Raw genomic sequence first — 57671 nt, 5'->3', positions numbered from 1 at the left:
TCAGCGTGCGAGCCTCGGTTTGGGCATCAACTGAAACGTTGGTTGAATCGGTACGCATATAAGTAATCAAACCAACTGTGCCATCTTTGCCGCCAATATCGACCCCTTCATACAGTTTTTGCGCCACTTGCATGGTGCGTTTAGAGCTAAACCCAAGCTTGCGGCTGGCTTCTTGTTGCAGGGTACTGGTAATAAATGGTGGTGCTGGCGAGCGGCGTTTATCCTTGCGGGTAACCGTACCAACAAGATAATTTGCCCCTTCTAAAGCGGCTAAAACTGCATCAGCAGTATCTTTGCTGGGAATAGCAAATTTATCGAGCTTTTTGCCATTGCGAGCGTGCAAAATTGCCCGAAAAATATCATGCTTGCCAAGTTTCTTCAGCCCAGTTGGGGATAAATCGACCTCAATTGTCCAATATTCTTTGGGCACAAAGATTTCGATTTCGCGCTCACGCTCAACCACCATACGCACGGCAACCGATTGCACCCGCCCAGCCGAAAGCCCGCGTCGCACCTTGGCCCACAAAATTGGTGAAATTTTATAGCCGACCAAGCGATCAAGCACCCGTCGCGCTTGTTGGGCATCGACCAAGTTGGCATCAATTTCGCGTGGGTTACGAATGGCGTGCTGAATCGCATCCTTGGTAATTTCATTAAAGGTAATACGGTAGACCGGCTTACGTTTGCCAATATTGGCTGCTTGTAAAATATGCCAAGCAATCGCCTCGCCTTCGCGGTCGTGGTCGGTTGCGAGGTAGATGGCATCAGCAGTCTTGATTTCACGCTTCAATTCGGCAATGAGCTTATCTTTGCCCTCGCTAATTTCATAGACAGGGGTAAAATCATTGTCAATATCAATGCCAATTTTACTCTTGGGCAAATCACGGACATGGCCCATACTCGCCATAACGCGATAGCCAGCACCCAGATATTTTTGAATAGTTTTTGCTTTGGCTGGCGACTCAACAATCACCAATTTATGATCCATAGGGTTTTCCTTAAAAGTTCACACTATGCCACCAACCGACGCATTCAAAACGCGGCGAATCAGTTCAAAGTTGACGTGTACTGGGGCAGCGTCGCTTTAGGTGGCCTCGTTGAGGCACGATCTGGAATTCGTGCGGCGTGAAGTACAGTGCCACAACTATCCACTTCTGTCAACAGGGAGGCAGCAAAAACTATCAAATCCAAAGCACATCAAGCACCATTAAATAAGCCTATTTAACCATAAAACAGCGAAAATCTTAAAAGTGCGAATCGAGGTATAGTCAATAATTCTTAATTTCATCGACCCTATACAAACAACCAATCATCCAAACCCAACAACCGCTCCCCGAATATCCATCTTGACCAAACCTCGATTCATGCGTATAATGACTCGCGTTAAGCCGCATTAGCTCAGTTGGTAGAGCAACCGCCTTGTAAGTGGTAGGTCGTCGGTTCAAGTCCGACATGCGGCTCCAAACATCAAAGCCCTCAGCAGTTTTGCTGAGGGCTTTGGCTTGCCTTGGCTATTCGTCGTTGCCATAGGCATCGAGAAACAGCACTTCATCGGCCCGAACGACGGTTTTGGAACGACGCTGACCATTTTCTTTGTCTTCCCACGAGCGGGTATGCAAGCTACCAACCACCCGCACCCGGCTGCCTTTGTGCAAACGATCTTGGCAAATATCGCCTAAACCATTCCAAGCTTCGATGGTTGTCCATTCAGTGTCGAAGGTTTGTTCGCCTTGTTCATCTTTGCTGCCAAAGCGTTTGGTTGCTACGCTGAAATCACAGACCCCAACTCCCGATGGTAAAAAACGTTGGGTTGGTTCGCCACCCAGCCAGCCGATCAATTCAACGCGATTTACGGTTCCTTTAACGTTCATTGGTGTTCCTCCGGTTTAATGTACTTACTCAGTTGCCCATATCTAGATGCTACGTTTGCGAATTTTTCGGCTAGCCATTAGTCATTGTTTCACTATCCATTTAAGCTAGCCACGGATAGGACTTTTAGCGGCGCATGCTGCGTTGTTGCAGTTCTTGCAACAACGCTCCTGCCTCGTTGACTGACAGATCATCAAGCTGTTGTGCGCCAAAGCGTTGGCGAATTTCAGCGCTTAGATCAACGCCTTGTTGGCCTGCGACCCGTTGCAATGCTGCCAATTGGCGCGTGCTGGCTGGTGGCTCGCTAGCAGTCGAATCGAGCATGTTGCTCGTGGTGCTGCTACTGGCACTAGCGCTGGCCGAGGCACTCGCTTGGCTGGCTGCGGGCTTTTGATCTAATTGCTGCTTCAAGCCATCGATAATTTCCGAAGCTTGGCCCTTGGTCAGGGTTTCGTAGGTTGCGTTGTGTTCTTGCAAGGTTGCTTGCATCTGACCATCGTTAATCGCCAAGGTATTGATCAAATACTCAAGGTAGGAGCGTTGTTTGTCGCTCGCAGGCGAATCGGGGTCGGCGATGCGTGGCGTGGTTGTCGCAGGGTGAGCATCGCGCAAAGCGCTAATTTGCGCCTCAACTGCCGCTTGCTGCGCCCGAAAAATACGCCAGCCAGTTTCAACCGCTTGACTGATTGCTGCATCATCAGCCGTTGGAGGGAGTGCAATTGTTTCTTCAATCGTTATATAATCATCTCCAGAGCGAATTGCAGCGCGGTAGGTGCGGGTAACTAAAGCTTCCTGTTCCATCGTTTGTACTCCAGTTCATCGTTTAATACTCATCCCAGCGTTTTCTATCACGACCCGCTTGGTTTTGAGCTGAGTATAGTTGACGGTTGTGTCAAATAACGTCACAAATCGATCTTGCTGGCCGCGAAACATCATTAAACTATGGAGGATGCTATGTCGAGCTTTCTTGCCGATGATCAAAACCCGATTTTTTATAGTGACACTGGCGGCCAAAAACCCGCAATCATTTTTATCCATGGTTGGACGAGCGCTGGCTCGCACTGGGTTGGCATTACCACCGCCCTGCGCCGTTGGTATCGTTGTATCGCAATCGACTTGCGCGGCCACGGACGCACGCCAGGCCAAGGTGAACTGACGATCAGCCGTTTAGCCAAAGATTTGCATCAATTGATCGAACACCTCAAACTTGATAAACCAACGATCGTCGGCTGGTCAATGGGCGGCCTAACAACCTTTGAATATGCACGGCAATTTGGAGTCGCTAATCTCAAAAGCATTGTGCTGGTCGATCAAACTCCATGTATGCAAACCAGCACAGAATGGACCATGGGTTTGTTCGGAGCCTACACACCCGACCATATCACTAGTATGCGCCAACTGTTTGAGAGCCAACAGCGACGAGTCTTGCGCCGTTTTGCAATGGGTGTTGTGCACCCTAATCGCACCCTGTTGCGCTTTGCCACTTGGTTGACCTCGCCCTATCGCCGCAACTACGATCGTAAGGCGCTCTTGCCGTTGGCCGAAGATATGGCCGACCGCGATTATCGTGATTTGTTGGCAAGTATGGATGTGCCAATTTTGTTGTGTTATGGCTCGCAAAGCTGGCTTTACCCAGGCAAAGTTGGTGAATATTTACATGAGCACTTGCCACAATCAACCTTGATTCACTTTGAACGCAGCGGCCATTGCCCACCATTCGAGGAGCCAGTTAAATTCGTTCGGACACTCTATCAATTTATGCACCAACAACTGCCAACCAGTGCTTAGCAGTTGTAATGAGAGGAGACAAAATGCTGTTTCAACGTTGGTCACGTTATTTTAGCGTGGCAATTTGCTTAATCCTAATCGCTGCCTGTGCCGATCAAAATGCGACAGCGATTCCTGCAACTGCAACAATTAACAAAGCTGGCGAGCAAGCTCGCTCTGATAAAGATGGCGTGAATCAAAATCCAACGAAAACGCCGCGACCCGCTGCCACTGCAACCCCAAGCATCACTGGGCCACATTTCGAGCAAGTTGGCAGCTTGCGACTTAAGCCACCAACTAGCGGTCGCCATGCTGATCTCACGTTGTATAACGATTTGGTGTTGCTTGGTTCGCAGCCTGGCTCATGCCCCGCCGAAAATCAAATTACATTAATTGATGTGAGCGATCCGGCTAATCCAGAGTTGGCAGGCTATTCACCAAGCGTCAAAAATGCCTCGCTCGAAGATATGGATGTGGTGCGGATTGGCGAGCAGGATATTGCGGTCTTGGGGATTCAGCCCTGCCGCGAGGCAACTAAGCCAGGCATTCAAATTTTGGATATCACCGATCCAACTACGCCGCTCGAATTGGCTCGTTTTGAAACCAATCTTGGCGTACATGAACTCGATGTAACAATTACGGCGAGTGGTCAAGCCTTGGCTTTACTTGCTGCGCCCACCAATAACGCTTTTGGCACAACGCCCAAGCCCGAAGATCGTGGCGAATTGTGGATTGTCGATATTAGCGACCCTAGCCAACCAACCATGCTCAGCCGTTGGGGTATTGATCAAAAGCCCGATTGGCAAGTGCTTGATTATGCTGATCGAACGCGTGGTAATTTCCCAGGGATCTTTTTGCATAGCGTGCGGGCCAGCAGCAACAGCCAACGCGCCTATCTCTCGTACTGGGATGGCGGCGTGATTATCTTAGATATTCAAGATCCCAAGCAACCAATCTACCTTGGTCAAACGCCCTATCCAGCGCTGGCCGAGGGCGACGCGCACTCAGTCGTCGATTGGAATGATGGGCAAATGTTGGCCTTGAACAACGAAGATTTTAGCACCGATCAGGCGAAAATTAGCCATCCAGCCTTGGCTGAGCCAGATTATGCCCACGAATTGCCATTTGGTGGCAAACTTGATACACCGCTGAGCGCCAAGGTTCTAGCGCTTGGCCAAGCGTGCGATCCTCAGGCTGAGTATCCTGATTTTCAAGGATTGTTTGTGTTGGCCGAGATGGCAGGCTGTTCGATTGAGCAAAAGCTGCAAATTGCCCAAAACGGCGAGGCCGCAGCGTTGCTGATTTATGCCAATGCGCCATTTGAGGAGCTGCAATTTGGCGATGATGTTGATTTGATCGATGATTTTGATCTGCCGATGTTTACCATTAGCAGCACAACCGCCGCTGCCTTGCTCAGCCAACCTGAGGCTGAAGCGACCATCGAAAGCTATTTTGATGGTGGCGGCGCAATTCAATTCTTTGATCTGAGCAATCCCAGCCAGCCAGTTGAAGTTGGGCGCTACAATACACCAAATTCAATTAATGAGACCTTGCAATCCAACCCAACTGTGCATAATTCCGAGGTGCAAGGCCAATATTTGTATGCTTCGTGGTATCAAGATGGCCTGCGCATGCTCGATATCAGCGATCCAAGTCACCCTCAATCAGTGGCAAGCTGGCCGCTGAACAATTCGCCAAAAGTGGCCTTGTGGGGCGTACAAGTGCGCGATCAATTTGTCTATGTCAGCGATTTCAGTTATGGCTTGTATGTTTTGGAGTTTAAGACCGAGTAACTAAAATATGCTCGCATGGAAAAACCATGCGAGCATATTGATTAACGAGCAACGAACGCAGCTAGAACCGCTTGCAATTGATAAATATTGATCCGACTGTTGAATTGTTTTTGAATTGGCACAGGATTGCCTGAAATCCAAATTTTCAACTCAGCATCGAGATCAAAATGGCCAGCGGTTTCAATGCTAAAGTGGGTAATACTGCGATAAGGAATCGAATGATATTCGACTTTGCTGCCAGTAATGCCCTGTTTATCAACCAAAATCAAGCGTTTATCGGTAAAAATAAAGAAATCGCGAATCAGTTGGTAGGCGCGTTGAACTTGCTCGCCCCATGCCAACAGTTGGGCAAAATCACGCTGGGCTGCTTGCGGATCAACTTCCGAAGCATTGCCCATTAATCCATCAAATAACCCCATAGTTGTTCCTCCTAATTGTGGTTCGCTATGGGGTTATACGCCGCTAGTAGGCGATTGTTGCGCTAGATTAGCGGCCAAGCTCTGGGTCGAATAACTCGCAGCGACCACAATTGGGGCAACAATACAGTTCAAGTCGTTCGCGTTTGATAACTGCACCGACTGCGCCAACCAAAGCTCCTGCCAAACTCAAACCTTCGTGAAAATATTTCACGCCCCGAAATTCAAGCGCCGTATCACAACGAATACACTCGATTTGGCGTTCACCAATGGGGCTAACCAAGGCCAACGAACCATCACGCAGCCAGCCGCAGGTTGAGCATTCAACCCAATCATCATCAACATCAGCACCACAATATGTACAAGCTTGCATCATCAACTCCCTTCAACTCAGAATCTCGACTAACTACCAATGTGGGGTAGAGCCAATTCGGCATAGCCACAATAGCCACAGCCATGCAATTCCAAAATTTGAAAATCCTGGCGAAACGAGCCAAAACGGCCTTGCAAAATATCCAGTGAAGTTGAGCTTTCACGAAATTGCTTGAAGCCCAAAAATGTCATCTGCGCTTGGCAACGGAGGCAGACCAGTTGGCGCACTGTGGGTGGCGGTGGTGCTGGCTGAGGAACGCCCAATGAGCCATCGCGCAACCAGCCACAACTTGGGCACTCTTCCCAATCATCGGCCACATCATCACCACAATACGGGCATTTGAGTGGCTCAAGTGGCAAGGCCAACGAGCCATCACGCAACCAACCACAGGTTTTACATTCTTCCCAATCGTCGGGCACATCGCCGCCACAATAGCTACAGGCTAGCATAAATAATCTCTCACTAGGAATTAGTTTCAAGCAAAAACAATACGCTGAGAGGAATGAGGCGTTGCAGGGGCAAAAGCAACGGCGCAAGCACGAAGCTCACGCCGTTGGATTGATTTAGTTGGAGCCACCAACTTCCAGCGGCATTTCGCTGGCGAGGGTTTCGGTTTCGGTGGTCACTGGTAAACCCAGTTCGTGCCGACGCTGATCGGCTAGGCGGCGCTTTTCGGCGACCATTTCGGGGGTTACATATTGATCAAAGGTGCGCAAGCCCGCCAATTTCAGGCCATGCTTTTTGAACAAGCGATACATCTCCTTGACCCGATCCATTTCGATGTTGCGGCCAAGCGTGTAATCTTCAAATTTGCCATCAAGCGCCAACAAAGCCGTCTCCGAGAGACATGCATAGGCCGTGCCTGGCGGCAAACCAATATCAAAGCCAAAATCCACCTCGCCGGGCAAGGTGATTTCGCCCGATTCAATCACCAACACATCAGGGCGTTTGGCGGCTTCATCTTCTTTGATATCTGGTGGCCGTGCAACATCACACACCACCGCACCTGGCTTCAAGCGCTCAATATCCACAATTTTGGTGTTGAGGGCGGTGGTCGTGGTAACAATTAAGTCGGCGCTGCCAACATAATCATCAGCTTTGGTGGCAATTGTTACTTTGGCGTTGGGTGTTTCAGCCTCGATTTGCTTTTTCAAGGCGATCAAGCGCTCAGGCCGTGGCGCAATTAAGACCACATCGCCAATCGCTTGGGCCAGCAGGCGTGAACAAACTGCGCCAATCGAGCCAGTTGCCCCAATCACCACGGCTGTGCCTTGATCAACCCGCCCGCCCATGAGAATGACCGCTTGTTTGGCGGCTTCAAGGGTTGCGGCCACAGTCAACGAATTGCCTGAGGTGATGCCAATATCGGATTTTTGGGCAACTGTAATGCCAGCATCGCCCACCACCGAAGTAAATGCCCCCAAGCCCATCAGCTTCGCGCCCATGCGCTCGGCCATGCGAGCAGCTTTGATCAAACGGCGATAGGTAAAGGCAGTTGGGCGGCGCATCAATTCGCGGGGCGTAGCACCCAACGTCAGCAAAATACCTTCGATTTCCTTGCCTGTACCAGTCGATTTAATGCCCTTCATCCGCGAGAGATACAATGGTGGCAAGTGAGCCATAGCACGTTCGACCCAACGTTGGGGCACAAATTTAAAAACTTTGAAGCGCGGATCTTTATAAATAAATTTGGTTGAGAGCGGGTGAATCACAAAAGCAAATTTTTCTAACTCTTCGTCGTTGGTCAAACGCTGAATGTGTGGCTCCCAATTGGCATCAGCCGTAATTTGCAAGACCGTGGCTTCATCGAGGGTGCGCTTGCCTGTAACAGCCAAAATCATGGCTTCGAGCACATCTGCCGAAACAAATGGGTGCTCCTCGCTAATTTTGGGCGTGAGCGTAATTAAGGTATGTGCTCCACGCTGGCGCAAATCTTCAATTTCCGCAGGCGATGGATCGTCGGTCAAAATCGTGCGGCCACGCAGATCTTGCGGAGCGTAGCGCCGAATAAAGGCAAAATCGCCCGCTAGCACATCAGCCCAAGCGCAATCTTTTTCGAGGCGGCTATCGTGGGTCGCGCCCTTGCCAATCGGGTGAATCCGCCGATAGGGCTTTTTGGCCAAATCGGGCATGGCAAATTTGGCGTAGCGCTCCAGTTGGCTCAGCGAACTCAGCGTAAAGGGCAAACCATAATGCACCTTGGGGTCAGCAAAACGCAAATCAACGTTATAACCGCTCAACGATTCGGCCAAGGAATAGCGCTCGATCCCCGAAAAAACCAAAACCCGCCGATAGTTGAAGCGGCCTGGTTCACGCGAAACCGCTTGCGCGACTGTCCAACGTTCGAGGGTTGACTTGAGCAACACCCCATCAGCGGTTGGGGTAACTCGTGCTTGATTGACGATCGTATAGGCTTGATTATGTTGATAGCTGGCTTTGCCAACCCGAAAGTTTGCAATTACGCCACCAAGCGCAATTGCATCAACCTTGCCATCGTGCTCACGAATCAACTGCTTGACCCGTTCGACATCGCCATCGGCTCCAATGCGGCGCACCCGTAGCTCTTCGCCCAACAGCGTTGTTGTAAAGCTAAAGTCACGCCGCGAACGTCCGAGCGTGATACAGACTACTTCTTTCATACCTGAATCCTCATTGCAAGCCCAGCGAACCGGAGGTTGATTAATCGCGCTTGAATTTATGTAGTAAAAAGAGTGAAGTGCGGCAATGTGTAGCGCTGATTATAGCCGATGATCGTATGCGAAGGCAATGGATACGAGGGATCAGGAGAACATAGCGCAAAGAAGATGGAACAGAGGGATTCGGGGAAGGAGATTTTAACCACGAAGGACACGAAGAGCACGAAAGTTGAGGAGCCAGGGATCAGGGGCTAGGGGCCAGTTGTTTGATCCACGCAGGACACGAAGGTTAAAATTTTTGTCACAGATTGGATTATTCGCTAGCCCCAGCTACTTCCTGTTTCGCCACTGAATTTCCTGACCCCTGATCCCCGATCACTGGCCCCTACCCCTGATTTTGACTTTTGATTTCTGCCCTTTGCCTTTAACTGCGGCGTACAACCAAACCTAAGGCGAGTAAGGCCATGGCGACAGCCGCCCAAACCCAAGCATAACTTGGTTGGTTACCACTGGTATCAGGCAAGGTAAGTAATAAAATTGTATATTGGTTTTTAATTCTTTTCTGATAGAATAAAATCAACTTTTTATCTTTAATTCCATGAATAAGTATTATGTATACTCAATGATTGATAATTGTAAAATATATGAGGTAATAACCCGTTGATTCTATACCAAATACCATTGCAGATTAAGCAGTAGGAGAGGTTAATATGAAGAGTTTGCCTAAAAAAACCGTTGGCGCATGGCTAGTTCACCATTCTTCAAAACTTCAACAGATTTCGAATGTCACATCATTTGATTCCATTGCTTTGGCAGGAAAAGCAGGATTGCTCTTATCTGCTTTATGTGAATCAGAGAGCCAAAGCACACTTTCAAAGGAAAAAGTAGATATTTTAGCTCGCAGCGCAGGTATTAGCCCTATATTGGAGCTTCCTACACTATTAAATAAGCTGGAAAACCAAAGGTTAATAAGTGTTAGTAGTAAAGGTGATACAGAAACTCTTGGTTTAACAACATCAGCTGTATTACAACATACTCATGATATATTTATTTCATCAAATCCTCAAAAAGAAGAATTTATTGCAATAGATATTGCAGAAAAAACATCCCAGCATCCTTGTCAAAGTAGTTTATTAAAAGAGTATATAAGTGATATATATGAAACAACAAATTTAATAACTGAAGAAATATTTTCCCAATCTGAGGAGATTGGATTTATTGATCATGAAGAATTAGATGATAAAAAAATCTACTTCAATGGCAATCTTTTTAGAACAAATGATCCACAAAAAATGTTATCAATTGTAAGTTCATTGAATAGTCAAGATGCAGCCTGTATAAATCAAATCAATCAAGAACTAGATATGAAGGTTGTAATATCTTATGATGATGCAAAAAAAATATTAGGTGATATACTTTTAACCAAAGTTTTATCAATAGGATTATTTGATGTCAATAGTGTAAGCAATGATATATCAGAACATTATTTTATTACGAAACCATCCTCTTTTGGAAAATATGGAAATCCTTTACAAGATGATGCGTTAGATTTAGTAAAAGCATTTGTTACTTCTCTCCATTATGGTATAAACTATAGCGGTAATAATAGAGGAAGAATTACTATGCTACCGCAATTAATGAAGAAGTTGATAGCCGGGGAGTGGGTTGGGCCAGCTACAGCCATCGGGCAGGATTATAAGATTCTTGAATTAAAACGAGTCATAGAGGTAAAATCACTAAACAATAATCTATATTCTATGAGATTACTAAAAAAGGAGGTAGGTGAGTTAGCATTACAAGCACTCCAAGAAGGTGATATAAGTGAGGCTTCGTTACCAAATTTTGGTAGTGCAAAATTGATAAAATATCATAGTCCTGAGTATAATCGTGAAATTATAAGAAAAAATCAATCGCATCAAAGTAGAAATTCTATTGTCAATATGTTAAGAACTTTAAGGAGTAAATAATGAATATTAATAAAGGTTATATTATGGAAGAAAATTTAAGACAATACTTTAGAGAATTAGGTTATTTTGTTGTTAGAGGCGTAAATTTCAGATACGAAGGTTTTGATGTAACCGATATTGATTTATGGTTATATATGAAACAATCAACATTGACTAGAGAAAGAATAAATGTTGACATAAAGAACAAAAAAACCCCTCAAGCAATAGAAAGAATATTTTGGAATAAAGGATTACAAATTGCTCTAGGTTTAGAAAAATGTATGATTGCTACCACTGATGAGCGTCCCTCAGTGAATAATTTCGGCATAGATAATGATGTAATTGTTTTAGATGGAAGTTTTCTTTCACGACTGTCAAAAATACCGCTAGATCCTTATCGTTTAATAGAAGAGGATTTCATACAAGTTATAGATATAGATGATAAAGGAAAAAATAGTGTTTTTTGGAGAAAAAGAATAAATGAATCAAAGAGTTTACTCCTAACCCAACTAGATTATAGTGGATGTAATTATTGGCTTGGTGAAATATATTTTTTCGCAAACCAAATAATTATATCTCATCAAAGAAGAGAATCTGCATGTAGAATAATGTATCTATTAATATCATACCTTCTTATAGGAATAGATTTTATATATAAAGATTTATCCTCTTTAGATTCTCAAACAAGAATAAATATCTTAAATAATGGATTTCTACATGGATCTTTGGGAGAAAATGGAACAAAAAAAATCGTAGAGATGGCATTACAACTTATTAGGGATTATATGCCACAAAATACAGGTAGCATATCTTCATTAAAAAGGAACTTAGAAGAGGTATATAGCTCTATACCAGTTAATATATTAAGCGATTACTTTAGTAAAAGTGATATTGTTAAAAATCTTTTTAATCTAGCAATTAGTTTTGAAAAACTAGCTTACAATAAAACCTTTTATCCATTACCATCAATCGATAATGATTTACAGTCAATAATAGGTGTAATTCTTGATTTCTATAATATAGAAAGAAGAACATTATTTGAGGCTTTCGAATAGGGTATGGATTTAAACCATACCCTAAATCTACATATATTATCGCTGGCGTACAACCAAACCTAAGGCGAGCAAGGCCATGGCGACAGCCGCCCAAACCCAAGCATAGCTTGGTTGGTTGCCACTAGTATCAGGCAAGGTAATTGGCACCCCTGGCGCTGGAGTGGCAGTTGGAACTGCTGGCACTGGTGTAGCAGTTGGTTGGCTGGCAGCGCCAAAATAGTGGGCATACAAATCGGGCACAAGGGTAAAGTTGACTTTATTGATCACCGCTGGATCAATTGTGCCAGCATTTTTGACTGATTCAGCGATCAAATCGCGAATTTCGCTGGTCGATTGATAGACAATTTTGCCTTCGCGGAACATAGCAAAACCACCGCCACCACCAGCCCGATAGTTGTTGATTGCGATGCGCAGCGTTTGCTCAGGCGTAATATCAACCCCATTTAATTGCAATTTGGTCACGCGCTGGCCAGCTGGCTTGGTCAAATCGTAGCTATATTCGATGTCGGTGTACAAATCCCAGTTGTAATCGCGGGCGTTATCGTTGACCACCGCCTTGGGATCGCTGGGCAAGGCATTGGGGTCAAGCTGGCGGAAATATTCGGCGTTACGCTCCAAAGCGCGGCGCAAAATATCACCATTAATTTCCATCACATACAGCGTGTTATCGTAAATATAGATGCTGTAGGCATCGCGCAGGGTAATTTGGCCCGCCGGAATCATGCCGCCATCGGTGAAAATCGCCGCCAACGAGAGATCAACGGGGTAGCCAGCATCAGCAGCAGCTTGCTTTTGCACATTGTTGATCAAATCGGCCAACGCGCTATCACGATAACGCGCCTTGGGGCCACCAGCAAATTCGGCGCTAGCCGTACCAACTGGTTGGCTGATGTAGCTCAAGGTTTGATCGTGATACGGTTGTATCAGCGCTTTAATCTCTTGATCTTCAGCAACATTGGTAACTGAAAGTGTGGTTGAATCTTTGTTAACTACATTCCAGCCATCACCATTTTTTTCGACCGTAATCGTCACCTTGCTCAAATTACGGCCCCAATATGAAGGCTCAGTTAAGAGAACACCATTAATCAGCGCCTTGGGAACATTCAAGTGCGAATGGCCAGTCAAAATGGCATCAATTCCAGGTACTTCTTGGGCGAGTTTAATTGAAACATTTTCGCCAGGCAACGAACCAGTATCGCGCCAAGTGTTATGGTCAGTCAGCCAAGCTTCTGGTTTCGTAGCATCAGCAGGCTGTTTTTCCCAACCAATATGTTGGATCACCACCACAAGGTTTGCGCCTTCGGCCCGCATTTGGGGCACATATTGCTTAGCCATTTCAACCGGATCGGCGAATTGCAGACCAGCGATGTTGGCGGGTTTTTCCCATGTTGGCACTGCTGGCGTGGTCAAGGCCAACAAACCTACCTTCACGCCATTCACATCTTTGATCACATAAGGCTTGAAGGCTTCGCTGCCATCGCTTTTACGAGTATTGGCACTCATAACTGGGTATTGGGCTTGGCTAGTATAGCGATTCAAGACATCCAAGCCATAGTTAAATTCGTGGTTGCCCAAAGCGGCTGCATCATATTTCAGCATATTAAAGACCGCCGCCATTGGATGCGCGGCATTTTTGTCGATAACATTGTAATAATAGGTTAGTGGTGAGCCTTGAATCGTATCGCCGCTATCAACTAACAATAAGTTTGGATCGATCGCTCGTTCTTGTTTGATCAAACTTGCAACCTTGGTCATACCCCATTCGGCAGGCTTATTGGTGTAGTAATCCCAAGCCATCAAATTGCCGTGGATATCGCTAGTTTCCAAAATAGTGACCGTGCGTTGCTCATTTTGGGCACTTACAACCCCACTCTGCAAGCCGAGCGGAGCCAAAACAGCCACCAATAGCAACAACGCGAACGCACGTAGCAAACGCATAATTCATCCTCCTACAAACACTAATATGCTGGATGTTCGATCCAAGCATATAGTGCTATAATACGCCGCTCCGTAGATTCGGTCAAAAATATTAAGTTTTATTCAACTAGGGGGCAATTGCTGATTAAGTAGTTGGTTGATGCAAAACTCCCAATAAATCCCATGGATCAGGATCATGCCATATATGCCAGATAACCGAGCCGATTTGAATCATTGCTGGAATAATTAATCCACCAACATACATACTTACGACGACTAATTCTGCACCCATGGGTGGCTGCACAAATGGTCGATAGAGATAGACACCAATCAATAACAGCATACCAATAATTCCACAAATGATGGTTAACTGTTTCCTATTCGTATCGCCAATCAGTTTTATACAAAACGTTGTCAAAACTATATGCGTGGTTACTACAACTAACCCGACTGGAATATACAGATACATACAATAAATAAACATAAATATTGATAGGATATATTTATTTACATAGACCATTAAAAATCCTATAGGAATCGATGTAATTAATGAAATGATTAGTGTATTTTTTAATATAAATCGAATAAGTGATTTTGTTTTTAATTGTTGTTTCTGTTGAGGAATAGCATACATTGAAACACCTCTTAGCAAATTGATCACACCCAGCATAGCTCAAAAATATCTCTAATAAAACAAAAATTGTGCAACAAAACTGTTACACAATCATCGTCATAGGGTTATGCTAGCAATCAGCTAAACATCAAGATCGAGCATTTTGCGCAGTTGTTCGCGGCGTTTGGGCTTGCGGCGTGGCCGATAGAAGGGATCGCTGGCTTGGAGTTCGCGTTTGGTTTGCTGCGAACGGCCATTGACCAAGCCCCGCACATAGGCAGTCAGATCAGCCAACGAAGCCGCTTTATCAGCGAGCGATAAAATCCAGCCTTCGCGAGTCATCGGGGCCGGGCCGATTGGGTACATATGGCCAATAATTGCTTGGCAGACTGCGAAATCTTCGCCCTGTTCTTCGGCCCAACGCGCAGCCACCGCCCCATGATTTTCCAGCGTGCCATAGCGTGAATCGATATCGTGAAGCAAGGCAGCACGAGTGCAAACCCGCACATCGGCCTTGAGCAAACGAGCAATTCGGTAGGAATAGCGCGTAACCCGCATCAAATGTTCGTATTTAGCAATCCCATGGTGCAAATGGCTGCGGGTTTCCAGCACCTTGGGATGGGCAAGTAAATCCTCAATCAAATCATCCATCGTTCTTTCCTCCTGGCCGATTCAATTGATTTGGTCAATCGTGATCACCATATCACAAACTGTACCATGCCCAACTTTTTATTGTCAACCTATTTTTAGAGGGCAGGGTTCAGGGACGAGGGGCCAGATTTTAATCCACAAGGAGTACGAAGGAAACGAAGAACTGAAACCGCGAAGGACGCAAAGAGCGCGAAGCTTATTTTTTAGCCACAGATTGCCACAGATTGTTGTAATTATTCTGCTAGCCCCAGCTACTTCCTATTTCGCCAACAAATTTCCTGACCCCTGATCCCCGATCCCTAGCCCCTACATCACTCTGCGTTAGGGATTAGCTCTTTTGCCTTTTGATTTCTGACTATGTTCTATGCTCTATGTTCTATGTTCTTCGCCTATGCTACAATAGCGCTCACGACCAACGGAGGCACTATGTCGCTGCTTGCTTTTCATCAACTAGAATCGCCAGAACGCCCGTTGTTGCAACGCCCACCATGGCGCTATGGCTTGGCAATCGCGCTAACAATGCTCTGCGCTTTGGCCATGATTTTGTGGGGCACAACGTTTACCAGCCAAGCAACCCAAGGAGTGGTAACTGAGGTTGGTTCGTGGGTTGTGTTTACTGGAGTTTTCTGTTGGTTGGCATGGTTTCGCCAGCCGTATGTCAAACGCCGCACCATGTTAACCTTTGGCTTATGGGCGGCAGTGGCCATTACGGTTAATCTAGCAGCCAAGCATGGGCTAAATCAACATTTTTTGGCGCTTGGCTTGGCCAATTCGCCACGCTTATATTGGGCAGGCCTCTTTTTTATTCCACCAATCCTGCTATTTTGGTATGCTCAGCGCGATCAGCAATTGCAAAATCATGGCTTGCACCTGCGTAAATGGCCCGATCAAGTGTTAATTGGCTTGCTTGCAGGTATTTTCATTTCGCTGCACTTTTTCTCGACGATTCGATTTAGCGGGATTGTCGGGCTCAGCATTAAACCGTGGCAATATATGTTTTGGTCGCTGGGCTACGAGGTGTTTCAATCGCTGGGCGAAGAATTATTTTTTCGCGGCGTGCTCTTGCGTTCGCTGCAAAATGTGTATAAACTCAACTTCTGGCAAGCAACCGCCATCACCACCATCGCCAATTTGAGCATCTACCTCATCCGCAGCCAATGGCAAAATCCGATTCAATTGGCTGGGGTAGTAATTTATTTGTCGATGATTTCGATTGCCGCTTCGCTGCTGTTTCGGCGTTATCAAAGCGTCGTGCCAGGCTACCTTTGCAATATTGTATTTAGTTTTAGTGCAATTTTACGCGCATGAATCGTGCTCGCCGCCATCGCGATGTGATTAGCATCAGCCTGTTGCTCTCGGTCATTACAATTGTGATGTACCTTGGTGAGGGGCGTTGGGCGGCTGCGCCTGCGTTACGCTATCTCTATTTGATTCCAATTGCCCAAGCTGCGATGGGTTTTGGCTTAATGGGCAGCATGGCCGTAGCGATTTTGGCTGATCTGCTGTTTGCGCCGTTGGTTGCCACAGCATTGGCCAAATATGGGATGTTTGGTGCTCCCACGGTTGAAATTATTGTGACCCTGGTTTTGATGCCGGTCTTGGCCTATTTTGCGGGCAGCGGTTGGGGTCGGCTTAGTCGTCAGCGCGAACTTTACCAATTTTTGAGCCGCATGGGCGATTTATTTGGCCGTTCGCTACCCCGCGATCAACTGCTCGCCGAGATTTTGCAAGAGGGCGGCACGCTGATCGATGCTCAGGGCGGTGAGATTATTTTGCTTGAGCAAGGCCAAGCACGAATTGCCGCTAGCTGGGGGATTGAAGCCCAAGCTACTGCCGCCTACCAAACCAGCCTCGCAGCCTATATTTTAAAACGCAATGAGCCATGGTCAGCCACCAGCCTCGAAAATAACAGCGATTTTCAGCGCGTCGGTTTTGGTCAACGGATTGATGCTGCTCTAGCTGTGCCGTTACGCTTAGAAGGCAAGCCGATTGGCCTGTTGGCGTTCTACAATCGGCCTGGTGGGTTCAGCAAACAAGAGCAAGCCACAGTCGAGGCGATGGGCAGCAAAGTCGAAGTTGTGCTCGAGAATTTTCGCCAAGTCGAGGAGCGCTCTGAACGTGCCCGCTTGCAGCGCGAGTTTGATTTGGCGGCTGAGGTGCAGCAACGCTTTTTGCCCCAGCAATTGCCAGCAATCAGCGGCTATGAAATTGCTGGTTTTACCCAGCCAGCCCGTGAAGTTGGCGGCGATTTCTTCAATGTGCTCAGTTTGCCTGATGGCCGTTGGTATATTGCGGTTGGCGATGTGTCGGGCAAGGGCGTGGTTGGGGCATTTTTCATGGCCATCGCCATGAGCGTAATCGATTTACATTTGCAAGAGGGTCAAGTAACCACCCAACTAAGCCTAGCCAATCGGCTTAATCCGTTGTTTTATCGGCGTATGGCCCAACAAAAAATCAATACCGGTTTGGCCTATGCCTTGCTTGATGCTAAAACTGGCCATATGCAGTTGGGCAACGCTGGCTTGATTGCGCCGTTGCATGTGCGCAAAAATGGCGAATGCGATTATCTCGATTTGACAGGCTTTCCTTTGGGCGCGGTGGCGCAAGCTGAATATAACGAATCGGTGCTAGAGCTTCAGGCTGGTGAAAGTTTGATTTTTATCAGCGATGGCGTGGTCGAAGCTGCCAACCATGATCGCGAATTATTTGGCTTGAATCGGCTGCGCAACTTGATTAGTATGCTCAGCCAACGTCCGGCCTCGCAGTTGGTGAGCGAAATTATGAACGCCGCCAATCGCTGGAGCGACGGCCAATACCAAGATGATATGACCGTCGTCGTGCTCCGCCGGATCTAATGTCCGCGATCTTCTTCTAAAGCTCGTTGTAATTCCTCAATCAAGCCCAAAGGCGCTAAACGAACTCCCAACAAATTGCTGACCTCAGCTGGATCGGCACGGAGCAATTGATCGATGCTACTAAATTGTTCGGCTAAGGCTTGAGCCAAGCGTTCACTGACAAATTCGTAGCGCAGAAAATCGGCGGCAGTTAGGCGACGAGCGGCTTGAGCAAGATTTAGTTCCTGCAATGCCCGCTGTAATGCCTCGCCCCGCACACCCAAATCATACACCACATCAATTGCCGGAATCGCCAATGGCTCGGTTTCAGCTGAACGCAAGGCGATAATTGGCACCTGCGGCGCAATCGCCCACACAGCTCCCAACGCCAACAAACTAGCCTGAGCTGGCTCACTCGCATCAATCACAATACAGGCCGCATGTTTGATGCTCTGCAAACTATGTTCAGTCAACGAAACTGCTGCGTCAATCCCAACAATCCGCAAAAAGAAGGGTGCGCTTTCCAGCACATAGCGTAATTCTTGGTTAACTTGGTTATTGCCCAAGGTGTTGATCAACAGGGCGTATGGGGCAACGGTAACTTGTGGTACATCAACCGCATTGGTTGTGCCAGTGATTGCATTCATCAAGGCGCTGGCAACCCGGTTGTTGGCATCGAAAATTTGCTTGGCATGCTCAGGCTTGACGATCCGCTGCGCACCTTGGGCACTTAACATCAGTGCATTGTTATAGAGAAAAATCAAAACATCGCGCATTTGCGGGTCAGCATACTGGTTTAATTGCGCGACTTGGTTAATCACTGGATTGCGGGCATTCAAATAAAGCATGCCTTTGCTGGCGATATGTTTGCGCTCGGCTTTGCGCTCATCAACCATTGCTCGTAGCAATTGCTTAATCGATGGGCTCAAATTTGGGTCGGCCAGCAGGGTGTCAACTTGTTCGTTCGTTTCGGAATTCTCAGAAAAGATCAACACCGCTGGAATCGATTCGGGCAAATATTGGGCAACTTGGGCTTCAACACCCATTTCGGCGTAGCGCTCCTCAAGCTCCAACCACCGTTCATCTTTGTTGGGCATGGCTTCGAAAATGAAATCGCCGCCAACATCCAAACGGCGTAGGCCAATGTTGGGGGTTAATTCAGCGTAACGGCGCAAAAATGGCTCATCGGGGAAATATTGGCCGTCAATCACCCGCAAGCCCTTGGCCGCAAACAACACCGCATGTTGTCCAATCCCGCCTGGGGTGGTGAAATAGAATAACAAGCGTTGATGTGGGTCGTCGTTGTTGGTGCCACTACGCGAAAGCTGCGATTGCTCAAAATAACGTGGCAAATTCATGCGCCCTGCATCGGTATCAAACAACACAATATCTTTGATCCGAATAAACAATTCATCGGAAATTAACGCCCACGATTTGATTACGCGGTTGTGTTGAGTAACAACCTCGCGGAATAAACGCTGATCATTGAGCGCCAGTTGTTCAAGATAATTTAAAATAACTTGCCCTAGGGTGTGTTGGACTCGCTCGAAATATTCATCGCGACGCAAAGCCTCGCGTGAGGTTGTTTCGCGTAAATTGGGGCTTTCAACCACACCCTTAACGAATTTAGCCCACTCTGGCAGTAGGCTACGCTCACCGCGACAGACAAACATCCGCCGCACATAGATAATCAAATCGCCATGTTCACGGACATTCAAATACAACTGCTTGGGAATAAACAGCACGCCACCGAGTTTAAACGCGCCGTCATCTTCCTCAATATTTAGCGGAATCACCGCCAATACTGATTCACTAGGATATAGCTCGTTCAAATAGCGAATATACTCGCTTTCACTCGCTTCGCTATGCCATGGCGCTTGCATCACATTGACTGGGCGTGGCGAAGGGTCAAGGTAAATCGGCACACTCAGCAAATCAGCAAACAGCCGAATCAAACGACTCAGCTCATCTTCACGCAGCAAATGTACTTGGCTTGGCTTGATCGCCACGGTGACGGTTGTGCCAGCCGTCGGGCGGGTGGTTTGACCCATCCGGTAAGATTGCTCGCCGCTACATTCCCACCAAACTGCTGATTCGCCTTCGCTGCGAAACGAACGGGTAACAAATTCAATCCGTTCGCCGATGATAAAGGCTGCCAGCATGCCCAAGCCAAAGCGACCGATCAAGCGTTCGGCCAAGCTGCGCTCACCGATCGCCTCAAGTCGCGAACGCACAGCATCGGTGTTGCTGGCCCCAATTACTGAGAGAAATTGCTCAACTTCGGCTTCGGTCATACCTGCGCCGTTATCTTCGATCGTCAAGCTGCGGCCAAAGGGATCATAACGCACATGAATTTCGGGCAATGGAGCATTCGGATCATCGGCTTGGCGCACAAGGCAGGTATCGTGAGCATTTTGTAGCAATTCGCGAATCGCCACATGCGGATCGGCATATAAACTTTCGCCCAGCGTCCGAATCACTCCAGGCACATTAATCGTCATTTGACCTTGGCGAATTCCATATGGTCGTTGCATAACAACTCCTTAGCGTTGAGCCAGCGCCAGTTCGAGCAGCGAAGTTTGAGCTTTTTGCACTGCCTCACCCAGTTCGGGTGTGAGTTCGACCCCACTGGAAAGCAAGGCATAGCCCCACAAGGCTCGGATAACCGTTGCCCAAGTTGGATCGTTGGGTTGACCATCGCGCAATTGTTGAATTAATGGATTGAGCGTGTTGACACATAATACATAATCATCGCTACGATTTCGCCCGACCGATTGCACAAAACTGAGCAAACTTCCACTACCTTTCAACAGGCTATCCACAACTTGTTCACGTTTGTAGTCGCTGGAGCGCATGGCTAAGGCCATCAAATGGCTTGGTTCAAAGCGCACCGCATAGACTTGCATGCCCAATTGTTCACAGTGTTGTTCTAATTTTCGCCATTGCTGGTCGCTTTCGGCTTCGATCAACTCGGCAATCCCAGCGGTAAGTGGCTGAAAGCTCACGCCATGGCGCAAGCTACAATATTTCTTCAAAAATTTTTCTTCGATTGAATTGATATGGAGAACTGGTACACCACGCGCCCCAACAATTGCCCGTTGCTGAGCACTTGGTGGTAAATCATTCAGCACATAAAAAATTGTGCGCTCGTCGGCCCCGCGCACTGGAATTCGCTCAAGATAGCGCGTTAACGTAATTGGGCCAATATCGCTCTCGAAGCTGAGCAAATCGGCGACCGCAGCAAAAAACTGACTATCATTGACCGCTGCCTGTTTGATGCCACTATTATATTGTTTGACCACTTGCACAAAGGTGGCTGGTTCGCGCTGAGCCAAGCGAATTAAGAATGAGCGCACCGCCTCAACCAAAGCTTCGCGCAAAGCCCGATAGTTAGGGCGCTCGATCATAAAACCTTCGCGGCTGGCAACTAACTCGAGCAATGGTGCATCAATAATCCCACAGATAAACGTCGCCCAATCGGGCAGCAATTGCAAATCTTGGCAAACATACATCCGTCGCTGAAATACATCAAGGCTGCGCGGGCGAATGGCTAAATTGGCCTGCAAGGGCATAATTGCCAAAACCCCAACGCATTCAGCTTGCTGCTGTTTGATCGCGATTGGCTCGACCGCCAAAGGCACAACCCCATACCGATGCTTCACGTAGTCGATGTATTCGTGTTCCGAAGCATCCAAATGCCAAGGAGCATGCATGCGGTTGATCGGGCGAGCGTCGTCGCCGAGATAGACCGGAAATTGAATAAAATCGGCATAGCGAATAATCGTTGCGCGGAGCGTCGTTTCATCGAGCAAATTATAAAAAGCTGGCTCTAACTCAATTGTGACGGTTGTGCCAATCTGCTGGCGGGTGCCCAATTCAAGGCTATAATCGGCGCTACCCTGCGAACGCCACAAAACTGCTTGCTCGCTGCCTTCGGCCAAGGTATCGACGGTTACTTGATGACCAATCACAAAGGTGGAGAGAAAGCCAATCCCAAATTGACCAATCAACATCTGCGCAGCATTTTGATCGGCGGTTGAAAATTTGATTTGGCGAGTTTGGCTAGCGCCAATCGTTGCCAAATAGCGCACCACATCATCGCGAGCCATACCTGTGCCATTATCTTCCACCACCAATAAACGCTTGGTTGGGTCGATGCGCACATGAATTGCTGGCTGAAAAATGCCTTGCTGAGCCAACCGCCGCACACACGAATCGCTAGCATTCTGAATCAACTCACGAATCGCAACGTGTGGGTCGCTATACAAATTTTCGGCCAGCAAACGAATCAGATGTTCAAAATCAACTTGAAATGTTCCAGTACTCATCACTCAGCGCTTTCCGATTAGACGATCAAACCATGAGCCTTGTTTGGTTGCCGATTTTGGTGGCTGTTGTTGCTTGGTTAGGGTTTCAATCCACTCGCGGGCCTCTTTTTGGCGGTGCTCAAGCTGTTGGGTTTGGGCAAACTGGTAGGCCTCATTGGCAAAATACCAGGCTTCATCAGGGCGATTTAATGCGTGCAAAGCTCGCACATTCGCCAACAACGCCCAAGCCTCATCGCGGGCATTCAATCGTTTACGGGCTAATTCAAGGGCTTCGCGTGAAAATTCGAGTGCTTGCTCGCCCATCTTTAATTGCAAGGCAACTTCGGCTCGCCACATCGTAGCATCATGGTGGTCGCTGGCTGAATCGTAGGCCAAGGCACTAGCAACATTTTCGCTAAACAAATCAAATGCTGCCTGAAGATTGCCTTGTTGATAGTGGAGATGGGCCAAATAGCGACGAGCAGTGATCATCCACGCTGGGTTGCCTTCACGCTGCGCATATTCAAAAGACAGCAAACCATAGCGCAAGGCTTCGGCAGGCTCCTCGCGATGGGTATGCAAGCGTTGCAGCACCCGATAAAAGACATAGCGGTAGAAATCAGCGGAGTAGGTATCGTGGCGAATCAGGCCTAAGCCTTGTTGGGCATATTGCAACGCATCATCATACTCTTGCATGGTGATGGCATTGCTTGCCAACAAGCGTAGACAATCGAGTTGCCAAGCAGTGGTATTGCGGGCTTGGGCTTGCTGCAAACAATCGAGCAACAAGGTTTTAATTTCGCCCCAACGTCCTTTCAAATCAAGGTCGATCAGGGCACTGCACAGCCGAATTGTGGCAACTAATTCATAGTGTGGTTCGCGCAATTGGCGTGCCCGCGCCAACATCGTGGTTGCCACCTCAAGCGCCTGCTGGCTCTGATCCAAGTTCATCAGGGCTGCGGTGAGCTTTTGGTAGCACAGCAATTCGTTATCGCCATCGGATTCTTGACGTGCGGCGACAATTCCCTGCTCCAACAAACTCGCAGCGCTGCGAAACTGACCTTGCCGAAAAAGCTGAGTTGCTTGATTACAAAGATCGGCAGCGTAACCCATCGCACCAACCTCCCGCCATTGGACAACCTGAGACCAGCATGCGGTAGGGGCTTGCTGGCCTCATTGTCGGTTTAGTATTGAATTTGGGCGTAAAATGGCCGATCGCCAAGTTTTTCGCGCCCACCTAAAAAGGTCAATTCAATTAAAAAAGCTGCCTCAACCACCTCAGCCCCGAGTTGGTTGAGCAAATCGCAGGCCGCGACCACGGTTCCCCCAGTTGCCAAGAGATCATCGACAACCACAACCCGATCGCCAGCTTGCAAGGCATCGTTATGAATTTCCAAGCGATTGGTGCCATATTCCAAGCTATAATCTACGCCGATGGTTTGGGCTGGCAATTTGCCTGGTTTACGAATTGGCACAAAGCCAATCCCCAAACGTAATGCCAAAGGCGCACCAAAAATAAAACCACGTGATTCAATCCCGACAATCGCTTGTAATTGTTGGTTAGCATAGCGCTGAGCGAATTGCTCAATCGCTGCATCGAAAGCTTGAGCATTGCCCAACAACGGCGTAATATCTTTAAACTGAACCCCAGGAATTGGAAAATCGGGGATATTGCGAACAAACTGGGTTAAATCGAGGCTCATTCAATAATTTCCTTGGCCGCACCTGGCCCAGCTTCAATATAACGGCGAGCAGCAGCCACTAATTGGGTTAGCCGACCATCAACAATCTTGCGCCATTCGGCTGATTCTTGATCAGTTAAAGCACCGCCCCCATAATGCAACTCCATGGCTAGCTCCCAGCCACGGCGCAAAGCAAACTTTTCGATAATCGCCTGACGATCTTCGGGCCAGCGTTTGATATAGCGTTGAAAGGCCGTCACTAATTTTTTGGAGCCATCAGCGTTGAGTGCGGGCAAGTCGAAATAGTTGTTATTGGCATCTTCCGGCGCAGGGCTTTTGGCGCTCGAAAAGTAAATTGTTTGGGTGGTAAAACAATAGCGTGCCTGACCTGCCTTCTCATAATCGCCGGGATTGCTGGCAATTGCCCCAATCAACATGCGATCAGTGATTGTCATAGGCTACTCCTGTCTGGATTGTGCTATATCGAGTCTAGCATAGCCAACCCGCCATCGCAAGTTAGCGACCATGGCGCGTCAGCAGGCCGCCTGAATCGTAATAGCTTCAGCTACTAGCGCAGTACGAACGGCTTGAGCAAAAGCCAGTGCTTGCGGGGTATCGCTATGCAAACACAAACTTTGCACGGTTAACTTAATTGGTAGTTTAGTATAACTTGGAAATGGCATGCCTTTGGCAAGCGCTAAAGCCTGTTGGAGTGCCACATTCGGCTCATGATGCACAGCTCCAGCCAAGCTGCGCGACCGCAAGCGACCATCAATTTCGTAAGCTCGGTCGATAAAGCCTTCGGCGATTGTGCCCAAGCCCGCCGCTGCCGCTTGTTCGAGCAACGAGCTACCCGCCAAACCCATCAGTGCAAGGCTTGGATCGATCTGTTGAATCGTTGTAATCAGCAGTTGCGCTAAATCAGAATCAATCGCAGCCTGATTATATAAAGCTCCATGGGGTTTAACATAGCGTACCTTAGTCCCTTGCTCGCTCGCCAAACGTTGTAACTGTGTAATTTGCCCGATCAAGCTAGCTTGCAGTTGGCTTGGCTCAAGTTCAATCCCCACCCGCCCAAATTGCTCCCGATCAGGGTAGCTGGGGTGTGCTCCGACACAAACGTTGTGTTGCTGAGCCAAATTCAAGGCCGTTCGCATGCTTGCTTGATCGCCAGCATGGCCGCCACAAGCAATATTGCACGACGAAAGCAACGGCATTAATGCAGCATCAAAATCGCTACCTTCGCCCAAATCGGCATTGAGATCGATGATCATGCCAGCCAATCCTCGGCTAGCGCTTTGGCTCGCAAGCGACCAGCCAAATTTGAGCGCACCACATTACTATCCACGCCTTTGGATGGCAACCAAAAACGGGTTTCCACAATCAGGCCATCAGCTTTAACTGCGGTAATCAGCACTTCGGCAGCAGGTTTTTCGAGCACATGCTCGGTTGTTCTAGCTATTTCAGCTAAGCCCTGTACAACTGGGGCAGAATCCACATCGCGTTTGAGGGTCAACTCAACACTATGGCGACGCTGCACATATCGAGTTAAATTGGTAATTGTACCAGTGTAAATCGTGGCATTCGGAACCATTACCTCGCGCCCATCGGCAGTGCGCATGGTGGTAGCGCGGATTGCAATATCGGTGACTGTGCCTTCGTCGTTGCCCACTAAAATGCGATCACCCACCCGAAACGGGCGCTGAAACAGCAATAAAATCCCAGCGGCCAAGTTTTTGGTGATGTCTTGCAAGGCAAAACCGATGATCAAGCCGCTTACGCCTAGGCCTGCCACAAACGAAAGCGCCAGTTGGCCCCAGCCCATCACCAGCAGCACAATCACCAAACCAGCCACGATCACCAAAATTCGCACCAAGCGCAGAATCAAGTTTTCAGCTTCGCTGGGTAATTCTACCCGCTTTAATACGCGATTGGTTGCGCTATTGGCTAATCGAATGCCATAGCGTAAGGTGAGCAAAACTACAATTGCCGCTAAAATGCGGGGCAGCACCCGAATTGCAAAATCCTGCGCTTGTTCCGACCACAGATTCCAATCCATACTATAACCCTCATACTTGGCTTATTGCGATTTTGTTGAATAGAGTACGGAGCCATTCGAGGCGCGAATCGTAATATTTTTATAGCCAACATCAGTTAACAAACGCCCAAGCTCTTCGCTGGCTTGTTGCTGCGATTGTGAGAGAATGCCTTTTTCAAGCGCATCTTGGCGCACTTGTTCGCGCAAAGTGTTTTGTGCTTCAACCGTCATATCGGCAATTTCATGCGAACAGCCTGGCAACCATTTGGGCGTATCTTGGGCAATAATTCGGCTGTTTTGGGTATCAAGCTCGTTGCTCAGCAATTCAGCATCGGGCAACACAATTTCAACTGTGGCTTGGTCGGGGTAGCCATCATTGCTCACAATCAAACGTTCTTCGCTAATTTTGCTCAAATCAATGCCCGCTTGGACATTAAAATAGCCCAAATAGGTAATTTCTTCGGTGCATGCCCCTAGCAAGCCATGTTCGCGAATAATCGTTGTATCTTTGGTGAAACTCATCGCGAGGGTTGAAAGCTTGGCTTGGCGTTTGATCGCTTGGAGTACCGTCATACCTGGTTTGATTGTCGAGGTTGGTTGGGCCATCAATCCGTCAAAACCGAGCGATGGTGATAAAAACGCATAGCCAACTGTTCCGATTAGTGCCAACACCAACACCAGCATAAGCATCGTTCGAATTCGCATAGGGTTATCCTCCCCACTATGAAATAGCCTTACGCGCGATTATAGTAGCCGAGATTAAGCCAAAAAACAAAAGAAGCGTCCCACAAATTGTGGAACGCTTCTTGCATTGAACAGGTGTATGAAACAGCAACTAGCGATAAGGCCGCAACGCGCCGTAATAGTGATTGAGCCAGTAGCTGCTATAGATGCTGACTGCACCAACCCCCGAGGCGGGAGTCATCGCATTGACCATCACACCGCCGCCAACATAGATGCCTACGTGGGTGATGCCCGGGCCAGCAGTGCCAGCATAAAACAGCAAGTCGCCTGGTTGCAAGTTGCTCATGCTTCCGATGAAGGTGCCATAAGCGCTGCTATATTGGCCAGCAGCACTGTGGGGCAAGCTCACTCCAACTTGGCGATACAAATACTTGGTCAAGCCGCTGCAATCGAAGCCGCTGCTTGGGCTTTCGCCGCCCCAGCGATAGTTGTAGCCAACATAGGCCCAAGCCATCGAAGCAACGTCGCCGCTAGCAGTACCACCACCGCCGCCACCGCCACCAGCAGGTTGGCTAGGAGTACTCTTTTTGGGTGCAGCAGGCGCAACTGGTAATGAAGGCACATTGGTTGTGAACGGCACACGGCGGAACACAAAGTTGCTTACATCAACGAGATCTTGTGAGATCCAGCCTTTGGTGCCTTTGGCGGTTTGAACCTTGACCCATTCTTTGTAACGAGCCAATAAGGTTAATTCAGCGCCTTTGCTCAGTTTGCCCAATGAATCGAATTTGGTGCTTGGGCCAGAGCGCAAGTTGATGCCTTCATCAGTTGCCCAACCGACCAAATCGGGGTTAGCTGATGGAATCGATTCAGCTTCGGCGATCCGTTCGGCAACGCCAGCTTCAAGATTCAAGAATTCGGCTGAAACCCAACCCACATTGCCTTCGCCAGTTTCAATTTGATACCAGCCTTGATAGCGAGCCAATAATGAAACTTGGCTATCAATCCCCAGCTTTTTCATGCTGATGTAGTCAGTACCAGGGCCATCACGCAAGTTCAAATTATCTTGGGTGATTTTGCCCACTTTGGCTGGTGGTGGGGTTGGAATATTTTGGGCATCAGGCAGGGCATCGATCACCGATTGCTCTAAATCGAGCAAATCAGCGGCGAGCCAACCTTCTTGGCCGCCCTCGGTGCGCACTTGCACCCAATCGGCGTGGCGAGCCATAACGGTTACCTTGGTGCCTGGTTCTAATTTATCAAGACGATCGAATTCAGTGCTTGGGCCGTTGCGCAAGTTGGCAATATCGGCGCTCACCACTGATTCGGGATAGGTCGGGTTGTTATTAACTGGGCGGCCTACTGGAATCACCAACGAATCATCAAAATCGGGGCTGCTAATTGGCCCATCACCAACACCTGGGTCAGGCGTAGCTTCTGAATCATTGAGAGCAGTCAACGGAGCTGGTTCGTTGCGGTGGGTCATGGTCATCAAGCCGAGTGCTGGCCGAACTTGGCGTTCAGCGGTTGGCGATGCGCTGACCAAGAGTGCAGTATCTACCTGAGGTTTAGTGGCATCTTTGTTGACAACTAAACCAACTGGTAAGAGCGAAAGCACCATAAGATGGAGTAGGTAGCGCCGTGGAGCTTTGCGCAGGTACGATGGAACCGCACGAAGTGCAGAAACAGAACGGGCGTTAACGCGCTGGCGTAAACTGGTCGTTCGTAAAAGCGAATTTTCGTTGTTCACAGCCCGCTGCTGGAAGTCTTGGAGATCATGATCTTCTTGGATCAGATCATTCGAGGACTTAGCATCTTGCATGCAGCTGTAACCTCCCTATTATCGAATGCGGCTTAATGATATCGCACCGACAATTAAATAATTAACGTTTATGCATCGTGCAATGCCGAGAGCGAAGTTAACATATTTGTGCCATGTTTGCAAATCTCAGCTATTTTTCAGACTACTGGCTTAAGCTTTTCAGATATTTGTCAGATAGTACTTTTAGGCCATAGTAAAGCCTTAAATCAATGTTTTTATTATCGAATTAGCACATATTTTCTTGAAAGTGGATGAGAAAACTCTAATCATTATGTGATGTTAGGCACAAAGTTGACCATAATTGAGTCAAGAATTTAAGCACTTTTTTACCATTTTTCAGATCTTTATTAATTTTAATTAACTAAGAAATTAAGCTTTTTGGCAACGATTGCGATTAAAAATGGGCCAATTTAAAGGATTTAGCGCCTCTGAATCATCCAAATCTGATCAAACCCTAGGCTTTCTCATAAACCTTAAGCATCTGGGCGGCAAAGTGTTGCCAATTAAATTGGCTGGCTCGTTGTAAACCACGTTGGCGATATTCATTATTCAATTCAGCATCATTTAACATCCGCAACATTGCCATCGCCCAAGCCTCGGTATCGTGTGGCGGCAGCAAAATACCAGCCTCGCCGACAATTTCGGGCATGCTGCTGGTATTCGAAGAAATCACGGGCGTACCACAACTCATCGCTTCTAATGGGGGCAAACCAAAACCTTCATAGGTCGAGGGCCAAACAAATGCACTGGCTCCAGCAAATAGCGCGGCGTTTTCAGCATTCGTGACGCGCCCAGTAAAAATAATATCAGCAGCCAAATCTTCATCAAGAATTGTGGTTTCTAAAGCGGGAAAAAATGGCGAATTAGCCTTAGGACGGCTGCCAGCAATCACTAATTTAATTGGTTGCTCAATTCGGCGACGCACACGCCCAAATGCTCGCAGCAATGTCGTGAGATTTTTGCGTACATCAAAGCCGCCAATATAATAAAAATAGGGCTGAGTAAGATTAAAACGTTGCAAGGTTTGGCTAATCTGTTCATCTGTCTGCGGTTGATAATCAGGTGCAACACCTTCATAAATCGTATGCACGTGTAATGCATTAACGTTCAATACATCAATAATATCATCGCGGGTATGGTCGGAGACTGCCACTAATTGGCGACAACGGCGCACAGCACTCGTCGCGAGGGCAGTATAAGCGCGCATCGCCAACGAGCCACGATATTCAGGTAAAATTAATGGAATAATGTCGTGGACTGTTACCACGGTCGGCACTAATTGGCGACGTGGCGGCGCATAATAGGGTACATGCAACAGATCAACGGCTAAGCGCAAGGCGGCGCGGGGCAACTCAATTTGCTCATACCAAAGTTTGGCTAATTTCGGGTGCAGCTTATCGAACGGCGTTGGCACGCGATCAACCGCAATATGCGGAATTTGGGGAATTTCGGCTTGGGTATAGGCTGGCAAAAACAACACATATTCGTGCTGAAGACCAACATGCGGCAAATGTTCAATTAAATGATGTAAATACTGACCGCTGCCCACCATTGGTTCAGCCCAAAATGTGCCACTAATCCCAATCCGCACGATAGCTACTCCCATTACTGTGCCCAATCAGGCTGCATTATACCAGTGCTCAAGCCAGCCACGGTTATTGGCCAAACATCGCCGCCACCCAAGTAATTAAAAAGATCGAGAAAATCGTGGGGATTGCACTGATTAATGGAAAGATGCTTTGGATAACTTGAAAACTTGCGCGTTTGCCTGCACTGATTTTGCTCAGATCATTTGGATGAATTTCCCATGTCTTGCCTTTGAAACGTTCGCTACGCCGAAGTTCAACCAGCCAGCGCTGGCTCAGCCATTGACCAAAAAACCAATCTTCGGTTAAGCGCACGCCGCGCAACCACCACAACACATTGCCTGCCAAAATCAAGGCAGTTAAAAATAATTGCATCCCGCTCATCGCCATGCTCCAAAAAAACTAAGGCAGTGGCTGATTGTACCACTGCCCAAGCTCAACGCTTACTTATAGCCCATGCGTAATGCACCATCCAAACGAATGGTCTCACCATTTAACATCGGGTTTTCGAGAATATGCTGGGCTAGCATGGCAAACTCCGCCGGATCGCCCAAGCGTGGCGGGAAGGGCACTTGCGCGGCCAAGGTTTGGCGGGCTGGTTCGGGCAAACCTGCCAACAACGGCGTATCGAATGTGCCTGGGGCAATCGTCATCACCCGAATGCCATGCCGCGCCAATTCGCGAGCAGCGGGCAGGGTTAGACCCACAATTGCACCTTTTGAGGCACTATAGGCTACTTGACCAATTTGGCCATCGAAGGCGGCAATTGAGGCGGTGTTGATAATGATCCCGCGTTCGCCAGCCGCATTTGGCTCATTTTGGCTCATACGTTCAGCACCCAAGCGCAAGGCATTAAACACCCCATTTAAGTTAACCTGCATCACCCGATTGAAAAGGTCAAGGCTATGCACGCCATTGCGGCCCAGAATTTTCTCGGCGCTGCCAACGCCGGCACAGCTAATCACCGCTTGCAAACGCCCATTGCTGGCAATCGCCTGATCAAATGCAGCAGCCAGCGACGTTTCATCGGTTACATCACAAGCTATAAATTGGGCATTTGAGCCTAATTCCTTGGCAAGCGCCTCGCCAACCTCAACGTTACGATCGGCAATCACAACCTTGGCTCCAGCGCTATGCAAACGGCGCACAGTTGCCCCGCCCAAGCCTGAAGCCCCACCAGTTACCACCACACTCAAAGCTTGAATTTCCATTGTTGATCCTTATCTAATGGGGATCGGTTGTTGGTTGTTGGGGATCAGTTTTTTAACCACGAAGGACACGAAGACAGGCTATAGACTTTTGGCTATTGGCTATTGGAACACAACAAAACATTCCGCTAGCCTCAAGCCTATAGACCATAACCACTATTGTTCTATGCTCTATTCATCCCCCGATCCCCGACAACCAATCCCCAAGTTATACCCGCTCAATAATCGTGGCGGTCGCTTGACCATGGCCGATACACATCACTTGCAAGCCAAATTGGGCATCGCGGCGTTCAAGTTCGTTGAGCATTTTGCTCATCAAGACTGCGCCAGTTGCGCCCAATGGGTGGCCATGAGCAATCGCGCCGCCGTTGGGATTTACGCGGCTAGGATCAAGCTTGAATTCATGCAACCAAGCCAACACCACCGAAGCAAAAGCCTCGTTGATTTCAACCAGATCAATATCATTAATACTCAAGCCAGCCTTGGCCAAGGCTTTATGTGTCGCAGGAATTACTTCGAGCAGCTGCATACGTGGATCGCCAGCGGCAACCACGCGAGCACGAAATTTAGCACGGGGCTTGAAGCCATCGGCGAGGGCTTGTTCGCGCTCACCAATTAATACAACCGCCGCACCATCGGAAATTTGGCTGGCATTGGCGGCAGTCACCACGCCATCGGCGCGGAATACCGTTTTGAGCGTGCCCATTTTGGCGCGATCAGCCTCGAAGCGAATGCCTTCATCGTAGATTAATTCGTGGGGATTGCCAGTTTTATCGCTGCCAACGATTGGCGCGAGTTGGCGACTGAACCAACCAGCCTTGGTCGCGGCAGCGGCGCGTTGATGGCTCTCAAAGCTCCAATCATCAAGCTCGGTACGCGATAATTGATATTTCTCAGCGATGAGTTCGGCTGATTCGCCTTGGTGTACCAATTGATATTTTTCGTTGATCGCAGGATTGAAGGTGGCAAAATTGCCAGTCACATCGCTAAACATCGGCACGCGGCTCATCGATTCAACCCCGCCAGCGATGGCATAGCTCACGTCGCCTGCGGCAATTGCCTGCGCCGCGAAATGAATCGCCTGTTGAGCCGAGCCACACATGCGGTTGAGGGTTACCGCCGGAACCGTAATTGGCAAATTAGAGAGCATCACGCCCAAACGGCCAATATTCGCGCCTTGCTCACCAGTATTGGTCACGCAACCAGTCACCACATCTTCAATCAGGTTTGGATCGATCCCAGTGCGTTCAATTAAATTGTTGAGCACATGGGCATATAAAACATCGGGGCGCACATCGCGTAGGCTGCCTTGTTGGCGACCAATCGGCGTGCGAACGGCATCAATTAACACTGCTTCAGCCATGAGGCTACCTCCTTGGAGCTACTGACCACCTGTGTTATGGGCGAGTATAGCAGATTTGGAGAACATAGAGCATCGAGCAAAGAACATAGAACATAGAACATGGCTATGAAGGCTATCAGCTATCGAAACATGCTGTGGTATTTCAATTGATCCAGCCAATAGCCAAAAGCCTATAGCCAGATACCCTTTGCGACTTCAGTCATCATTTTATACTCATACTCTAATTTGGCTCGAAATAGACCACATCGCCTGCGTTCAACAACGCTGGTGGATCGGCCTGTGGGTCAAACAAACGGAGCGGAGTCGTGCCAAGGATATGCCAGCCACCAGGCGAGCTTTGAGGATAAATACCCGTCTGATCGTTGGCAATCGCCACCGAGCCAGCCGCAACTTTAGCGCGGGGAGTCGCCCGCCGTGGCAAATGCAAGGCCGTCGGCAAGCCATCAAGATAGGGAAAGCCCGGCAGGAACCCAACCATTGCCACCCGATATTCGACACTGGAATGCAAGGCAATCACTTGATCGATGGTTAACTGGCAGCGTTCGGCAACTTCAGCCAAATCAATTCCATCGTAACAAATTGGAATTCGATGGATGGTCGGCGTTGGCAAAGCTGATTGGCTTGATTGGAGCCGATGAATTTGCCGCCGCACATAGCGAGCATTTGTCACCTGCAAATCAAACAAGACAGTCACTGTTGCCAAACCAGCAACCACATCAACAACCCCGCGCAAACGGGCATGCCGCAGCGCCAACGCCAATTGAGCTGGCTGCGGAGTAGTAATCAATAAGGCACTATCGCCAAATAGTTCAATCTTCAGCATAATTTACGCAGCGCAAAGAGATAGAGCTTGTAACCACGAAGAGCACGAAGGTCACGAAGAATCGTTTTGAGCCACGAATTGCACGAATTTCACAAATACGTTCATAATTCATGCTTCAGCACCATAAATTTCCTTATGCTCTTTTTGACCTTTGATTTTTGACTTTTGAACTGCTTAAAACGGTTCCGGTGGGCGAATTTTATAGACCATCGCGGCAAACCAGACGATCATGCCAAAAATCGCACAACCACTGGTAATCAAAATCGCAGGCCAGCGACCCCAGCGCGTGCGTTGCCACAACCAATCGAGGGCAACGCCAGTAGCCAAGGCAATCGGCCAAGCGCTAAACATTAGCCAACGGGTGGTAATGGTCGAACCATTGATAATTGGAAAGGCCGCCAAGATCAAACTAACAACAAATGTTGCCCCCATGACCAATTGCAAGCCGCGATGTTTGCGACTGAGCCACCAACCAAATGGCGCGATTAAGACAGGCAGCAAACCATAATGCCGCCAAAACCCAAGATCAATCATATCCCACAGGAGTTGCAGGCGTGGCACAGCTTCGCGCTGATTGACCGCGTTCATGCCGCCTTCGGCAAACGATTGGCCTTGCTGCAAAAACAGCCCAATAAAACTTGAGTAATACAAAGCCCAAACAATCACTTGGGTTGCTACCAAGCTGGTGAATAAGGCCCAACCTTGCGAACGTGGGCCGCGCCACCACAGCCACAGCATCAGCAAGCCGCCCATTAAGCCAGTATTGAGATAAAAGCCAAAGTGGCCGAGCGCAATCGTGCTCAAACCGAGCGTAATCCACAGCCAGTTACGTCGTTCATGCCAGTGTTGCCACGTCCAAACCATAAATGTTGCCAGGAGCAAGGCCACAAATTGGCTAAAAATGTGCGAATCAAACGACCAAGCGTTGGTCATAAAGCCCGCTGGCACAAGCCCATAGATAATCGCGCCAATCAGCGCTCCATGGCTTGAACCCGTTGTGCGCAAGCCCAAGCAAAATAGCACTGGAATCGCCAAGGCTTCACAGGCTGCGGCGGTTAATTGCAACAACCAATCGGCTGAAATCCCAGTCAAGGTCAGTGGCTGCAACAAGGCATACAACACCGGCGGATAGGGAAAATCGATGCCGCGATGGCGCGATGGCCGAAACAAATCGCCAAGGTTGGTTGCATGAATCCGGTTGCGATGAAAGCCAATATCGCCTGGCATATGTTCAAGCAGCAAGCGCCCGCCCAATTTGAGCGACCACACCAGCACCGTTGCCAAAATCAGCCAACGCAAGACATCGCGGCTGATCGTTAAGCCTAGGCGCTGCAAGATTGGCGGCAAGGCCCAGCGTAACAGTAACAAGGCAGCCAAACCATAGAACGTTGTTTGGAAAATTGCTGGTGCAGCATAGCTTGCCCGTAATGGTGCAAACCAAGTAGCGGCCACAACCCCCAAACCAGTCAGGCCAACTGCCAAGCCAACTTCAAGGCTTGAACCACCAAGCCAGATTATGCTCAAACCAAGTGTCGCCAGCAAAAACAGCCAAGCCAGAGTTGGATAGAGCGCAGGCCAAGCCCAACCACTGCTGCTCAATTGCCCACCACTAAACGCCGCCCCCAGCTCACGTGGATCATCACTCACCACTGGTTGAGCAATCGTAATTGCCACTTTACCAGCAGCATCGGCAGGCAACAGCACATGCAATACCCGTCCGGCGGTACTGGTAAATTGGCTGGTTCCCATGATGAGGCTAGCTGGGTTGCCGGTAAGTTGTGGCAAATCGAGCCAGTAGTGGCGTTGCGGCACATGGGGAAAGCGTAGTTGGGCATTCAGGGTTGACCAACGGTAACGAGCTGAGCGGTCAGGCAATTGTTCGCCAGCATTAAAGCCAACCACAAACGGGGCATCGTTGTTGATGCCCTCTTCCAAGCCCAGATTCAGCGGCACTTGCCATTGGCGATTGGAGACAAAGCCCAAACCAATTAAAAGCCCAATTAATAACGTAACCAGCGTCAACCACTGGCGACGCTGGCTGAAGATCGTCATCGTATCAACTACCATGCTGCTTGCAAAATCCCCAGTAAATCGTCAACAGTTGGGGCTAGTGGGTTATGGTAAACCGCCCCATCGCCAAAGGCTTGTTCAGCCAACATCGGCAAGGCATCTTCAGGAATGCCCAAATCGCGCAGTTGGGTAATCAGGCCGCAGTCGCTGGCCAACTGACGCAAACCTGCAATCAAATCGTCGATCACTTCTTCGCGTGGGCGACCACCAGTGTTGATCCCAAAGGCCCGTGCCAACCGAGCATACCGATCGGGCACGGTGCTAGCATTAAAGGCAACTACATGCGGCAAGAAAATCGAGTTGAGCAAGCCATGGTGCAAGGGGAAATGGCCGCCTGTAGCGTGAGCCAAGGCATGCACCGCACCCAAATACGAGTTGGTAAAGGCAATCCCTGCCATACACGAGGCAATCAACATCTGGCCGCGAGCTTCTTCATTAGTCGAGCCATGGTGGGTCGCGTCACGCAGATAATTCGAAACAATCTCGACCGCACCTAACGCCAAGGCATCGCTCATCGGCTCAGATTCGGTTGAGACATAGGTTTCAAAGGCATGGGTCAGCGTATCCATACCAGTTGCAGCGGCCAAATGCGCTGGCAAACTTTGGGTCACTTGTGGGTCGAGAATCGCCAACTCTGGCGCAAGATAGGGGCTGGTAAACGAGAGCTTAACATTATTGGCTTCATCTTTGATCACAGCAAAGTTGCTAGCCTCCGAGCCAGTGCCAGCGGTCGTAGGAATTGCCACCATCGGAATTAAGCGCCGTTCGAGCACATTAATCCCTTCGTAATCAAGTAAATTGCCGCCCTCAGTAATCAAAATGCGCATGGCTTTGGCGGTATCAATCGGTGAACCACCACCAAGCGCCACCAACAGATCAGCGCCCGATTCGCGGGCTTGAGCAGCAGCTGCTTCAACCACGATCACCGAGGAATTCGGCGGAACATCGCTGTAAACACCGACAACTTCGACCGTTTCGGCCAACGCTTGTTGAACCTGCTCGACCAAGCCCGACTTGACCAAACCAGCATCGGTCACAATAAAGGCCTTGGTTGCGCCCAACGAGCTTAATTCAGCTCCCATTTCGGCAACCAAACCTGATTTATACAACACCCGTGGCAGTAAACGAAACTCAAAAAATTCTTGCATAATTGGCTCCTTTTATCAAGGGATCAGTAGTCAGGGGCTAGGGGTCAGAAGTTGAAACCACGAAGAACACGAAGAGCACGAAGGACTATATTAACCACTCATTATGCTTAATCCTCGTGGCTAAGGCTGACTCCTAGTTCCCAAACCATAACCCTTATGTTCTAGACTTTTACCTACCTGTTATTCCTGCTTCCTGACCCCTAGTCCCTAGTCCCTGACCCCTAGTTCTATGTCTATGTTCTAAATTTAGCGTTCGCCGCGCAAGACGGCCCGCGCCTCACCAATCAATTGAGCTGCGCCTAAATCGCCAACATCGCGCAAGGCTTGTTGCTCTTCAGAGAGCCAAGCATCGGCATCAGCGCTTGCCAAAATTGGATATTCGGCCCGTAAAGCCAGCAACTCGCCAGCATCTTCACATGCCAAAACCGCCCGCCGAATGCTATGCCAATTGGCTGGCGGCGGAGCACTTGCTTGAGCCGCCACTGCTGGCTTGGTGCTAGTCTGAGTTTGGCTCGATTGATCAAGCGTTTGGCGCAGCTGAATCAGGGTAATTCTGGCTCGCTCAAAGGCTTGGCTAATTTCAAATTCGCCTGCATCAACTGCTGCTTCGGCCAAGCCAGCCAAGCCCTCGTCCATCGCCTCATCAAGCAAAAAGGGATATTCATGCAACACTGCTTGCAATTCTTCGGGAGTATCGGCAGCCAGCATGCGCATAATCGCTTCAGCCAAGGGCGGCAAACTATCCGAATCTTCCGAGCCAAGCGCATCGCCAATTGCTTCAATCGCTGATTGCGGCGTGTAATTGAGTTGATCTAAAGCCTCAGCCACACCCGCTACGCCAGCCTCAGCTTGCACATTACCAAGGTAGGGCAATTGATTCTCGCGTGGCAATGCGCCGATCAACATCCACAATAAGCCTTGCGCCAACTCATTCCATTCGGCTTCGGGCATGCCATAGGGAACTCCAAATAGCACCGCTTTGGCTCGCCGATCATGTAGCAGAATGGGGGCGGGCACAACGCCTGTTTGGCCACAACCAGGGCAACGGGTATCGTGCAAACTTACCTCACGAATCGCCCGCACCAAATCAGGGCGTTCCTCGGCATCAACAATCAACCAAGCCTCGGCCACAAACGGGGTTTGGCAGGTTGGGCAAACAAGCTCATATGGTTGGCTATACGAAATTGGCATGCATGGCTCTCGCTAGGGTATTAATCGACGCAAAAAATCGCTAAGCCCACTGTCTATTGGCACAACGGCGGCTAAGCGATCAAACAGCAACGTTAAGTCAGATTGTTGGGCAGCAGTTAAGCTTTGCCAGAATGCTTGATGATGGTCGCGATCATGGCTTTGTAGCAAGGTCTCAAATTGATCGATTGTTGCCAACTGCTGTGCTGGCCATTCGAGTTTTGCCATCAGAGCAATTAACTCGCGGCGATAACTGGCATGGATCAGCATTAACTGCAAATCATCAAGGTCAGCCGCAAGCTGGACATGGGCCAAATACTCAGCTTGATCCAGCTTTTCGAGCACCAAGCGGCTATGCAACAAGCCAACCAATTGCTGGGCCAAAGCCTCAGCCTCGCTAGCACTGGCAACCGATAAGGGCAAGGCTAAAATCAATTGCTCATGGCGAGCATCGTGATACAACAATGGTGCAGTTAACGAGCCAAACGCCTCGCAATAGGGGCATTGGGTTTCGCGCAAACGACCATCAAATAACTGTTGCACTAAACCAGGCTGCTCCTCGGCATCGAGAATCAGCCACAGGGGCGCATCGAATTGCGCCCCACAAACAGGGCATTGCACCACGGCAACTTCATGGCGAGAACGCATATTCCAACGTTAGGTTTAGCCTAACTTGCCTCCTGCTGGATTTGCTCAGCTTGTTTTTGCTTTTCCATCTCGACCAATACCCGCCGTAGCACTTTGCCAACTTGGGTTTTGGGCAGTTCCTCAATAAATTCCACTTGGGTTGGAACTTTATAAGGTGCGAGATTTTCCTTGCAAAAATCGCGAATTTCTTTGGCGGTGGCAGCCGCATCGGGCTTGAGCACCACAAAGGCCTTAACTGTTTCACCACGGTAGGTATCAGGAATGCCAGCCACAGCCGCTTCAAGCACGGCTGGGTGCATAAACAGCACTTCCTCGACTTCACGTGGCACAATATTATAGCCCGAAGCGATAATTAAGTCTTTCTTGCGATCGACCACATAGAAATAGCCATCGCTATCGGTTTTGACAATATCGCCAGTGCGTAGCCAACCATCTTCGGTCAGTACTTTGGCGGTTTCATCATCACGGCCCCAATAGCCCTTCATAATTTGCGGCGCACGAATCAGCAATTCGCCTTCACGCTCTGAGCCAATTGGCAACGGTGCTTCAGTCTCAAGATCCAAAATTTGCACTTCAACATCGGGCATTGGTACGCCAATTGAGCCAGATTTGCGCGTGCCAAAAACTGGGTTACAGTGGGTAACTGGAGCCGCTTCGGTCAGGCCGTAGCCTTCGACCAAACGCCCACCAGTTAATTCACCAAATTTCTCTTGAACTTCCATTGGCAACGCCGCCGAGCCACTGATACAGGCCTTGATCGAGCGCAAATTGTATTTATCAATATCTTTGTGATTGATAATCCCAATGTAGAGCGCTGGCACACCAGGGAAGATCGTTGCACGTTCGTTGTGCAAGGCTTCCAACACACCATCAACTGGCCGTGGATTGGGAATGATCACCATTTCTGCGCCAATTGCCACCGCAAAGCACATGCCAACCGTCATCCCATAGACATGGAAAAACGGAATAGCACACATCACACGCTCTTGGCCAGCTTTAAGGTCATTCATCCAATTCAACAATTGGCTGGTGTTGGCCATAATGTTGTAGTGGGTTAGCATCGCTGCTTTGGGAGCGCCAGTTGTACCGCCCGTATATTGAAACAGCGCCACATCATGGCCATCCATCACCACTTTAGGCGGGGCTGGTGGATATTCAGCCAGCAATGTGCTAAACATCAAGGTCGTGCGATCGGGGGTAATTTCAACCCAACTGGGGTCTTTTTGCTGGGTGCGCCGCACAAGCATGCTTTGGGGGAAGGATAAAACATCGTGAACGTAGGTGACGATCACACGTTTGAGCGGGGTTTCGGCCAAAATTTCTTGAACTTTGGGGTAGAACGGGCTAAGCACAAAAATTGTCTCAGCGCCAGAGTCGGCCAATTGATGCTTGAGTTCGCGCGGCGAGTAGGTTGGGTTGATATTAACAACCGTGGCTCCCAAACGCAGCGCCGCGAAAAAGCCAATCACAAACTGAGGCGTATTGGGCAGCATAATCGCAAAGCGATCGCCCTTGCGAACACCCAAGCCATGCAAGGCTGTGGCAAACCGATCAACCGCTTCCTTCAATTGCCGATAGGTGAGCGAACCGCCAATTGCCACCCGACCACCAAGTACATATTTCAGTACAAAGTTTGTAGCCACCTGATTGGGATAATTGGCAACGGCGCTATCCAATAACGAAATCAACGGCTCAGTGGAGTACTGCAATGAGGGCTTGACCGTTGGCTCGTAGTGTGTTGTCCATGGCGTATCCACGATGATACCTCCTCAACAGCGGACAAGCAAAACATTCGGAGAGGCAACAGGGCGAACAGGGTGGGTCTTAGGATGCAGGTGTTTCCTCGGTGTTCGGGTCGAACCAGCCCCGTTCTTGGGCAATGAATTTAATCGTGGCATCGTCGGGGGGATATAAACCCGCCACTTGATAGGCATAGGCTAGCAAGGCCGCGCCGCCAACTAAACCCACAACTGCGCCAATTAAAAAGGCCAGAATCGCTCCAAAACGCCGCATGCTGGAAACTCCTTGTGTGTCGGTGGAGACCATTGGGATAGCCGGTTTGGCCCATCCCCAACGGTAGAAACGCGCTACCATCATAACGCATAGCATCATTAAGCGCAACCACCAGCCCTAGCAACATTTGGCCAAGCACGGGCGTACTAGACGACAGTTGTACAATGCAATTACCAAGTATGTTGCACAGCTTTGTGCTAGCATTTGAGGAGCGTGTGATGTCTGATAACGATTATCGACCTAAATTTGATCCCCAAACTGGCCAGCCCATCCCGAACCAACCCCAAGGCGGTTACCCACCACAGCAGCCCCAAGGTGGCTATCCACCACCACCGCCCCAACCAAACTACGGCGCTCCAGCAGGCGCATACACCATGGCTAGCGAGCCAGGCCGCCCGCTCGATTTGCCCGAACCACCAGTTGCCTTGAGTGGCCGTGGCATGACCACTGGTTTGCGCTACAAAATTATTGGTTCGGTACTTCAAGCAGCGATCATCGAGCTTGATCCAGGCCAGATGATTTTCTCGGAAAGCGGCGGGATGTCGTGGATGAGCGGCAACGTTCAGATGAACACGAATTCTGGCGGTGGCATCGGCAAAATGTTCAAACGGGCTTTCTCAGGCGAATCGTTGTTCATCGTCGATTTCACGGTTGCAGGCGGCACTGGTTTGATTGGTTTTGCCAGCGAAATGCCTGGCAAGATTGTGCCATTGCACCTCGCCCCCGGCCAAGAAATCATCATGCAAAAAGATTCGTTTATGTGTGCCGAAAAGTCGGTTCAGCTTGATATTCACTTTCGACGTAAATTGGGCGCGGGCCTGTTTGGCGGCGAAGGCTTTATCATGCAACGGGCGACTGGCCCAGGCGTGGTTTTTGCCGAGCTTGATGGTGAAGTCGTCGAATACTACTTGCAACCAGGCCAGGTAATGAAGGTCGATACTGGTCACGTGGCGATGTATGAGCCAAGCGTGCAGTTCGATATTGAAATGGTTCGCGGTTTCAAGAATATTCTCTTCGGCGGCGAAGGCTTGTTCCTAGCAACCTTGCGCGGCCCTGGTAAAGTTTGGCTACAAACTATGCCGGTCATGAACGTCGCCAAGAAATTGGCTGAATACATGCCAGCCAGTGGCGGCGGCGGCAGCGCCGGTGGTAACATCATCGGCAGCATTCTCGGCGGCGACTAAACGCTAGCACTATTCCAGCGATGAGGGCAGCAACACCTTCATCGCTGGTTTGTTTTATGCGAGGGGTCAGGGGTCAGAATTTAGGGGCCAGACGGTTGATCCACGAAGAGCACAAATGACGAGCGAATGGATGTCAGGAATCAGGAGCCAGAACCCACAATCCTAAACAATTATCTCTATGGTCTGTCCCCTGACAACTAGCACCTGACCCCTATCACACCATCTGCGCCTCTGAGTTAAAACCTAATCCCTTTTCATCCCTCATCCTTCATCCTTTTCTAAACAGAGGTTTTACCATGGCAACGATTCGTTTAGAACCAATTACCGAGGAAAACTTGCGGCCTGTGCTCAAACTCAAAGTTCGCGATGATCAAACCCAATTTGTGGCGCAAAATATGTTTTCGGTGGCCGAAGCCTATGTGCACCCCGATTGGGAGCCACGCGCGATTTATGCCGACAGCGATTTGGTTGGTTTTGTGATGATGGGCCGCGACACTAAAACTGGCCACGATTGGATTATTCGCTTTATGATTGGGGCCGAGCACCAAGGCAAGGGTTATTCCAAACCAGCACTTTTGGCCATCATCGAGCATCTCAAACATAAAGCTTATCGCACTGAAATTCGGCTGAGTTATGTGCCAGGCAATGAGGTCGCCGAAAAGCTTTATCAAAAAGTAGGCTTTGAAGCAACTGGCGAGGTCGAAGATGGCGAAATTATTATGCGCTTGAACGAGGCCTAATTCGATTATCAGCAACTCATCAGAGCGTTGTCACCCCAAACCGATCATAGGCGGCGTATACTGCACGATGAAAGGAGGCCATCGTGCACCGTTATTCACGTCTAATGCTTATTTTGGGCCTTGCATTGCTCAGCGCTTGCAGTAATAGCACCCCAGCTACGATACAACCATTGCCAGAACAGCCAACCGCTAGTATTCCAGCAGCCAACCCCGATCAATCAACCTCAACTCCAGCAGTCAGCCAAACCGCAGTCAGTGAGGATAATTCCGCTCCACCCAGCCCACCCAATCTACCAGCATTCGATGATCGTCAAGATCCGCTGAGCTTGTTGGCAAGCTTCTACAATGCGGTCAATCTCGCCGACTATCAACGTGCCTATGGCTATTTTGAAGTCGCGCCGATGCCGTTCGATCAATTCGAACAAGGCTACGAGCAAACACTTAGCGTCAAGGTGTTGATCGATCCGCATTTTGTGATTGATGTTGGTGCTGGCAACCAAAATACGAGGGTTGCTGCCGGCTTGATTGCTTATGATCGCCAAGCAGGTTGGCAATATTTTGTAGGTTGCTATGAATTGCATCGGGTCAATATCAACGGCCCAACTGAGCCTTGGCACATTCGCAATAGCCAATTTGAGCTGACCAACGATCTACAAGCTATGAGCCAACAGATTGGCCAAATTTGCCCAGCGATCGAGCCACCAGCCAGAGTTCAAACGCCTGAACAAACGTTAGCTCTGTATATCTCCACCTTGAACCAAGCCAATTATGCTCAAGCCTGGAATTATTGGCACGAACAACCAGCCAGCGATGTGGCAACCTGGAGCCAACAATTTGATCCGAACCAATCAATCCAAGTGTTGATTAACCCACAAGGTTTGATTGATGCTGGTGCAGGCAACTTGTATTATTCGACCAATCTGGTGTGGCTAACCAACGATCAAGATGGTCAATTGCAAGTACAAGCGGGCTGTGTCACATTGCATCGCAACAACACCGAGCCAGATCAGCCGTGGAAAATGCAAAGCCTAACGTTACAGGCATTGCAAGCAAACCCTACAGCGCTCGATCAAGCACTCAACAACCAATGCCAATAAGCTAGAATTTAATCAACACGCTATTGTGCGAATCACTCAATAGTAGATAGCTATTGACAAAAAGTAGCCTTTTTTGTCAATAGCGCCAGAGTTTAAACCCCAAGCTAGGTCGGCTATTGACAAAAAGTAGCGTTTTTTGTCAATAGCTATCGCGAACCAACAAACCAAAATCAACTAAACTATACCCAATGAAACAAGTTTGAAACATCAAGGGATACCATTCATGCCTGTTGCCAAACGCCTACGCGGCTTATGGATCGATGCAGTGTTGTTGGGGCTAGCCATTTCGTTGTTTATTCCAGCAATTGGGGCGGCTCAGGTAGCTGGATTTCCGCTTGGATTGACGATCGCACTCTTGCTGTTGCTGATTGGCGGCTTGATCGCGAAGGCAATTCGCCATGGTATGCACTTATACAGTCCGCCAGCTGAACGCGAAGCCAAACTCAATGGCCAAATTCAGCAGGCGCTGGTTGTGAGTGCCACCCCAACTGGCTGGCTACGCGGCACCTATGGTCGGCGGATTTTTGAGTTTGAGCTGGAATTACGCCTCGAACAAACCACGCGCAAAATCTATCCATTCCTTGAATTACTCAAAGCACCTGATGCAGGCGATATGGTGCAAGTCAAAATTCACCCCCATAATCCCAACGTCATTGTGCTCGCTTAACGCTTGAAGCGCTCCTGTCGGCAATCCAACAAGGGCGCTTCGTTTAGCTCGGCAATAAGCCAAAAAGACCAAAATCAAGCAAACGAGGCTGCTGGGGCAATTATGAGAGCAAGGCTTCAGCATCGATGATCGTCTGGGCAATATCTTTGAGTTTAACCCGCTTTTCGCGTGCCCGATGGCGCAACCGTTCGTAGGCATCGTGTTCGCTAATATTCAAGCGCTGCATCAAAATCCCTTTAGCTCGCTCGATTAATTTGCGAGCTTCCAGCGATTCATGCAAAGCATCAACTTCTTGGCGCAACGCACGAATTTCGGCAAAGCGAGCTAAGGCAATATCAATCGCTGGGGTTAATGCTTCCATCGTGACAGGTTTGACCAAATAGCCCAGTGCCCCAGCCCGTTCAGCCTTGCGAATGGTGTCGCGGTCGGTAAAAGCGGTTACCATTACAATTGGCATCGGGCGTTCAGCATAAAGCCGTGCGGCAACCTCGGTTCCTTCCAATTCGGGCAACTTAACATCAAGAATCGCCATATCAGGCTCTAATTGGCGTGCCAACTCCAAGGCTTGGGTTCCGGTGCGGGCAACTCCCACCACCTGAAAGCCCAAATCGGTCAAATATTCTTCCATGGTTAAGGCCACTAGTTCGTTATCTTCGGCTAACAAAATCCGAATCGTGGCTCGCTGCTCATCAGACATAACAAGGCTCCGTCTTCACTAGAAATGGCTGCCTACATCCTAGCATACTTTAAAAAGCATTTACACAGAGAATAAACAGGCAAATAAACACCTAAATACGTAGATAAATTCGATAAATTTAAATTTTAGGCTAGGAAGATTTAGTTTGTATGCATGTTCAGTTTCAACTTTTCCCAATTGGTTTAAATCCAATGCGCAGCATTGGGGATATCCCCAATATATTATTTAATTAGGATCATGAAATAGACGTTAACAGTAGAGTATGTGGATTTGTGGAAAGATCGCGTTTCATGTTGTTGTAGTGGCGCATGATTGATCGGGATAGATCGTGGAAGAGTTTCCCCATGTTCCCCATGGGTTTGGGGATTAGCTCATGTTGTGGATTGTTGTGCACGATCGGCGCACATGCTTTCCCCATGATTGTCCACATGACGGCGAGTTTTCCACACCAACAGGCTAGTTATCCCCATTTTGTGGATAACTTTGGGGATAACTGGCGAATAAACGGGGATAACGCTAAATCTAGGACAGAGTTTAGTTGCATGGCCCTAGATATAGTAGGCATGCCGCGTGGACGATATGTGGAAAAGCTGCTGATAACTCGGTGGAAAACCTCTGGATAGCATGATCGGCTCATGAGCCTGTGGATAGCTGTGGAAACATGTGGACAATCCAAGCCCTAAATTTGGGCACAAAAAAGCCCCAACTGAAGTATCAGTTGAGGCCAAAGGAGCGGGCTACAGGCGAGCTATTGATCCGATTCAGGATCGATTGAGTCGATGAATTTACGGAAGATCGAAAGCTCTTCTTCATCGGTGGTGGGGGCAGCCTCAGGTTCAGCCTGCGAAACCGATGTTGTCGGAATATCTTCGCTTTCGTCTTGGTCGTCCATCATATGGCCCAATTCATCCATCACATGGTCGGCCACGAAAATGGGGGCTTCAGCGCGAACTGCCAGGGCAATTGCATCGCTCGAACGTGAATCAAGCTCGATGGCTTGGCCGTTATTATCGACAACTAAGCGTGCAAAGAAGGTGCTATCGCGGAAATCGCTAACCACAACTTCGCGAATCGTGCCGCCCAGTGCTTTGACGGTTGCCAAAAGCAGATCGTGGGTCATTGGGCGTGGTGGCTCGTGGCCTTGGACGGCTAGTGCAATTGCATCGGCTTCAAACGGGCCGATCCAGATTGTCACATAGCGACGGCTGTTAAGTTCCCGCAGGACAACAATCCGTTGTTGTGTGAGTAGACTAAAGCGTATGCTATCAACCTGGACGCGAACCATAACGCTGAAACCTTTCTATGCATCATCGTGGTGCATACTTAGTTAATTGCCGCTCCATGCGATGCATCTTACCACGCCACCTAGGGCAGCGCAACCAGTTATGTCATGCTCTGGTGTCATCTTGATTTTGCCATACGGGTGACTTTGCGTCCCCTCTCTAGCGCTAAACGGCTGACCCAACGGCTGTTTGAATTGAATCAAAGCCATCACGCCGTAGTAATGCCGCTAGCTCACGGTTGATGGTGCCAACCAATTGTGGCCCAGCATAGATCAGGCTGGTATAGAGTTGCACGGCACTCGCGCCCGCCAAAATCCGTTCGTAAGCATCTTGGCCGCTGGCAATTCCGCCAACTCCAATCAATGGGAGCTTGCCGTTGGTTGTTTGATAGATATATTTGAGGGTTGTCAAGGCCTTGGTTTTGAGTGGAGCGCCACTTAAGCCGCCAGTTTCGGTTTGCTGAGCAGAACGTAAATTTTCGCGGCTGACAGTTGTATTGGTGGCGATAATCCCATCAACCCCAGCATCAAGCGCTGCGCCAAGCGCTGCATCCAAGCCTTCGCGATCTTCATCGGGCGAGAGCTTGACGAACAGTGGAGCCTGATGGCGTAATTGTTGGCGGGCAGTTTTGACAACCTGCAATAATTCGGCCAATGGCTCGCGGCGGCTGAGTTCGCGCAAACCAGGTGTATTCGGCGACGAAATATTGATCACAATGTAATCGGCATATTCACCAAGCAAATTAATGCCTTGGCGATAATCATCAGCGGCTTGTTCGTTTGGCGTAATTTTATTCTTGCCCAAATTAATTCCAAGTGGAATGATGCGGGGCTGTTTGGCTAAACGTTGAGCAAGTGCTGTAATTCCGGCATTATTAAATCCCATTCGATTGATTAATGCTTGATCTTCGATTAAACGAAATAAACGCGGCTGTTCGTTGCCAAATTGAGGTTTGGGCGTAACTGTACCCAATTCCAAAAAACCGAAGCCCAATTGACGCATTCCACGGATATGCGTGCCGTCTTTATCGAAACCTGCTGCTAAACCAACCGGATTATTAAACGTTAACCCACATAAATTGGTGTTAAGCAATGGGTCATTGTGATGGAAGGAACGGAATAATCCTGCGGTAAATGGTAAACGAGTGGCCAAATCTAGGCCTAAAGTGGTGAGCCGATGAGCTTTTTCTGGTGGTAAACGAAACAAAAGTGCTTTTGCAAGCTGATAGCTGCGCATAAAAAGCCTCAAATCTATGATTTTGGCCGCGACTATCGTTGGCCTTGGCGATTATACACAATCATTTGCTGGCCATGAAATATCCCACATATCCCAAGTTTCCCACATATCCCACATGGTTATCCACATTTTTGGGGGTAACTTTAAGCATTTGGGGATAGAATTGCGAACATGTGTTTTTATTAACAAGCGGGTTTTGAAATTATAACGAACATTTGTGTTATTATGGCTGTGGAAAAACAATTAATTTGACAAATTTCAAAAAGTTATCCCACATTATCCCACACTTACCCACATTTTTGAGGTATTGTTTATTTTTGCACAATCTTTTTGGGGGATAGGGAGTTAGTACCATAGGGTTAAGTCTAAATTGGTGTCCCAAGAATGAGTGGTTCTGGCTCGAAGTTGGCTTTGAGGATGTTTAGTTGTTCAGCAAAAGCGCGTTCGGCTAGTGTAACCCCGATTGGCTGAAATTGCAAATACTCCGAAGCCAAGCGCTGAGCCAGTTTTGGCAAGTCGGCGCGAATCACCACGCCAAGCACTGGGTAGCCACCAGTGGTTTGGGCATCGGCCAACAGCACAATTGGCTGACCATCAGGTGGTAGCTGAATTGTGCCTGGCACAACCCCAAATGATCGAACTGCTTGAGTCGGAGCTGCCAAAGCTGACCCGTCGCAACGATAGCCCATGCGATTGCTTTTGCTGCTAATTTGCCAGGTTTGGGCTTGAAATTGGCGTTGAAGGTTGTTGGAAAGTTGGCGATTGGGCAGATAGCGAATTGGGGCTTGGCTTGAAATGCTGGATGCTGTGTCCAAACCACGCCCAGCAAGGCTCAAATTTGGCTCGGTATAGGCCAATTGATCGCCAATGTTCAAGGGCCGCGCTAAATAGCCTGGCCATGGTGCGCCGAGTAATGTGCTTTGCGAACCAAGTTGGTGTGCAATGCTGAAGCCGCCTGAAATTGCCAAGTAACAACGTGCGCCAACGTGGCGTTGGGTAAACCGCAATTCGCTATCAGGCCGCACCAGCCATGCTCGGCCAAGGCTGATTGGCTGATTGTTTAATTCTGCGCCTAAATCTGCACCGACCAAACTGATGATGGTTAATTGGCTGAAGTGCAAACAAGCACCAGCTGCGGTAATTTCGAGGCTGGCACGATCTGTATCATTGCCAACCAAGCGGCTTGCTAAGCCATGCGCTACCCAATCAAGCGCTCCGCTGGCGGGCACACCCCAATGGCGTAGGCCTGCACGCCCCGCATCCTGCAACGTTATCAACATGCTGGTTTGGCGAATCGTCAACATAGGCCTAAGTATACGCCAAGTCAAAAGGCAAAAGTCAGAAGGCAAAAATTAAAAAGAACATAGAGCAAAGAGCATAGAACATAGGGGCCAGCGGTCAAGGGCGATGGAGCAGGGAATCGCTAATAGGATGAGAATCAAAACAATCTGGGTGTATCTGGGGCTAAAAATAAATTTTGTGAATGAGGTTTTAACGCAGAGGCGCAGAGTGGAGAGGGGCTATAGGCTGAAGGCGCTAGGCTATCGGATGATTCGTGGCATCCTAAAGATCATAACAACCTAAATGCCAAAAGCCAACAGCCTATAGCCTAGCGCCCTCGTGGAACGTTCTAGCCTTTGGTTGGCGAATGCGCGTATAATGGGGCTAACCACTTTTTATTGCTACGGATTAATTAATTACTATCGGCTATCGTTGATTGCGGTTGTACTTGTTGGAGGCAAGCCCATGACTACGCGTACCCTTCGGATTGTGCTCCTGCTGGGGTTGGTGCTGCTCTTTTTCGGTGGCTCGTATACCCAAGCGCGTGAGCTACAACGGCCAACGCCGCGCTCGCAAACCATGCTTGTGCCAACAACCTACATCAACCAAAGCTTCGATACTGCTAGTTTTCCGCCGCTCAATTGGTCAACAACAATTATTACCTCGACCGACACGCCTGATCCTGAATGGACGTATGTGACAAGTGCGACGCGCCCGACGGCCCAGCCTCATACTGGCGCGGGCATGGCCCATTTCAATAGCTATTCGACAATCAACGGCAATGCAGCGCGATTATCAGTCGTGCTCACTCCCACAACCAGCGTGTTGCGGGTCAGTTTTTGGTATTACCATAGCGCGATTTTTCCAACATCGGCTGATACGTTGCTGTTGCAAACCAGCAGCGATGGCCAAAACTACGTAACTCACGCCAGCTATCCACGCTATCGGGCAACCGATGGTTGGACGCAGTATCAGCTTGATTTGCCGTTTGCTAGCGCAGGTCAGCCGTTTTACCTTGGATTTTTAGGCATCAGCGATTTTGGGGCCAATCTTTTGCTCGATGATGTGCTGATTCAAGATACGCCGCCGATTGAAATTTTTGGCACAACCAGCAATCAAGGTTGTGCTGGCGATACCTTGCTCTATCCTTTAAGTGTCCGCAACAATTACCCTAATGCTCAAACGCTCAATTTGAATTTGGCCGCAAGTGTTTGGCCCAGCAGTTTGCCGTTTAATCAGCTTGCTATTCCTGCTCAAAGCAGCCGCCCAATTACGGTTAGTGTGCAGATTCCAGCAACTGCCCAGCCGCATACCAGCGATCAAACGACTTTGCAATTGAGCAATGGCTTAGTTGAGCTGAATCAAGCAATTGTAACGAATTGTGCCCTTGGGCAGTGGATTGATCGCGAGGATTCGTTGGTTGCTGCGCGTTATTCATCAGTAGTTAGTGCTGATGGAGCGCTTTTCCAAATCGGTGGTCAAGGGCCAAATAACAATTCGCCTGCTTTGGCGAATACCCTACGCTACCAGCCAATTACGGGGAGTTGGCAACAACGGGCGGCCATGCTTACACCAGTATTTGGCGCTGATGCCGCTACCCTCAACGGCGAAATTTATGTGGCTGGGGGCTATACCACTGGTGGCTCGACCACGACAGGTTTGATCAGCAGCTTACAAATTTATTCGCCAACGCTCGATACTTGGCGCAGCGGCCCTAGTTTGCCAATCGCATTAGCCTATTATCAATCGGCAGTTGTTAATGGCAACCTCTATATTATTGGTGGGTCGAATGGCAGCAATGGTTTAGCTAGCGTCTGGATTTTCGATCCTATTGCGCAAGTATGGAATGCTGGCCCATCCATGACGACCGCCAGGGCATTTGCTTCGGCTGGCGTGATTGGCAATAAAATCTATCTTGCAGGCGGCACGGCTACAATCAGCAATCAAACTGCCATGGATACCATGGAGATCTATGATCCCAACTTGAATATTTGGATGCCTGCGCCAAACTTGCCACGCCGCCAAATGCAAGGTGGCGATGCTCAAATTCTTGATCGCTTTTTTGTGATTACTACAGGCTATTCAATGCCAGTTGTCGCCTCGAACTCAAGCCTGATCTTTGATCAACACACCAATCAATGGTCAGAAGTATTGTTGAATAGCTCGCGCTATGGAGCCGAGGCCGATAGCATCAACGACACGGTGTTTGTGGTTGGCGGTCGGCAGTTTGCCAATAATGTTTTTACCATGAGCAGCCGCAACGAATCATTCCAAATCTGTCGGTTTGTACTTACCACCGCCACGCCAACCCCAACGGCTACCAACACGCCCACCGCGACGGCCACCGCGACGCCCACCAACACCGCTACCGCTACACCGACCGCAACGGCCACCAACACGCCAACCAATACAGCGACGGGTACTCCAACCAATACCCCAACCGTTACGTTAACCCCGACCAACACGTCAACAGCGACGGCCACGAATACGCCGACCAATACGCCAACGTCAACGGCGACGAGTTCACCAACCCATAGCCCAACCAATACGCCAACCGCGACCCAAACCATCGAATTGCCTGATCTCTTCTTGCCACTGGTTGGGGTGGAATTGCGCTAACCGTAATGTGGGATAGAGCATAGAGCATAGAACATAGAGCATAGATGAGTGGACTAGAACCGGGGGCTAGGGATCAGGGATCAGAGACTATATTTAACCCAGAGGCATAGGCAAGCTAGGGGGATAGCGATCAGAATCCAAGATTGATGATGGGATTTCGATAATTCAAAGCTGAACCCTCATCGCTGAATCCTGACCCCTTCGCGCTCTTCGCGGTTGCTGCTCTTCGTCCTCTTCGTGTCCTTCGTGGATCAAAAACTAAATCTACATCATATGTTCTATACTAGGTGTTCGATGTTCTAAATATCGAAAATTTGTGCTAAAATATTATGTTATAATAGGGCTTTTGTGGTATAATAGAGCCATGAATAGACGTTTACAACCACAAGCCCAAGAGCCACAACGGCGCAATCTTCCGGAACGTCTAAGCCAAGGATTTCGCGTCGTTCGTCGAGCACCTTGGGTTATTTTAATGCCAATTTTGCTGGATCTATGGCTCACGTTGCTGCCAGCTTTAGCGCCCAATCGCTGGCTTGCGAGCATTGGCAGCGTCATCAGCCGTTTTAGCCAAGCCCAAGGCCAACAGCTTTGGTCGCAGGCCAATGAGTTGTTACAAACCATCGATTTGCGTTCAAGCGCCGTTGGTACCTATCTCGTGCCCAGTTTGTTCAGTGGCGATGGCACGCCCTCGATCTACCCTGGTGCACCATGGTTGTTCAACGGTTGGTTGACGTTATTGCTGGTGCTTGGGTTGAATGTCGCTGGCTTAGGCCTAAGCGCATTGGTCTTGTTTTGGCTCGGCCAGCAGCTCGGTACAACTAAGCCAGCATTATCGGCGTTGCCCAAACAACTTTGGGCCTTGACCAAGATGTGCTTGATTATTGTTGGGCTTGGTTTACTCTTTGGCATTCCGGCGTTTGTGGCTGCTAGCTTTTTGCTTTCGGCCAGCGCGTTTGGGGCGCAACTGGTGTTGGCAGCGTTTGGCGTGATGCTGATTGCGCTGTGGCTTTATGCCAGCCTTGCCCCAGCAGCAATTATTATTGGCCAACAATCAGCCCTAGTGGCGCTCTACCAAAGCTATAATCTCGTTCGTCAACAGCCCCGCGAAGCCTTTCCGCTGATCCTCGCGAGTGGCGTTTTGATCCATGGCACGGCCTTTTTACTGCGGCCATTAGCCAGCGATCTGATCAGCATTATTGCCGCTAGCACTCTGTTTGGGTTGCTTAGCTGTAGTTTACAAGCAGCAAAATTAGCCTTTTATAGCGAACGTGTTGGCTCACTTGCCCACCGTTTTCCTGTTGCCCTAACACAAAAGTGAGGTTCGATTCGATGGCGACAAATTCCAATCAGAGTACATACGATGCCGCCCAGATTCAAATGTTGCGCGGCTTGGAAGCAGTACGCGAAAACATGGGGATGTATCTCGGTGGCCAAGACACGTCAGCATTACATCACTTGGTCTATGAAGTTGTCGATAACTCGGTTGACGAGGCCTTGGCTGGCTTCTGCGATACGATCATCGTCGAGATGCGGACTGATGGGTCAATCGCTGTCGTCGATAATGGGCGCGGGATTCCCACCGATATTCACCCAGTCGAGGGGCGTTCGGCCTTGGAAATTGTGCTGACCGAGCTGCACGCTGGTGGTAAGTTCAAAGGCTCACAGGGCTACAAGGTTTCTGGTGGTTTGCACGGGGTCGGGGTTTCGGCAGTTAACGCAGTTTCCGAATTTTTGCGGGCTGAAGTTAAACGCGATGGTAAGCTGTGGGCGCAAGATTTTCGCCTTGGCATGCCTCAGGCTCCAGTCAAAGCAGTTGGCGATGCCGAGGGCACGGGCACAACGATTATCTTCAAGCCTGATGCCCAATTATTTACCACGGTTGATTTCAACTATCGCACCTTGGCTAATCGTTTGCGCGATATGGCCTACCTCAACAAGAGCCTGCGTTTCAAACTGGTCGATTATAACCATGATCGCGAAGTAACCTATTATTTCGATGGTGGGATTGTCTCGTTTGTGCGCCATCTGACGCGCGAAAAAGGCCCAGTGCTAGCTCAGCCGTTCTACGTCGAAAAACCTTATGAAAACGTCAATGTTGAAATTGCAATGCAATACACTGGCGATTTCAACGAAAATCTTTTAGCCTTCACCAACAATATTGCCAACCCCGATGGCGGTACGCACGTCACTGGCTTCCGAGCAGCCTTGACCCGCACGATCAATGCCTATGGTCGCAATAAAGGTTTGCTCAAAGAAGGCGATGCACTTTCAGGTGAAGATGTGCGCGAAGGCTTGACCGCGATTATCAGCATTAAGCTATTTCGCCCGCAATTTGAAAGTCAAACCAAATCCAAATTGGCAACGCCTGAAGCTAAAACTGCCGTCGAAACCGTGCTCAACGAGGCGCTTTCGGCATTCTTGGATGAAAATCCCAACGAAGCCCGCCGAATCATCGAGAAATCGCTGTTGGCCTCACGCGCCCGCGATGCCGCCCGTAAAGCCCGCGATTTGGTGCAACGCAAAGGTGCACTCGAAGGCTTTGCACTACCTGGCAAACTGGCCGACTGCTCAGATAAAGAGCCTGCTCACTGCGAAATCTTCATCGTCGAAGGCGATAGCGCTGGTGGATGCTTCTCTGGAGATACGCTCGTTGCGCTTGCTGACGGACGTAATTTATCATTCAAAGATATTGTGGCAGAGCAAGCCCAGGGGATTGAGCACTTCTGTTACACCATTCGCAAAGATGGCAAGATTGGATTAGAACGCATTATCAATCCACGCATTACCAAGCGCAACGCTCAAGTCATCAATGTCCATCTTGATAATGGCGATGTAATTACCTGTACACCTGATCATCGTTTTATGCTTCGTGATGGTAGCTACAAGCCAGCGAGTCAACTAGCCCCAACCGATTCACTCATGCCGTTGTATCGGAAACAAGCCAGTGAATATAATATTGTGCTTGATCCGCAAACAAATATATGGGTTGAAGTTGAAACTGATGTTGCATTAGCTGCATTAGAAATTGGCGCTCCAACTAACCATAAAATTATTAAAATCGAAGCCGTCGATCAATTGATTGATGTATATGATATTGAAGTACCCTATACCCATAACTTTGCTTTAGCATCGGGCATTTTTGTTCATAACAGCGCAAAACAAGGCCGTGATCGCCGTTTTCAAGCGATTTTGCCGCTGCGCGGTAAAATTCTGAACGTAGAAAAATCACGTTTGGATAAGATGCTGGCGAATAATGAAGTTCGAGCATTAATTACTGCACTTGGCACAGGTATTGGCGAAACATTTGATATTTCGCGTTTGCGCTACCATCGCATTTTGATTATGAGTGTCGCAGGTGATGAGCCAACTTTGATTCGTAATGGTCAAGGCCATACTGAATTTGTGCGGATCGGCGAATTTATCGATCAATGTATTGCAGGTCAACGGAGCGCTAGCGAATACGAAGTGATCAGCTTTGATCAAAAGCGTCATGTTGCGCGTTTTCGCCCACTCAAAGCCGTGATGCGTCACGCCAACCATGAGCCAATGTACAAACTGACCACACGCTATGGCCGCTCGGTCAAAGTAACCGCCTCGCATAGCGTCTTTGTGCTCGAAAATGGGCAGCCTGTGTTGAAAAAGGGCGATCAAATTCGACTTGGCGATCAGTTGGTTGCCAGCCGTCGAATTCCACGGCCTGCCAGCCAACCCCGCGAAATCGACCTTGTGAAGCTGTTTGCTGAAGCAGGCTTGATTGATAACCTGTATTTGCGCGGCGAAAGTGTTCGCACCATCGCAGCCCAACGGGTGCTCAACAACGTTTCGCAGCCTGAACAATGGAACGAAGCACGGATTAACCTGCATACTGCTGCTTGGGAACGCTTGGTCGAATATCGCCAAGCCAATGGCCTCAGCCAAAAAGCGGTTGCCCAACGGCTTGGAGTCAAGCAAGCGATTACGATTAGTCAATGGGAACGTGGCATGCTGCGGCCTATTCAATCGCAATTTGATGACTATTTGGCAACGATTGGCTGGGAAGAACCGATCAGCTACGAACTTGTGCCATCAAAGATTGAGCGTTTGTTGCTGCAAGATGATAGTAGCGCTAACGCCCGCTGGCGCGAAGTGAGCAACTACAAAGCCTTTGATAGTTTCAGCAACGATGAGCTAGATTTGCTTGATCGTGACGTTGAGCTTGTGCCGCAAGCCCACGACGACCGCGCATTCCCGCGCATGTTGAGCATCACCCCAGAATTGCTGTGGTTCTTGGGCTGGTTCACCGCTGAAGGCTCCTTGAGCAAACATCAAGTCAGTTTGTCGTTGGGACAAAAAGATGCAGCCTTTTTCGATGAGCTAAAAACCACGATCGAGCAGCTCTTTGGCGAAACACCACGCTTCTACCAATCGCCCGATAATGGCGGGATCAAATGCTATTTCCATAGCGTTTTGGCGGCGCGGCTGATTCGAGCCTTAGGCTTGGGTTCAGTTGCCCATCAAAAACGTGTGCCAAATATGCTGTTCAGCTTGAGCAACGATTTGCAGCGCAGCTATCTCGAAGGCTATTTCCTTGGCGATGGCACACTCAGCGGTAGCACAATCAGCATGACCACCAATTCGACCGAACTCAAAGATGGCTTGCTCTATTTGCTTGGACAGCTTGGTATTTTTGCTGGTGTTAGCAACATCAAGCCCAACTTACCAGCCGATGCACCAATTCAAACCGTGCACGACTACTACAATATTGCAATTAGCGGCAAGCAACAGCTAGAGCAATTGCGTGGGGTTTGGCAGCGCCACCATTTGGCCGCCAAAGTCGAGGCACATTTGGCCAAACCAGCGACCAAAGCTCAAGCCTTCACGCCATTGAGCGACGATATGGTTGGCTTAGAAGTCTTGGCAGTTGAAGAATTGGCTCCAACTGGCGAGTTCGTCTACGACTTCTCAGTCGAAGAAGACGAAAACTTCCTGTGTGGCACTGGCGGTTTATACGCTCACAATACCGATGCTGATGTGGATGGAAGTCACATCCGCACTTTGTTGCTGACCTTCTTCTTCCGCCATATGCGCGATTTGATTACCAATGGGCACTTGTATGTGGCTCAGCCGCCGTTGTTCCGGGTGCAACATGGCAAGGCCTACAAATATGTTTACGATGAAGCCACCCGCGATGAGTACATTCGCTCATTGCCAGCAGGCACCAAAGTCACCGTTCAGCGCTTCAAAGGGCTAGGCGAAATGAATCCCGACCAATTGTGGGACACCACGCTCAACCCTGGCAATCGCATGATTTTACAAGTGACAGTTGAAGATGCGATGGAAGCCGATGAAACCTTCTCGATGTTGATGGGTGAAATCGTGTTGCCGCGCAAGCGTTTTATCCAAACCCACGCCGCCGACGTGAAAAATTTGGATGTGTAGGCGGTTTCAATAATAGCTATTAAACTGAGGCAGGGCTGGCAATCGCTGGCCCTGTTACTCTTTATAAAGCAAAATCAGGCTTTGGACTGAGTGAGAATCGCCGCCAAGTCTCACGGACTATCAAGCCTTCGTGGTATAATAGCGCCATTGACGTTGACGAAATCCGTGGATTGAGCCTTATTTGTTCTTCAGAGAGCCGCAGCTGCTGGGATTGCGGTGAACATTGCCAATCTATCCAATTTCTGAGTCGTAACGCCCCGCGTTCGGGTTGCTTCCGTTAGCAAGCTTTTCGAGGTTGTTGCATGCAACGACGAACGAAGGTGGCACCACGAGAGCTTTTGCGCTCTTCGTCCTTCTCTAGGGACGAGGGGCGTTTTTAATGTCGAAATTTTCGCCCAACCCAAGCGTTGAGGTTTGTTATGTCATGGGAAATCGGCTTAGTAACGTTCGGCAGTATTGTTGGTTTGGTGGTTATTCTGTGGATTTTTAGTCGCTTGGCCTGGGGCGGTGGCATGCAACAGCCATCATACCAATTGTTGAACCCAGCCAAGGAACGCCCAGTGTCCACCCATTTTGCCCAACCCGACCAAGAATCGATTGTGGTTCGCTGTAAACAATGTCATTTTAGTCATGCGCTGCCAGATATTAGCAAAATGCCAGCGTTTTTAGCCTCGGTAGCCCAAGCTAGTAGCGATAGTGGCGAGCTTAAATCGATTTGTCCGCATTGCGAGGGCGTGCTGCAAAGCTGGATTCGTCAAGCAATTCAGCATAATGGCAGCCAACAAACCATTGATTTTGCAGTATTACGGCGTGGTCAACGCCGCTTGTACGAAGTTGAAACAATTATCTATGAGTCATTGGGCGAAATTCCCCAACCATACCGTAGTTTGGTGGCGGAAGCGCTGAATGAGCCAGAACCAGAGGAAATTACATGATTATTCGAGGCGATCACGCCGATTTAATCCATAATCACGAGGGTCGTTTAGCACCTGACCAACA

The 57671-nt window shown here is 49.0% G+C and carries 50 protein-coding genes, 1 tRNA gene and 2 pseudogenes (2 of these 53 running past the window's edge); 18 read left to right on the top strand and 35 right to left on the bottom strand.

Features of this window, described 5'->3' with window-relative positions; all coding sequences use genetic code 11:
• A protein-coding gene (gene topA, locus LCH85_25020; GenBank protein MCA0355267.1) for a type I DNA topoisomerase crosses the window boundary here: on the bottom strand, positions 1–988 show its beginning. It extends 1394 nt beyond the left edge of the window; only the first 988 of its 2382 coding nucleotides appear in the window; it begins with the start codon at positions 986–988; its stop codon lies beyond the left edge, outside the window.
• A 399-nt stretch (positions 989–1387) separates the two neighbouring features.
• Between topA and LCH85_25015 the strand changes: the two genes are divergently transcribed.
• Positions 1388–1463 (top strand) — tRNA-Thr (locus LCH85_25015).
• Between the two features lie 48 nt (positions 1464–1511).
• Here the strand turns inward: LCH85_25015 and LCH85_25010 are convergent.
• Positions 1512–1871: a single-stranded DNA-binding protein gene (locus tag LCH85_25010; protein ID MCA0355266.1), complete on the bottom strand. Its 360-nt coding sequence runs from the start codon at positions 1869–1871 to the stop codon at positions 1512–1514.
• Positions 1872–1995: 124 nt separating this feature from the next.
• Positions 1996–2670: a hypothetical protein gene (locus LCH85_25005; protein MCA0355265.1), complete on the bottom strand. Its 675-nt coding sequence runs from the start codon at positions 2668–2670 to the stop codon at positions 1996–1998.
• A gap of 153 nt (positions 2671–2823) precedes the next feature.
• Here LCH85_25005 and LCH85_25000 point away from each other — a divergent pair, with 153 nt between their 5' ends.
• Together LCH85_25000 and LCH85_24995 are read left to right on the top strand one after the other, a co-directional pair.
• Entirely contained in the window at positions 2824–3657 is an 834-nt protein-coding gene (locus LCH85_25000; protein MCA0355264.1) for an alpha/beta hydrolase, read from the top strand.
• 23 nt (positions 3658–3680) lie between these two features.
• Positions 3681–5429, top strand: a complete 1749-nt coding sequence (locus LCH85_24995; protein MCA0355263.1) for a hypothetical protein — start codon at positions 3681–3683, stop codon at positions 5427–5429.
• 41 nt (positions 5430–5470) lie between these two features.
• Here the strand turns inward: LCH85_24995 and LCH85_24990 are convergent, their stop codons facing one another.
• The 5 genes from LCH85_24990 to LCH85_24970 form a co-directional block, all read right to left on the bottom strand.
• Entirely contained in the window at positions 5471–5848 is a 378-nt protein-coding gene (locus LCH85_24990) for a PH domain-containing protein (GenBank protein MCA0355262.1), read from the bottom strand.
• Positions 5849–5915: 67 nt separating this feature from the next.
• Positions 5916–6218: a hypothetical protein gene (locus LCH85_24985; protein MCA0355261.1), complete on the bottom strand. Its 303-nt coding sequence runs from the start codon at positions 6216–6218 to the stop codon at positions 5916–5918.
• A gap of 29 nt (positions 6219–6247) precedes the next feature.
• On the bottom strand, positions 6248–6667 hold the full coding sequence (locus LCH85_24980; GenBank protein ID MCA0355260.1) for a zinc ribbon domain-containing protein: 420 nt from the start codon (positions 6665–6667) through the stop codon (positions 6248–6250).
• A 114-nt stretch (positions 6668–6781) separates the two neighbouring features.
• Entirely contained in the window at positions 6782–8857 is a 2076-nt protein-coding gene (locus tag LCH85_24975) for a serine carboxypeptidase (protein MCA0355259.1), read from the bottom strand.
• 421 nt (positions 8858–9278) lie between these two features.
• Entirely contained in the window at positions 9279–9434 is a 156-nt protein-coding gene (locus tag LCH85_24970; protein MCA0355258.1) for an LPXTG cell wall anchor domain-containing protein, read from the bottom strand.
• Positions 9435–9564: 130 nt separating this feature from the next.
• On the opposite strand from LCH85_24970, the gene LCH85_24965 reads away from it, so the two are divergent.
• Together LCH85_24965 and LCH85_24960 are read left to right on the top strand one after the other, a co-directional pair.
• On the top strand, positions 9565–10821 hold the full coding sequence (locus tag LCH85_24965) for a hypothetical protein (protein MCA0355257.1): 1257 nt from the start codon (positions 9565–9567) through the stop codon (positions 10819–10821).
• Positions 10821–11855 (top strand): hypothetical protein, encoded by a 1035-nt coding sequence (locus LCH85_24960; GenBank protein ID MCA0355256.1) that lies wholly within the window; start codon positions 10821–10823, stop codon positions 11853–11855. The genes LCH85_24965 and LCH85_24960 overlap by 1 nt, the downstream gene beginning before the upstream one ends.
• Before the next feature lie 36 nt (positions 11856–11891).
• On the opposite strand, the gene LCH85_24955 is transcribed toward LCH85_24960, so the two are convergent.
• The 3 genes from LCH85_24955 to LCH85_24945 form a co-directional block, all read right to left on the bottom strand.
• Positions 11892–13793 carry a 5'-nucleotidase C-terminal domain-containing protein gene (locus LCH85_24955; GenBank protein ID MCA0355255.1) on the bottom strand — a complete coding sequence of 634 codons (1902 nt, stop codon included), beginning with the start codon at positions 13791–13793 and terminating at the stop codon, positions 11892–11894.
• 124 nt (positions 13794–13917) lie between these two features.
• A complete protein-coding gene (locus LCH85_24950; GenBank protein ID MCA0355254.1) occupies positions 13918–14115 on the bottom strand; it encodes a hypothetical protein in 198 nt (65 codons plus the stop codon).
• Positions 14116–14526: 411 nt separating this feature from the next.
• Positions 14527–15036: an HD domain-containing protein gene (locus LCH85_24945; protein ID MCA0355253.1), complete on the bottom strand. Its 510-nt coding sequence runs from the start codon at positions 15034–15036 to the stop codon at positions 14527–14529.
• A 426-nt stretch (positions 15037–15462) separates the two neighbouring features.
• On the opposite strand from LCH85_24945, the gene LCH85_24940 reads away from it, so the two are divergent.
• Both LCH85_24940 and LCH85_24935 read left to right on the top strand, forming a co-directional pair.
• Positions 15463–16344: a CPBP family intramembrane metalloprotease gene (locus tag LCH85_24940; protein MCA0355252.1), complete on the top strand. Its 882-nt coding sequence runs from the start codon at positions 15463–15465 to the stop codon at positions 16342–16344.
• Entirely contained in the window at positions 16341–17891 is a 1551-nt protein-coding gene (locus LCH85_24935; GenBank protein MCA0355251.1) for a SpoIIE family protein phosphatase, read from the top strand. The genes LCH85_24940 and LCH85_24935 overlap by 4 nt, the downstream gene beginning before the upstream one ends.
• On the opposite strand, the gene LCH85_24930 is transcribed toward LCH85_24935, so the two are convergent.
• From LCH85_24930 to LCH85_24835, 20 genes are all read right to left on the bottom strand, one after another.
• Positions 17888–20404: an ATP-binding protein gene (locus LCH85_24930; GenBank protein MCA0355250.1), complete on the bottom strand. Its 2517-nt coding sequence runs from the start codon at positions 20402–20404 to the stop codon at positions 17888–17890. The genes LCH85_24935 and LCH85_24930 overlap by 4 nt on opposite strands.
• Positions 20405–20413: 9 nt before the next feature.
• Entirely contained in the window at positions 20414–22198 is a 1785-nt protein-coding gene (locus LCH85_24925; GenBank protein ID MCA0355249.1) for an ATP-binding protein, read from the bottom strand.
• A 3-nt stretch (positions 22199–22201) separates the two neighbouring features.
• Positions 22202–23290, bottom strand: coding sequence for a hypothetical protein (locus LCH85_24920; protein MCA0355248.1), 1089 nt, complete (start codon positions 23288–23290; stop codon positions 22202–22204).
• 71 nt (positions 23291–23361) lie between these two features.
• Positions 23362–23880 (bottom strand): adenine phosphoribosyltransferase, encoded by a 519-nt coding sequence (locus LCH85_24915; protein ID MCA0355247.1) that lies wholly within the window; start codon positions 23878–23880, stop codon positions 23362–23364.
• Positions 23877–24314 carry a hypothetical protein gene (locus LCH85_24910; GenBank protein ID MCA0355246.1) on the bottom strand — a complete coding sequence of 146 codons (438 nt, stop codon included), beginning with the start codon at positions 24312–24314 and terminating at the stop codon, positions 23877–23879. The genes LCH85_24915 and LCH85_24910 overlap by 4 nt, the downstream gene beginning before the upstream one ends.
• Positions 24315–24392: 78 nt before the next feature.
• The gene (gene pxpA / locus LCH85_24905; GenBank protein MCA0355245.1) at positions 24393–25133 is read right to left on the bottom strand and encodes a 5-oxoprolinase subunit PxpA; all 741 of its coding nucleotides are present in this window, start codon (positions 25131–25133) and stop codon (positions 24393–24395) included.
• The gene (locus LCH85_24900) at positions 25130–25918 is read right to left on the bottom strand and encodes a mechanosensitive ion channel family protein (protein MCA0355244.1); all 789 of its coding nucleotides are present in this window, start codon (positions 25916–25918) and stop codon (positions 25130–25132) included. The genes pxpA and LCH85_24900 overlap by 4 nt, the downstream gene beginning before the upstream one ends.
• Positions 25919–25939: 21 nt before the next feature.
• Positions 25940–26602 (bottom strand): DUF4230 domain-containing protein, encoded by a 663-nt coding sequence (locus tag LCH85_24895; GenBank protein ID MCA0355243.1) that lies wholly within the window; start codon positions 26600–26602, stop codon positions 25940–25942.
• A gap of 130 nt (positions 26603–26732) precedes the next feature.
• On the bottom strand, positions 26733–28403 hold the full coding sequence (locus tag LCH85_24890) for an SH3 domain-containing protein (protein ID MCA0355242.1): 1671 nt from the start codon (positions 28401–28403) through the stop codon (positions 26733–26735).
• A 454-nt stretch (positions 28404–28857) separates the two neighbouring features.
• On the bottom strand, positions 28858–29994 hold the full coding sequence (locus LCH85_24885; GenBank protein MCA0355241.1) for a glycosyltransferase family 4 protein: 1137 nt from the start codon (positions 29992–29994) through the stop codon (positions 28858–28860).
• 64 nt (positions 29995–30058) lie between these two features.
• Complete coding sequence (locus LCH85_24880) at positions 30059–30373, bottom strand: hypothetical protein (GenBank protein ID MCA0355240.1); 315 nt, start codon at positions 30371–30373, stop codon at positions 30059–30061.
• A gap of 59 nt (positions 30374–30432) precedes the next feature.
• Positions 30433–31200 carry a 3-hydroxyacyl-CoA dehydrogenase gene (locus LCH85_24875; GenBank protein ID MCA0355239.1) on the bottom strand — a complete coding sequence of 256 codons (768 nt, stop codon included), beginning with the start codon at positions 31198–31200 and terminating at the stop codon, positions 30433–30435.
• 205 nt (positions 31201–31405) lie between these two features.
• Entirely contained in the window at positions 31406–32560 is a 1155-nt protein-coding gene (locus LCH85_24870) for a thiolase family protein (GenBank protein MCA0355238.1), read from the bottom strand.
• Positions 32561–32780: 220 nt separating this feature from the next.
• Complete coding sequence (gene pxpB / locus LCH85_24865; protein ID MCA0355237.1) at positions 32781–33383, bottom strand: 5-oxoprolinase subunit PxpB; 603 nt, start codon at positions 33381–33383, stop codon at positions 32781–32783.
• A gap of 174 nt (positions 33384–33557) precedes the next feature.
• Complete coding sequence (locus LCH85_24860) at positions 33558–35450, bottom strand: hypothetical protein (GenBank protein MCA0355236.1); 1893 nt, start codon at positions 35448–35450, stop codon at positions 33558–33560.
• Positions 35444–36601: an iron-containing alcohol dehydrogenase gene (locus tag LCH85_24855; GenBank protein ID MCA0355235.1), complete on the bottom strand. Its 1158-nt coding sequence runs from the start codon at positions 36599–36601 to the stop codon at positions 35444–35446. The genes LCH85_24860 and LCH85_24855 overlap by 7 nt, the downstream gene beginning before the upstream one ends.
• A gap of 246 nt (positions 36602–36847) precedes the next feature.
• On the bottom strand, positions 36848–37792 hold the full coding sequence (locus tag LCH85_24850) for a CpXC domain-containing protein (GenBank protein MCA0355234.1): 945 nt from the start codon (positions 37790–37792) through the stop codon (positions 36848–36850).
• A 12-nt stretch (positions 37793–37804) separates the two neighbouring features.
• Positions 37805–38437, bottom strand: a complete 633-nt coding sequence (locus LCH85_24845) for a CpXC domain-containing protein (protein ID MCA0355233.1) — start codon at positions 38435–38437, stop codon at positions 37805–37807.
• Positions 38438–38457: 20 nt separating this feature from the next.
• On the bottom strand, positions 38458–40194 hold the full coding sequence (locus LCH85_24840; protein ID MCA0355232.1) for a long-chain fatty acid--CoA ligase: 1737 nt from the start codon (positions 40192–40194) through the stop codon (positions 38458–38460).
• Positions 40195–40261: 67 nt separating this feature from the next.
• Positions 40262–40450: a hypothetical protein gene (locus tag LCH85_24835; GenBank protein MCA0355231.1), complete on the bottom strand. Its 189-nt coding sequence runs from the start codon at positions 40448–40450 to the stop codon at positions 40262–40264.
• Between the two features lie 374 nt (positions 40451–40824).
• Between LCH85_24835 and LCH85_24830 the strand changes: the two genes are divergently transcribed.
• The 4 genes from LCH85_24830 to LCH85_24815 all read left to right on the top strand — a co-directional run bounded on the left by LCH85_24830 (position 40825) and on the right by LCH85_24815 (position 44138).
• Positions 40825–41634: a TIGR00266 family protein gene (locus tag LCH85_24830; protein MCA0355230.1), complete on the top strand. Its 810-nt coding sequence runs from the start codon at positions 40825–40827 to the stop codon at positions 41632–41634.
• Between the two features lie 296 nt (positions 41635–41930).
• Positions 41931–42374 (top strand): GNAT family N-acetyltransferase, encoded by a 444-nt coding sequence (locus tag LCH85_24825; GenBank protein MCA0355229.1) that lies wholly within the window; start codon positions 41931–41933, stop codon positions 42372–42374.
• An 83-nt stretch (positions 42375–42457) separates the two neighbouring features.
• Positions 42458–43471: a hypothetical protein gene (locus tag LCH85_24820; GenBank protein ID MCA0355228.1), complete on the top strand. Its 1014-nt coding sequence runs from the start codon at positions 42458–42460 to the stop codon at positions 43469–43471.
• Positions 43472–43694: 223 nt separating this feature from the next.
• Positions 43695–44138, top strand: coding sequence for a hypothetical protein (locus tag LCH85_24815; protein ID MCA0355227.1), 444 nt, complete (start codon positions 43695–43697; stop codon positions 44136–44138).
• Between the two features lie 100 nt (positions 44139–44238).
• On the opposite strand, the gene LCH85_24810 is transcribed toward LCH85_24815, so the two are convergent.
• The 4 genes from LCH85_24810 to LCH85_24795 all read right to left on the bottom strand — a co-directional run bounded on the left by LCH85_24810 (position 44239) and on the right by LCH85_24795 (position 48658).
• On the bottom strand, positions 44239–44835 hold the full coding sequence (locus LCH85_24810) for a response regulator (protein MCA0355226.1): 597 nt from the start codon (positions 44833–44835) through the stop codon (positions 44239–44241).
• A 748-nt stretch (positions 44836–45583) separates the two neighbouring features.
• Entirely contained in the window at positions 45584–46120 is a 537-nt protein-coding gene (locus LCH85_24805) for a bifunctional nuclease family protein (protein MCA0355225.1), read from the bottom strand.
• Between the two features lie 163 nt (positions 46121–46283).
• The gene (locus LCH85_24800) at positions 46284–47354 is read right to left on the bottom strand and encodes a quinone-dependent dihydroorotate dehydrogenase (GenBank protein MCA0355224.1); all 1071 of its coding nucleotides are present in this window, start codon (positions 47352–47354) and stop codon (positions 46284–46286) included.
• Between the two features lie 365 nt (positions 47355–47719).
• Complete coding sequence (locus LCH85_24795) at positions 47720–48658, bottom strand: biotin-dependent carboxyltransferase family protein (protein ID MCA0355223.1); 939 nt, start codon at positions 48656–48658, stop codon at positions 47720–47722.
• Between the two features lie 442 nt (positions 48659–49100).
• Between LCH85_24795 and LCH85_24790 the strand changes: the two genes are divergently transcribed.
• The 7 genes and pseudogenes from LCH85_24790 to LCH85_24760 form a co-directional block, all read left to right on the top strand.
• Positions 49101–51254: a hypothetical protein gene (locus LCH85_24790; protein ID MCA0355222.1), complete on the top strand. Its 2154-nt coding sequence runs from the start codon at positions 49101–49103 to the stop codon at positions 51252–51254.
• A 364-nt stretch (positions 51255–51618) separates the two neighbouring features.
• Positions 51619–52572 (top strand): hypothetical protein, encoded by a 954-nt coding sequence (locus LCH85_24785; GenBank protein ID MCA0355221.1) that lies wholly within the window; start codon positions 51619–51621, stop codon positions 52570–52572.
• Between the two features lie 98 nt (positions 52573–52670).
• Positions 52671–53762, top strand: a pseudogene (locus LCH85_24780) (DNA gyrase subunit B).
• A 3-nt stretch (positions 53763–53765) separates the two neighbouring features.
• Positions 53766–56255: pseudogene (locus LCH85_24775) on the top strand (helix-turn-helix domain-containing protein).
• Between the two features lie 60 nt (positions 56256–56315).
• A complete protein-coding gene (locus LCH85_24770; GenBank protein ID MCA0355220.1) occupies positions 56316–56672 on the top strand; it encodes a hypothetical protein in 357 nt (118 codons plus the stop codon).
• 419 nt (positions 56673–57091) lie between these two features.
• Positions 57092–57607, top strand: coding sequence for a hypothetical protein (locus tag LCH85_24765; GenBank protein MCA0355219.1), 516 nt, complete (start codon positions 57092–57094; stop codon positions 57605–57607).
• Positions 57604–57671 carry the 5' end (the start) of a hypothetical protein gene (locus tag LCH85_24760; GenBank protein MCA0355218.1) on the top strand. Its footprint extends 394 nt past the window's final position, so the window shows 68 of its 462 coding nt (coding positions 1–68); the start codon lies at positions 57604–57606; its stop codon lies off the right edge, out of view. Before LCH85_24765 ends, LCH85_24760 begins: the two co-directional genes overlap by 4 nt.

This window comes from Chloroflexota bacterium, assembly GCA_020161265.1.
Taxonomy (GTDB): Bacteria; Chloroflexota; Chloroflexia; order Chloroflexales; family Herpetosiphonaceae; genus Herpetosiphon.
This window is presented reverse-complemented; position numbering and strand designations above follow the sequence as displayed.

Bases quoted from the DNA above. Each gene is read 5' to 3' on its own strand.
- LCH85_25010 (MCA0355266.1), bottom strand. From the start codon at position 1,871: ATGAACGTTAAAGGAACCGTAAATCGCGTTGAATTGATCGGCTGGCTG.
- LCH85_24940 (MCA0355252.1), top strand. From the start codon at position 15,463: ATGTCGCTGCTTGCTTTTCATCAACTAGAATCGCCAGAACGCCCGTTG.
- LCH85_24830 (MCA0355230.1), top strand. From the start codon at position 40,825: ATGGCTAGCGAGCCAGGCCGCCCGCTCGATTTGCCCGAACCACCAGTT.
- pxpA (MCA0355245.1), bottom strand. From the start codon at position 25,133: ATGATCATCGATCTCAATGCCGATTTGGGCGAAGGTAGCGATTTTGAT.
- LCH85_24930 (MCA0355250.1), bottom strand. From the start codon at position 20,404: ATGCAACGACCATATGGAATTCGCCAAGGTCAAATGACGATTAATGTG.
- LCH85_24900 (MCA0355244.1), bottom strand. From the start codon at position 25,918: ATGGATTGGAATCTGTGGTCGGAACAAGCGCAGGATTTTGCAATTCGG.
- LCH85_24950 (MCA0355254.1), bottom strand. From the start codon at position 14,115: ATGCTGTTATTGATTGGTGTCTATCTCTATCGACCATTTGTGCAGCCA.
- LCH85_24965 (MCA0355257.1), top strand. From the start codon at position 9,565: ATGAAGAGTTTGCCTAAAAAAACCGTTGGCGCATGGCTAGTTCACCAT.
- LCH85_24795 (MCA0355223.1), bottom strand. From the start codon at position 48,658: ATGTTGACGATTCGCCAAACCAGCATGTTGATAACGTTGCAGGATGCG.
- LCH85_24770 (MCA0355220.1), top strand. From the start codon at position 56,316: ATGCGCGATTTGATTACCAATGGGCACTTGTATGTGGCTCAGCCGCCG.
- LCH85_24835 (MCA0355231.1), bottom strand. From the start codon at position 40,450: ATGCGGCGTTTTGGAGCGATTCTGGCCTTTTTAATTGGCGCAGTTGTG.
- LCH85_24805 (MCA0355225.1), bottom strand. From the start codon at position 46,120: ATGGTTCGCGTCCAGGTTGATAGCATACGCTTTAGTCTACTCACACAA.
- LCH85_24925 (MCA0355249.1), bottom strand. From the start codon at position 22,198: ATGAGTACTGGAACATTTCAAGTTGATTTTGAACATCTGATTCGTTTG.
- LCH85_24915 (MCA0355247.1), bottom strand. From the start codon at position 23,880: ATGAGCCTCGATTTAACCCAGTTTGTTCGCAATATCCCCGATTTTCCA.
- LCH85_24980 (MCA0355260.1), bottom strand. From the start codon at position 6,667: ATGCTAGCCTGTAGCTATTGTGGCGGCGATGTGCCCGACGATTGGGAA.
- LCH85_25000 (MCA0355264.1), top strand. From the start codon at position 2,824: ATGTCGAGCTTTCTTGCCGATGATCAAAACCCGATTTTTTATAGTGAC.
- LCH85_24875 (MCA0355239.1), bottom strand. From the start codon at position 31,200: ATGGAAATTCAAGCTTTGAGTGTGGTGGTAACTGGTGGGGCTTCAGGC.
- LCH85_24935 (MCA0355251.1), top strand. From the start codon at position 16,341: ATGAATCGTGCTCGCCGCCATCGCGATGTGATTAGCATCAGCCTGTTG.
- LCH85_24845 (MCA0355233.1), bottom strand. From the start codon at position 38,437: ATGCGTTCTCGCCATGAAGTTGCCGTGGTGCAATGCCCTGTTTGTGGG.
- LCH85_24880 (MCA0355240.1), bottom strand. From the start codon at position 30,373: ATGAGCGGGATGCAATTATTTTTAACTGCCTTGATTTTGGCAGGCAAT.
- LCH85_24870 (MCA0355238.1), bottom strand. From the start codon at position 32,560: ATGGCTGAAGCAGTGTTAATTGATGCCGTTCGCACGCCGATTGGTCGC.
- LCH85_24895 (MCA0355243.1), bottom strand. From the start codon at position 26,602: ATGCGAATTCGAACGATGCTTATGCTGGTGTTGGTGTTGGCACTAATC.
- LCH85_24960 (MCA0355256.1), top strand. From the start codon at position 10,821: ATGAATATTAATAAAGGTTATATTATGGAAGAAAATTTAAGACAATAC.
- LCH85_24765 (MCA0355219.1), top strand. From the start codon at position 57,092: ATGTCATGGGAAATCGGCTTAGTAACGTTCGGCAGTATTGTTGGTTTG.
- LCH85_24860 (MCA0355236.1), bottom strand. From the start codon at position 35,450: ATGGTAGTTGATACGATGACGATCTTCAGCCAGCGTCGCCAGTGGTTG.
- LCH85_24990 (MCA0355262.1), bottom strand. From the start codon at position 5,848: ATGGGGTTATTTGATGGATTAATGGGCAATGCTTCGGAAGTTGATCCG.
- LCH85_24800 (MCA0355224.1), bottom strand. From the start codon at position 47,354: ATGCGCAGCTATCAGCTTGCAAAAGCACTTTTGTTTCGTTTACCACCA.
- pxpB (MCA0355237.1), bottom strand. From the start codon at position 33,383: ATGCTGAAGATTGAACTATTTGGCGATAGTGCCTTATTGATTACTACT.
- LCH85_24975 (MCA0355259.1), bottom strand. From the start codon at position 8,857: ATGAAAGAAGTAGTCTGTATCACGCTCGGACGTTCGCGGCGTGACTTT.
- LCH85_25005 (MCA0355265.1), bottom strand. From the start codon at position 2,670: ATGGAACAGGAAGCTTTAGTTACCCGCACCTACCGCGCTGCAATTCGC.
- LCH85_24955 (MCA0355255.1), bottom strand. From the start codon at position 13,793: ATGCGTTTGCTACGTGCGTTCGCGTTGTTGCTATTGGTGGCTGTTTTG.
- LCH85_24985 (MCA0355261.1), bottom strand. From the start codon at position 6,218: ATGCAAGCTTGTACATATTGTGGTGCTGATGTTGATGATGATTGGGTT.
- LCH85_24890 (MCA0355242.1), bottom strand. From the start codon at position 28,403: ATGCAAGATGCTAAGTCCTCGAATGATCTGATCCAAGAAGATCATGAT.
- LCH85_24995 (MCA0355263.1), top strand. From the start codon at position 3,681: ATGCTGTTTCAACGTTGGTCACGTTATTTTAGCGTGGCAATTTGCTTA.
- LCH85_24850 (MCA0355234.1), bottom strand. From the start codon at position 37,792: ATGCCAATTTCGTATAGCCAACCATATGAGCTTGTTTGCCCAACCTGC.
- LCH85_24785 (MCA0355221.1), top strand. From the start codon at position 51,619: ATGAATAGACGTTTACAACCACAAGCCCAAGAGCCACAACGGCGCAAT.
- LCH85_24790 (MCA0355222.1), top strand. From the start codon at position 49,101: ATGACTACGCGTACCCTTCGGATTGTGCTCCTGCTGGGGTTGGTGCTG.
- LCH85_24945 (MCA0355253.1), bottom strand. From the start codon at position 15,036: ATGGATGATTTGATTGAGGATTTACTTGCCCATCCCAAGGTGCTGGAA.
- LCH85_24910 (MCA0355246.1), bottom strand. From the start codon at position 24,314: ATGACAATCACTGATCGCATGTTGATTGGGGCAATTGCCAGCAATCCC.
- LCH85_24825 (MCA0355229.1), top strand. From the start codon at position 41,931: ATGGCAACGATTCGTTTAGAACCAATTACCGAGGAAAACTTGCGGCCT.
- LCH85_24810 (MCA0355226.1), bottom strand. From the start codon at position 44,835: ATGTCTGATGAGCAGCGAGCCACGATTCGGATTTTGTTAGCCGAAGAT.
- LCH85_24815 (MCA0355227.1), top strand. From the start codon at position 43,695: ATGCCTGTTGCCAAACGCCTACGCGGCTTATGGATCGATGCAGTGTTG.
- LCH85_24855 (MCA0355235.1), bottom strand. From the start codon at position 36,601: ATGCAAGAATTTTTTGAGTTTCGTTTACTGCCACGGGTGTTGTATAAA.
- LCH85_24920 (MCA0355248.1), bottom strand. From the start codon at position 23,290: ATGGGTTACGCTGCCGATCTTTGTAATCAAGCAACTCAGCTTTTTCGG.